The sequence below is a fragment of the Dokdonia ponticola genome, assembly GCF_042653865.1.
GTDB lineage: Bacteria > Bacteroidota > Bacteroidia > Flavobacteriales > Flavobacteriaceae > Dokdonia > Dokdonia ponticola.
In genome coordinates this window covers 115,343-173,013 of sequence record NZ_JBHSFV010000011.1, presented here as the reverse complement: position 1 = coordinate 173,013, position 57,671 = coordinate 115,343, and the positions used below count along the sequence as shown (strand labels likewise).

Sequence of the window (57,671 nt, the reverse complement as noted above, 5' to 3'; positions counted from 1 at the left end):
TCGCTAGGTTTTACAACGGCTGTATTGCCAGCAGCAATAGCTGCTATAAGAGGGGCTAGCGCAAGTTGATACGGGTAATTCCAAGGTGCAATAATAAGCACAGTACCGTAGGGTTCATAAATTATGTAATCGCTACTTGGGAAATTTGCAATAGCACTTTTAACTTTTTTAGGACGTGCCCAAAACGCTAAGTTTTTAATAGTCAGGTTGAGTTCTCTTATAATAATACCTGTTTCACTAGCGATGCTTTCAAATACAGGTTTCTTAAAATCTGCGTATAAAGCTTCATGAATAGTAGTTTCATGCCTTAGTACGCTTTCGCGTAAGCGTTTTAAAAAAATAATTCGCTGTTGTATAGACCTTGTTTTGCCAGAAGCAAAATAGGTGCGCTGTGAATCTATAAGAGAGGGGATGTTCAAACTTCTTTTTTTGTAAAAATAATTACATTTTTTGATGAAAAGACTAAAAAGGTAGAAATCATTTAGTGTTTATGAGGTGTATTTTAAAAAACTTTTTATACTTTTAAAGTCAGTTTATGAAAAATCAGATAATTAATAATGTCATTATTGTCATTCCTTTCCAGGAGTGATACGGACTATTATACCTCATATAAAGCCTGTATCTATGTATTGATACAGGCTTTTTTTTTGCTGTGGTTTATGTAAGAAAAATAATTATAAAATATTGATTATTAAAAGTTTATATAAGTCAAATCATACTTGAATAACGTAGGAAATTATAAACTGATAATTCAAAAAAAATAAAACCAATTAGTTTTAATATTTTAAAATAATACAACCCTTGAAGGAACTTAATACATATAGTAAAGCCGTTAGCCAAGATCCAACACAACCCGCAGCACAAGCAATGTTGCACGCCATCGGATTAACAGAAGAAGATTTTAAAAAACCATTTGTAGGAATTGCAAGTACTGGATATGAAGGGAACCCTTGTAATATGCACTTAAATAACTTAGCCCTAGATATCAAGAAAGGTGTACAAGCTTCCGATTTAGTAGGATTGATTTATAATACGATTGGGGTAAGTGACGGTATTTCTATGGGAACTCCCGGAATGCGTTACTCATTACCAAGTCGAGATCTGATTGCAGATTCTATGGAAACGGTGGTGCAAGCCATGTCGTATGATGCACTTGTCACCGTAGTAGGTTGTGATAAAAATATGCCAGGTGCATTAATGGCACAATTACGATTAGATCGTCCGTCGATACTGGTTTATGGAGGAACGATTGCTCCTGGGTGTCATGAAGATAAAAAACTAGACGTTGTTTCTGCTTTTGAAGCTTGGGGAGAGAAAGTAGCGGGAACGATTACAGAAAAAGAATTTAAAACGGTTGTCAAAAAAGCCTGTCCTGGTGCAGGTGCTTGTGGAGGTATGTACACAGCAAATACCATGGCTTCTGCTATTGAGGCGCTAGGAATGAGCTTACCCTATACGAGTTCAAATCCAGCAATATCCTCTAATAAGACAGCCGAATGTGCTAGAGTAGGAAAGGCGCTAAGACATATTATAGAGCAAGATATTAAACCATCGGATATCGTTACACGTAAATCCCTTGAGAATGCCATAAAATTGGTTACTGTTTTAGGAGGATCTACCAATGCTGTTTTACATTTTCTAGCCATAGCCAAAGCCGCTCAGATTCCGTTTACACTAGATGATATCCAAAAAATAAGCGATACTACCCCGTTTTTAGCCGATTTAAAGCCTAGTGGTCAATATCTGATGGAAGACTTACATAAGGTAGGAGGTGTTCCTGGAGTTCTCAAATATATGCTTGCGCAGGGAATGCTTCACGGGGATTGTATGACCGTTACAGGAAAAACCATTGCAGAGAACCTTGCTGAGGTAGAACATTTGAAAGCACATCAAGATGTGATCCACACCGTTGAAAACCCGATCAAAGCAACTGGGCATATCCGTATTCTTTATGGAAATATTGCTAGCGAAGGTTCGGTTGCAAAGATAACAGGGAAGGAAGGGCTCCACTTTCGCGGAAGCGCACGCGTTTTTAATGGAGAATATGAAGCAAATGCAGGAATAGGCGCAGGAAAAGTAAAGAAAGGAGATGTGGTTGTGATCCGTTATGAAGGTCCGCAAGGAGGGCCAGGAATGCCAGAAATGTTGAAGCCTACAGCAGCTATTATGGGCGCTGGATTAGGAAAAGATGTAGCACTTATTACAGATGGTCGTTTCTCAGGAGGAACACATGGTTTTGTGGTAGGACACATTACTCCCGAAGCACAAACAGGCGGTGGTATTGCATTAATAGAAGATGGAGATACCATCGTGATTGATGCCGAAAAAAATACGATAAACGTAGAAGTAAGCGAAAGCGAACTGACCGAAAGAAAAGCAAATTGGATCGCGCCGGCATTAAAAGTAAAGTGCGGTACCTTATATAAATATGCACGCACAGTCTCTTCCGCAAGTGAAGGATGTGTAACAGATGAATTTTAAATCAAATTTCCCCAGTAGCTTCTCTCTTTTGGGACTTGCCTCCGACGACTGAGGCACAAAGGAGAGGAAGGCAAAAAGGGGTGAGGGATTATGGAAACAAAGACACTACAAAAACAACAAACTACCACGACCACTATGTCGGGTAGTGAAGCATTGATTCACTGCTTGCTTGCAGAAGGAGCAAATTTAGTATATGGCTATCCAGGAGGTGCGATCATGCCATTTTATGATCAGTTACATATACATCAAGACAAGATTCAGCACGTCCTTACGCGTCACGAGCAAGGAGCTACACATGCAGCGCAAGGGTATGCAAGAGCTACTGGAAAAGTAGGGGTAGCTGTGGCCACTTCTGGACCTGGTGCAACAAACCTCATTACAGGAATTGCAGATGCACAAATTGATAGTACCCCTATGGTCTGTATTACTGGACAAGTGGGATCACATTTGTTAGGGAGTGATGCTTTTCAAGAAACTGATATTATTGGTATCTCAACGCCCGTAACCAAGTGGAATCATCAGATTACTAGCGCCAAAGAAATTCCAGAAGTCCTTGCAAAAGCATTTTATATTGCACGTTCTGGACGTCCAGGGCCTGTTTTGATTGATATTACAAAAGATGCGCAATTTGAAGAGTTTCAGTTCGCTTACGCGAAATGTGAGCACATCCGCAGTTATACCCCTGTACCAGAGATTCAGGAAGATCAACTCAAAGCTGCCGCTGAAGCCATTAATGCTGCAAAGAAACCCATGATTGTTTGGGGCCAAGGTGTGATTCTAGGAGAAGCTGAAGAAGAGTTTAAAGCTTTTGTTGAGAAATCTGGAATCCCTGCGGCTTGGACGATACTAGGTGTTTCTGCCATCCCCACAAACCATCCCCTCAATGTAGGAATGGTCGGAATGCACGGAAACTACGGACCTAATGTGTTAACCAATGAATGTGACGTGTTAATCGCCATCGGAATGCGTTTTGACGACCGTGTGACAGGCAATCTTGAAACCTACGCAAAACAAGCGAAAGTTATTCATTTTGAAATCGATCCTGCCGAGGTAAGTAAAAATGTAAAAGCAGATATTCCCGTCCTTGGAAATTCTAAAGAGACCTTAGCACGTATCTTACCAATGATTGAACAAAAAAAGCATACAGATTGGCATCAAAAGTTTAAAGATCACTACACCATTGAGTTTGACAAAGTCATCAACAATGACATTCATCCAACAAAAGAGGGATTGACGATGGGGGAAGTGATCGAATTGATCAACAAGAAAACAAAAGGAGATGCTATTATTGTCACAGATGTAGGACAACACCAAATGGTGGGCATACGTTATGCAAATTTCAATACATCCAAAAGTAATATTACCTCAGGAGGTTTAGGTACTATGGGCTTTGCACTTCCTGCAGCGATTGGCGCCAAAATGGGCGCGCCAGATCGTGAGGTGGTAGCCATTATAGGCGATGGAGGGTATCAAATGACTATTCAGGAATTAGGAACTATCCTTCAAACGGAAGCAGCCGTGAAAATTGTGGTACTGAATAATGAGTTCTTAGGCATGGTACGACAGTGGCAACAGTTATTTTTTGACAAACGCTATGCAAGTACTGAAATGAAAAACCCAAACTTCTGTAAAATTGCTGAAGCCTACGATATAGAAGCACAAAAAGTAATCGATAGAAAGGATTTAGAAGATGCTGTTGAACGAATGATCGCTTCAAAAAACAGTTTCTTCTTAGAAGTTATGGTAGAAAAAGAAGACAATGTTTTCCCTATGATCCCAACAGGAGCATCAGTTTCGGATATAAGGTTGGAGTAAAAGCCCCTAATCTCCGAAGGGAGAATATTAATGTGGAAACATTGGAAGATTAGAATTGAAATTCAAAACATTTCCTGTAAAAACGGGAAACTTATAGAAAAAACGATAATTAAGCTTTGGTGGATGAGATTTCCGCCTTCGCTGAAATTTAGAGCATATGAAAACATACACCGTGAGCATTTACACCGAGAATAATATTGGATTGCTGAACCGTATTTCGGCGATATTTCAACGTCGTAAGATCAATATTGAGAGCCTTTCGGCATCAGAAAGTGAGATAGATGACGTCTTTAAATTTACCATAGTCGTGAATATCACAGAGCATCAAATGGAAAAAATCAAAGGGCAGATTGAGCGTCAAGTAGAGGTTATTAAAGCTTTTTACCACACCGATGAGGAGACTATTTTCACAGAAAGTGGCCTTTTTAAAATCAAATCAGATTTGTTGTTTGAAGAACCACAAATACAGAATATCATTAAGGAAAGCCATGCACGTATTGTCACTGTAAATAGAGACTTTTTTGTGTTAGAAAAATCAGGTCGTCGTTCGGAAATTGAGTTGGTACACCGCGAGCTTAAACCTTTTGGCATTATGCAGTTTACCCGTTCGGGAAGAATCGCAGTAACCAAGACAGAAATGCCTATTTCAACACTGTTACAACAGATTCAGAAGGAGCAAGAGGCAGCTTTCGGCGTAGCCGAAGTTTATGCTGAGCAAAGTCGAAGTGCGAAAGCGTAATACGAAAAGTTGAAATTAGAAAAACGAAATACGAATAACTAATGTCAGTCTGAGCTTGTCGAAGACGTTTTTAATACACTTCTGCGTAGGCGGAAGACTTAATATAATAATAACAATCGCAATAGGCAGGATGAGATTTCCGCCTTCGCGGAAATTAATTAACAATGAACTACTTCAACACATTACCATTAAGAGATCAACTTGCACAATTAGGAAAATGCCGATTTATGGATGCTAGCGAATTCCAAGACGGAATCAATGCGATAAAAGACAAGAAAATCGTTATTGTAGGCTGTGGAGCACAAGGCCTTAACCAAGGACTCAATATGCGTGATAGCGGTTGTGATATATCGTATGCATTACGAGAAGGAGCAATTAAAGAAAAGCGTCAGTCATTCCAAAATGCCAGTTCTAATGGTTTTACCGTTGGGACCTATGAGGAGTTGATTCCTTCGGCAGATTTGGTATTAAACCTAACACCAGATAAACAACATACTTCGGTCGTAAAAGCAGTCATGCCTCTTATGAAAAAAGGAGCAACGCTTGCTTATTCACATGGTTTTAATATCGTAGAGGAAGGGATGCAAATCCGTGAAGATCTTACCGTGATAATGGTGGCACCTAAGTGCCCAGGGTCTGAGGTTAGAGAAGAGTATAAAAGAGGTTTCGGAGTTCCTACCTTAATTGCTGTACATCCTAATAATGATCCTGAAGGCAAAGGACTAGCACAAGCAAAGGCGTATGCTGCCGCGACAGGCGGACATAGAGCAGGGGTTTTAGAGTCTTCCTTTGTTGCAGAGGTAAAGTCGGATTTGATGGGAGAACAAACCATTCTTTGTGGGGTGTTACAAACTGGATCTATTCTTTGTTTTGACAAAATGGTCGAGAAAGGAATCGATCCCGCCTATGCAGGAAAATTAATTCAATACGGTTGGGAAACCATCACTGAAGCCTTAAAACACGGAGGAATCACCAACATGATGGATCGTCTTGATAATCCATCAAAAATTAAAGCCTTCCATCTAGCAGAGGAATTGAAAGACATCATGCGTCCGCTTTTTGAAAAGCATATGGATGATATTATCTCTGGACACTTCTCAAAAACAATGATGGAAGATTGGGCAGCAGATGATAAAAATCTTCATACATGGAGAGCAGCGACAGGAGAAACCGCTTTTGAAAAGCAGGAAGTCACTACAGCTCATATCAAAGAGCAAGAGTATTTTGATCATGGTGTACTCATGGTCGCTATGGTAAAAGCAGGGGTGGAATTGGCTTTTGAAACCATGACAGCAGCAGGAATTATCGAAGAGAGCGCTTATTATGAGTCACTTCACGAGACACCATTAATTGCAAATACCATCGCTAGAAAGAAATTATTTGAAATGAATCGTATCATTTCAGACACAGCAGAATATGGTTGTTATCTGTTTGATCATGCGTGCAAACCATTGTTAACTGACTTTATGAAAACGGTAGATACGGATGTAATTGGGACCGCTTTCGCGAAAGCAAACGGTGTCGATAACCAAGAATTGATTGCTGTCAATGACGCGATCCGTAATCATCCAGTAGAAGAAATAGGGGCTACCTTGCGTAAAGCCATGGTTGCGATGAAAAAGGTAAAAACAGAGGAAACGGAAGCTGTTTTGAGTTAATAGTATTCATTTTTACACACCCCTTAATCTCCTCTTTTTAGAGGGGAAACTGTTGCTTTAAATTTGAATATGAAAACAGTTGGTTTGTGTTCCCTCCTAAAAAGGAGGGCTAGGGAGGTGTAAGAACAAGTTTAGCTAGATAAATTAGTGTATCCTCGAATTTATTTGAGCACTTAAAAATAAAAAAATAGTAATACGCGGATGAGATGTCCGCCTTCGCGGAAATGAAAATTGAACAACTTACATACATCCCCACACTCAAATCGATTACAGATGCTGCCAACCGTGTTAAAGAAGTAGCGGTTAAAACGCCCTTTATGCGCAGTTTTACCTACTCCAAGAAGTTTGAGGCTGAGGTGTTCTTAAAGCGAGAGGACTTGCAGCAAGTCCGTAGTTATAAGATTCGAGGGGCGTATAATAAGATGAGTACGCTTTCTGACGAAGAGAAGGAAAATGGTATTGTATGTGCCAGTGCTGGTAATCATGCGCAGGGCGTTGCTTTTGCCTGTGCACGATTGCATATTCAAGGGTCAATATATATGCCAACAACAACGCCAAAACAAAAGGTAGAGCAGGTTGAGATGTTTGGTGGTGATTGGATTACTGTGGTATTACAAGGGGATACGTTTGATGACGCTTTTAGAGCAGCTAGTGAAGTCTGCACTACAGAAGGAAAGACATTTATTCACCCGTTTGATGATGAAAAAATCATCGAAGGTCAAGCCACCGTAGGACTAGAGATGGTCACACAATCTACAAAACCGTTAGATTATGTATTTGTTCCCGTAGGTGGCGGCGGATTAATTGCAGGATTGTCGAGTGTTTTTCATTACTTATCTCCCAAAACAAAAATTATAGGCGTTGAACCTGAAGGGGCTCCTGCCATGTTGAATTCGCTTTCGCGAAAGCAAAATACCACGCTAGACGAGATTGATAAGTTTGTAGATGGCGCTGCTGTACAACGCGTAGGGGAGCGCAATTTCACGATTGCTCAAAACTTTGTAGATCAGATCGTCACGGTTCCCGAAGGAAAAATATGCCAAACGATCTTAGATTTATACAATCGTGATGCTATTGTCGTAGAACCCGCAGGGGCTTTAACCTTAGCCGTACTTGACCAATTTGCTGATGAGATTAAAGGGAAGAATATCGCCTGTGTGGTAAGTGGAAGCAATAATGATATCACACGTACTGCCGAAATCAAGGAACGTGCTTTGTTGTATCAAGGACTCAAACATTATTTTATCATCAAATTCCCACAACGAGCGGGCGCACTTAAAGAGTTTGTGGCAGAAATTCTCGGACCTACCGATGATATTACGTATTTTGAATACTCTAAAAAGACGAGTCGGGAACAAGGTCCAGCTATTGTAGGCATAGAAATCAAAGCTCCCGAAGATTTAGAACCTTTGGTGGATCGGATGCACGCGCGTAACTTCTTTGGAGAATATCTCAATGATAAACCTGATTTGTTTCAGTTTTTGGTGTAATTAATTTTGTGTCTCAAACTCTAATTCTCTAGAAACGAATGTCTTTTTGCTGCCTTCTTTAGTTGGGAGTTCTACAGTAATTTCCCATGCTGGATTGGTTTGGGAGACCTTTATATTGACCTGTGACTCTATTTTTGAATAATAAATAGAGACTTCATTATCTGCGATCAGGATATTTTCTAAAGAAGCCTCATTCCACGTACTTGGCATTTGGGGACGGATGGTTACTTTTTTTGCAGCGGCATTGGGTTGAACGCCAAAAAACTGTTGTACAATGGGGACGGCGTAGCTATAAATATTCCATGCTTGAGTAATCATACCATAATCGGGAGATACTTCATACATACTGCCAGGGAGTGCATAGCTAAAGGTTCTATCCATGCGTTTGAGGTAATTTAATGCTTTGTCTGGACGGCCGTAATTATTCTCGGAAATTACCTGAACTCCTGTTGGTAGGGTCATCACAGCCCCTGTATACGAGAAAATTTTACTTCCTTTAAAAGAACCTTCATCTTTCCCTGCAGACGCATCACGATCGATTCCTGTGACGAAAACACCAAACGGATTGACAAATTTTTCAGCGGTTTGTAGGGCTTGTAAGGCTTTGGTGGAGTCGGCGATACCCATTTCCATCGGGGTGTTTACCACCCAATTATGATGTACCACAAAAGGTCTAGGTTCGGTAGATGGATTGGCTTTGATGGCTTCCAGTGTACTTTGGAGTTCGGTAACTGCCCAGGGTTTGTTTAGCGTATCAGCGCGTACGATCGCATCTTCAATTAAATGTATGGCTTGTTGGTCGGTTCCTATAAAATCGGCATAACTTTTAAATTCTTCAGACCAGAAATCTGTATTTATTTTCGCTTTAAGCGAAAGAGCTATTTCACGGTATTGCTTAGAAAGATCTTCTTTTCCTAGTATGGTTGCCATTTTGGAAGCATCATCAAAAGCTCTTTGTGTATAGGCGGCGACATCAATCATCTCGCTGTCAAGACCGTGAATTTCCATCATTCCGAACCCGTCTGGGAATAGGTTTTTATTATCATCTTTTTCTTTGAGTAGCCATTGGAGGCCTTTCTCAATCGTAGGGAAGTAGTTTTCAAGAAAAGTCTGATCACCGTTCCATTGATAGACTTCCCAAATGAGGGAGGCAAATTGCGGGGTTTCGTTGATATTTCCAGGATTAAAAACTTTTCCATTGGTGGACATTTCATGAATGATCTGCCCGTTGCCATTAAGTGCATTGGAGATACTATCTAATAATTGAATAGTGTTGTATACAGGTTCGGTTTGTCCTATCGCCATATATCCTTTGAGGGCATATTCACTATCTACACCAAAATACCAAGGGTAATCAGGAATTCCTGCAGTGATTCCAGATCCTAATTCAGGGATGGTGCGTACGAGCCAATCGCTGTTATACTTTAACCACTCGAAGGTTTGCTCTATGCCTTTATCAGGAATAGTGAGTAGAGAGTGGGATGCTAATTGCTCATAACGTTCTTTTTTTGAACGAATAGCATCCAGATAGGTGTTATGAATATCTTGATAGGTTGCTAGAACTTCTTCTTGAGAGGCGTAGCTTCCTGCAATGACTAGGGTGAGTGTAGCACGATCCTTTGGTGGAATAGAGATTGGATAGCTGAGTTCTCCAGAGATTCCTTTTCCAGTACCTTTATAGGCTTCCAAAGCACGATGTACTATTGGGTGTTGATCAGATCCAAACGTAACAAACCAAGAGTTGTCAGTATCTTTTATGGTCCATGCTTTGTTTATAGCATCATAGGTAGCGATATCTTGTGCGTCTATCATATTGGTTTCTTCTCCTAGCCATGTAGGTCTGAGATCTGCATTTCCGATAAAAGTAAGTTCAAAAGTGTTTGTTGTAGGGGATGTATTTTCTATTTGAAACTGTACCACCATCCCTTCTTTATGATCGGGAACAAATTGCCAGCGTTCTATGTGAAGTTGTGCTTCTGGAAGTGCATATTGATGTTTGTTTGCGTACGGGTAATTGACAAACGTATGTGCACTATCTAAGGCAATTTTTTTTTCATCTTTTAAAATTTCTACTTCAAAACCATCCATCAGTTTGATGGGATGATTCCAGATACCTCCCATTTCGCCTTTAATATGCCAACCAAGATCTGGAAAGGTGCCATCTTGATGCCCTACCATATAAACGCGATCTCCTGCGGTTACATATGGAGAGTTTAAATAAGCAGGTTTTCCTTTTATAGACGGGCTGTCTTTTGTTAGAGAGTCAAACGTTTCAGGGTTGGAAGAAGTTTTTTTACAACCTATAGACAGCATAATGCATAAGAGGCATACTACAAAACGAAACATATGATTTATATTTTAAGATAGCATAAATGTAAAGATTCGTATTGTAAGCACAAACAAACGTAGCGACTATATCCACTTCCCAATATTCATTCCTTTTTTGAGTGCTTGTTTCATCTGTTGATAACTTTCCCCATTGGAAAATTTACGTTTATAGTTTGGTAGGTTTTTATAGGCTTCAGAATATGCCCTTTTTCTTTCTTCTTGTTTTTTGGCATGTGTTATCCAATAAGCTTCTTTTTCTGAAATAGTTATTTGAAGTTCGTCTAATAATCTGAGTGTTTTAGCAACTTGGATAGTCGTTTTTGAAATTACTTGAACGGGGTCATCTAATAGGATTCCGATAAGTTTATGCTGTCCGTTGATGTGTAAAGAAGCGATATGTTTAGCTAGGTAAAGGCGGTTTTTATAATGTCCTTTTTGTGCAACAACAGAAAGTGTTCGCATGTTATTGGATCGTAGCCATTTTTGTAAGATCCCTCTAGGAATCTTAACATAAAATAGATTATATATAAGGATCAATAGATATTTCAAAAAAGGAAGGTTATATCCTTATTGGAATATATATCATACATAATGTTACAAATTGAATTTGATTTGTTAAAAGTTTAAAACACCTTACTTTAGAATTTTAAGGTTTTTGGCTGTTTCTACACTTTCTTAAAGATAAGCACTTTCTTTTTATACTCTAAGCTGATTTCGTCAAAATCTTTTTTCTTGATTCTGGCAATTTCTTTAGGGGTGATATTGAAACTAATTTGGGTGATGTAGCAATTAACTGCCCTAAAAAAATCAGATTCGATTTCTTGGGTGTCAGATACCAAGGTAAAAGCGTCATTTGCATTAGAAAATCTCATTGTCGCTCCTCTCTTGTTTTTGATATTGGTTCTACTTATAATAATCACTTCTAAGAATGTATATCCTTGAAGCTCTTGTATGCCCATAAAAACTTGTCCATATTGAGATGCTGCAATTTTAGTTCCTTCTATGTTTGTAGCGATGTCTCCAGCAAAAAAGGCTTCATCAAGCGATTCATCTGTTTTTTTGTTTCCAAAAGTGGCTAATAGGTTGTCAATTTTTTTAAACATATGATGGGTATCAAATAAGGGGCTAAGCTACTTAAAAAACAAAAAAAAGCATCCATTTCGGATGCTTTTTTATTGATTAAGTGAGGTGTTTATTCTTCCTCACTCGTTAATTTATCTTGATTTCTAAAGACGAGTACATCATCAAAGGCGTCTAATAAAATGATGCTGTTTGTGGTTACTTGACCACTCAATATTTCTTTTGATAGTTTATTAAGGACTTCTCGTTGTATGGTTCTTTTTACAGGTCTAGCTCCATATTCTGGTTGAAATCCTTTTTCAGCAAGGAGATCAATAGCTTGAGGGGTGGAGTCTAGTGTAATGCCTTGTTGATTCAGCATTTTTTTAACTCCGTTTAACTGTAGTTTTACAATCTCTTGTATGTCTTTTCGCGTAAGCGGTGTGAACATAACAATATCATCGATACGGTTTAAGAATTCAGGTCGTATAGTTTGTTTTAATAAACCGAGTACATCCACTCGCGCAGCTTCTATGGCGCTTTCCATGTCTTTAATAGCTTCAAAACGGTCTTTGATGATGTCACTTCCCATATTTGAGGTCATGACCACAATCACGTTTCTAAAATCTGCAGTACGCCCTTTATTATCTGTAAGCCGTCCTTCGTCTAGTAATTGTAAAAGAATATTAAAGGTATCTGGATGCGCTTTTTCAATTTCATCGAGTAAGACTACCGAGTAGGGCTTGCGACGAACAGCTTCTGTGAGTTGCCCTCCTTCATCATATCCCACATACCCTGGAGGCGCTCCTATCAATCTGCTTACACTATGGCGTTCTTGATACTCACTCATATCAATGCGGGTCATTGCATTTTCGTCATCAAAGAGATATTCGGCGAGTGCTTTTGCAAGTTCTGTTTTACCTACGCCTGTGGTTCCTAAAAATAAAAAGGATCCGATGGGTTTGCGTTGATCTTGTAATCCAGCACGGCTTCTTCTTACGGCGTCACTTACAGCTGTGATCGCTTCTTCTTGACCAATCACACGTTTGTGCAACTCTTCTTCTAAGTGAAGTAGTTTCTCACGGTCACTTTGAAGCATTTTTGTCACAGGAATACCTGTCCATTTTGCCACTACTTCTGCAATATCTTCACTGGTGACCTCTTCTTTAATAAGGGCCGTGTCTTCGTGTTCTACGAGTTCCTTCTGAAGGGCTTCTAGGCGTTCTTGTGCATCTTTAATTTTACCGTAGCGCAATTCAGCTACTAGTCCGTAATCTCCATCTCTTTCTGCTCTTTCTGCTTCTAGTTTGTAATTTTCTATGTCTTGTTTGGTGTTTTGTACACGCTCTACCGCTTCTTTTTCAGAAAGCCACTTGGCATTTAGTTCATTTCTAGCCTCTTTAAGTTCAGACAATTCTAAGTGCAAACTTTTGAGTTTGACTTCATCTTTCTCTCGTTTGATGGCTTCGATTTCAATTTCTAACTGCATGACTTTACGATCTAATACGTCTAGTTCTTCAGGTTTGGAATTGATTTCCATACGTAGTTTTGCGGCCGCTTCGTCCATTAAGTCAATGGCTTTATCTGGCAGAAAACGACTGGTAATATAGCGTTGCGATAAGGTGACAGCTGAGATAATGGCGTCATCTTTAATACGCACTTTATGATGGGTTTCGTATTTGTCTTTAATTCCTCGTAAGATGGAAATAGCACTTTCTGTGTCGGGCTCATCTACGATTACTTTCTGGAAACGGCGTTCTAAAGCTTTGTCCTGCTCAAAGTATTTTTGATACTCATCTAAGGTCGTAGCACCAATCGCACGTAGTTCTCCACGGGCAAGGGCTGGTTTTAAGATATTGGCAGCATCCATAGCACCTTGACCACCACCAGCGCCTACTAACGTATGGATCTCATCTATAAAGAGTACAATGTCTCCATGACTTGTGGTTACCTCTTTAATAACGGCTTTGAGGCGTTCTTCAAATTCTCCTTTAAACTTTGCTCCTGCGATCAATGCTCCCATATCTAAAGCAAAAATTTGCTTATTCGATAAGTTTTCAGGAATATCTCCGTCTATAATACGGTGCGCAAGCCCTTCTGCGATAGCTGTTTTTCCAGTACCAGGTTCTCCAACAAGAATAGGATTATTTTTGGTACGTCTAGATAAGATTTGAAGAATACGACGTATTTCTTCATCTCGACCAATAACAGGATCTAGTTTCCCATCTTTAGCAAGCTGATTTAAGTTTTTTGCGTATTTATTAAGTGCGTTATACGTTTCTTCTGCATTTTGGGAAGTAACACGATCTCCTTTACGAAGTTCTTCAATAGCTGCTTGTAATGCTTTTTCTGTGACGCCTTGATCTTTTAAAATTTGAGCAATTTTACTTTTGGTTTTAAAAATAGCAAGGATGATATGCTCAATAGATACATACTCATCATTCATTTTTTTGGCAATACTAGAGGTGTCGTTTATGGCTTTACCCGCTTCACGCGAAAGCACAATATCACCTCCCGATACTTTAGGAAAACTTGTGAGCGTACTTTCTAAAATTTGCTTAAGTAACGGAATGTTCACATCTAGCTTTTGTAATAGAAAAGGAGTTACGTTTTCGTCTACCTCTAGAATGGCTTTAAATATATGTTCGTTTTCAATTTGTTGATGTCCCAATTCTTGCACAATTTGTTGTGCTCTTTGGATGACTTCTTGTGATTTTATAGTGAAATTATTGAAGTTCATAGCTTCTGTGTTTTAGTGTTATTTGTGATGTAATAGTCAATACATGTACCAAGATGTTTTACAAGACAAAATGACGCTTAACCCTTGTAAACAGTGACTTTTTGACGTGTTTAAGGGTTTGTTTTCTGCAAAATTGACAAAAAAGGTCAGCAAGGGAATGGATATTTTTTTGCTTTCGCGAAAGCGTACTCAAAAACAAACGCTTATTTTTGTAGAAAAAATAAAACTATGGGCGTATTTAACGGATTATTTGGGTCTAAGGAGTCTAAGGAACCAACACCAGAAATTCCTTGGAAACCTCTTACGGAGGTGAATCAACTTGATGTCATTATAGAAGATTCTAAAGTAAAACCTGTGGCCATTTTTAAGCACTCTACTACCTGTGGAATCAGCCGAATGGCTTTACGGCAAATTGAATCTAGCTATGATATACCAGCCAATCAATTGGATATTTATTATCTAGATTTAAAAGCCTATAGAGATGTATCTAATGAAATAGCATCACGTTTTCAAGTGACGCATCAGAGTCCGCAAATGATGGTTATAAAAAATGGTGTAGCTGTGTATAATGATAGTCATGGTGGAATCAACGTCCCTGCGTTGCATCAGTATTTATAATTTTATGAATACTCTTGAGATGTAGAAGGATATTAATACTAATACCTCATAATGGATCAGTTTGACTTTATACTGGAGTTCTCGACTGCGCTCGAACAGACTTACATAAAATGGCTACTCAGTTTGAATAGCCATTTTTTTGTTAGGGATTCTTAAAGATTAGAATTTACAATAATAGATTTTAAGCGTTGCTTCAGATCTTCTCCTACATCGTATACCATTTGCTCATTTGAAGGGAATCTCACTTGTCTATTACGTGTATATCTCAATAAATCATCTTCTAAGGCTCTTTTGTCTCCATCAAATGTCGCGTAGTAATGTTCAAATACATATTCACTAGCCAGCGGAAAGGACTTAATAACCTGCCCTGTATTTTGTGAAGTATAACGTACTTGTCCTATGATGTTTACCGCTTTGGATTGTAAGACTTCATAATACGTGCAGTTTACCGTAATCATTCTATCAACTTCTATTTTTTTTCCATCTTCGTCTAGTATAAAATTACCATCTTCATCTCGTAGAAATTCTTTTCCGTCTTTGATGTTTTTTTCTTTTTGAAGTTCGCGCTCTCTAAATCTTTCGGGCGAGATATTGATTTGTCGTAGAGATACATCCATCACATAATCATAGGTAATCCCTTGTTGCGGAATACTGTGATATACTTTCCAAAAATCATTAAGACCATAGGTCGAGAAGTCTAAAAGATCATTTTGTAAACGTTCTGGTATGATGATATTTGAATCATTATAGAGTACTACTTCTATATAGTCTGTTCCTTTGCGGTGAGTTTCGTCTAAAAGCTGTCTGACATTTTTATGGTTAGGGGTTAAATCATCTAGGTATTCTAGATCATCATAAAGTCTTCTATAGTCTACTTTTGAGTTGGCAGACGCAAGGTTTGCTACTACTTGATCATAAAGTTGATCTGTGAGCTCTCTTTTTGAATTGATAAGCTGCGTGTTGTAGTTTTTAATTTCAAACACGGCATCTCTTGCTTGTTCTTGCAATCTAAGTGGTAGAAGCGGCTTGATCATCTCTTGTCTGTTGTTTAGAGATTTATATAGCTGGTAGATTTCTTCTATATTATTAGGATTTCCTTCATTTTGTAAGTAGGCGATACGCTCTACATCTCTCTGTGCTGCTTTTGCAAAGGCATCTTCCAAAAGAAGGGTATGCGACTCCTTATTCTTTTTAGTTGGGTTTTTACGCAGTTTTTGAACAGAAGTATTTATGGCCCGATCGTAATTACCATTTAGTATAGAAGAGGTAGATTTTTTTACGGATGAACAGCTGTTAAAACATAAGAGTAAACACAATGTAAGGTAGAGGTACTTCATAATTATTGACTTTTTAATCTGATTTCAATTTTGATGCCAAATTGATTTCAAAAGTACTAATTTCAAAGTATAAATGGGATAAACATATTCCATAGAAAAACCCCCTATTTTCTGATCAAGAGCAAGGAGGTTTATATTGACTGATATTGAAAACGCAATGTATCGGTCAATGTGATATTCAAAATAGGCAATAGTATGTTATGCGTTCATTGTCGCTATTTTGATATGTACTATAAATGTTAATGAAATAAATTAGATGAATTGGTACGCTCCTGTCTGCCGAACAGGCAGGTTCGCAAAAGCGTAACCAGAGGGAATCATCAAATTAGTGAGATACGTTCTAAAAAAGATATGCATGTGTCTAGAACGAAAGAGGTCGTGTTGTTATCCGAAAATAACTTCTAAAGCGGCTATTATAATGTGTACCATGAGTGTGTGAGTTTAGTGATTAATAAATACTTTTTTGATGTTTGTGTTTTGTTATCCTACATATTGCAACCAAGTAGTGATCATGTAGCTTATGGATAGTGATACCATACATATGGTGTAGATTCCTAATACTTTGTTTGTTTTTACTTGTTTTGTAGTTGTCATTTCTTGCGTTTTCATAATCGATAATTTTAAAGGTTTTTTAATAGTTGTTTTTTATTGATATGGCAAAGAAGTGGCGTTTGCACGAGGCTGCAAAATATTTTTAAATGATTTTATGCATTTGGATGCTGATTTGTAAGTAAAAAAATCATATACGTTTTAACAAGTGTAAATTTGTCTTCGTTAAAGTAAACGTATGTAATCTTATACGTTGTTTATAGTTTACGTTTGAAAGAATTGTAGGGGGTATTTTGTTGCTTTTTAAAATCTCTAGGAGACTTTTGTCTCAAAATCCTTTAAAAAAGGAAGTTTCATCTTTTTGAAATTATTTTTCACATATGTAAAATCTAAAAAAAAGGGTGCTTTTTAAATATCTGTATGATGGTATTTTGTTTCAAAATACACGCAGAAAAATAAATGCATAAAAAAACCGCTTTGAAAATTTTCAAAACGGTTAGTATTAAGAGGAGGGTTGTTATTTAATCTAAATTTAGATCAGATAAAACCGTATTTAAATTATCTGTATTATGGGTTTCTGCAAATTCAGAAGGAACAATAACGATTCTGAATATTTGATTTTGTGTAAAATCGTTTCCTAAAGAATCAAAGTCATCGCTTTCTAAAACGAGGTCTAAATCAAAAATTCCAGTGGCATCATCAAAAATAAAATTGAATCTGTATTGGGCAAATCCCCCGTTGTCAAAGAAAAATGTTCTAGGGAGTGGTTCAAATACATCAACTCCATTGGCAGCAGAAGCTGCGGGGTCTAATACATAGACGAGTGGGACATCAGATTCAAAGACACTAATATTGTTTGGTACAACAACATTAACAAAGGCTTGAAAACCATCTGGAGAAATGAAGTCTACATTACTTATTTCAAAAGTTTGTCCTATGGTATCAAAATCGACATTGTCATCATCATTACGACAAGAGGTTAAAAGAAATGTAATAAGGAGTAGTGGTAAAATTTTACGTATCATTATAATAGAGTTATAGTTTTTAATAATTATATCAAAGGTAATGCCACTTATTTATTTTATTTCATTTTTTGCAAAGATGTTGTGTTTTTGATGAATGACAGTGATTTTTTAATCAGCTATTATCAAGAAGTCAATAGGGCGTTTTGCTTTTTTTAATTCTAGCCCGTATTTGGTTAATTCGGCTAAACTTTGTTTTTGATTTTCTTCAAACCATTTTACTTCGATGTCATACACTTTATCGTACCCTGTCTCATCTACTACGGGTAATAGAAGAACTTCTTCGTAATAGTCACGTAAACGTTCCATAGGATCTCCTTGTAGTGTAATACCTTCTCCATATCTCACGAAGGCGTTTGGATCAGGCTGTTTTGAAGAAATAGGAATGCTTATTTTTGTATTTGGAATTTTTTGAAGCACATACACATCGGTTACTTGTGTTTCTATCGTTGCAGAAAGACCAGATAGCGCTTTTATTTCATTTTTCACCAGCTCCAATCGTTGTTCGTATACATAGTCTGGATAAATCATCTCATACGAGTATCTATTTTCAGGGGTGAAGGTATATTTTTCAGGGTGTTTTAAATGTTCTTTTGTTCGGTTATACGAGTATTGATAGGCTCTTTGTAACATAGATGTAAACGTAGTGTTAAGCATAAATAATCTATTGGATGTTGGGCTTCCTAAATTGCTCATGCCTTGTAAGTCTGGGTTGTAGGGAAGGAGTGTAGATTGATATACGATGGGTTTATCTGTAGTCCCTAATGGTTTGTTAGGATCAAAAGCTAAATTTTCTTTTTTTTCTTTAAATATGACCTGCTCTCCAGCAATGAGTTTTGTGATATTTTCTTTAGTAATGTAATCACCATCCACAATAGCCTTTATGACTTTATTTCTGTCTAGGATTACATAATGTGGTATGTAAGCATGTGTGAAGTATGTATTGATAGATTTGTCATTATCTATCGCCACCGTGAATTGCTGAGGCTTATTTTTTAAGAATAGTTCGATACGTTCTGGTGACTCGTCTGTTACGGCAATGATTTTTATTTGTTTTCCGAACGTTTCTTGAAGTGCACTCATTTTAGGAAATGATGTAATACAGGGACCACACCACGTAGCCCAAAAATCTAGAATAATGATATCTTCTGTATAGCCATATAGATTAGATTGTGTCTGACTATCGTTTAAAAGCTGTTTAAAAGCGATATTAGGCACTTTAAATCCTATCTGCGCTTCGGTTTCATTAACAGGGGTAATCTCCTGTTTACAACCACATAGTAATGTAATTGCAAAAATAAGTATGATGATTTTTTGCATGATGGTATGAATTAAAAAAAACCTACTATACCTTATAGGAACAGTAGGTTTTGTAAAAAGGTCTTAGTTTTTATTGATTTTTGGTGTATCCTACATATATCGTAGGGATGGCTTCTGTAGTGCTTTTAAAAGTGGCAGCGGTTTTATTACCATCCTTGTTTGAGAGTTTTAAGACAACGCCAGTGATTTCCCCACGACTGTTTCGTTTTACACTTTTGTATGAGAATTTAATCCCATCATTTTCATAGGAGGTTTGTATTTTTTTTAATTCTGTGTCAGTGGTGGTTTTTGTAATAAAACTAGTAATCACACCTCCACGATTGACATTTGTAATAACACCATTAGGACTTGAGGTGATGAATAGTTTTTTGTCTCTTGCATTATTTCGTCCTTCTACAATTGCTTGTTGTCGCATTTCAGAACGTTTCTGAAGCATTTCAGCTTTCCTTTCTTCTAGAATGGCTCTTTTTTCTTCTAGTTGCTCTCTGCGTTCTTGTAGCTTTTTTTCCTGTATTTCTTTACGCTCTTCAAGTTCTTCTTGTCTTTTTTCTAAACGTTTTTCAACTTCTTCACGACGTTCTATTTCAATTTCTCGTAACGACTCCAATTCTTCTTGTCTTTCTTTTTGAACTTCCTTCATCTCTGACATGCGTTCTTTCATTTGCGCTTGTCTTTCTTTTTGGACTTCCTTCATCTCTGTCATACGCTCTTGCATTTGCGCTTTTCTTTCTTCCATCTTTTTCCTTATTTCTTCTACTGACCCACTGTTGCCTATGCCAGTACTACCGTTTTCATCTTCAAAAATATATACATCAGCAATAGGGGAATCACTACTTACAGAATAATTGCCATTATTATTTTTTGCTGTTTTGTAGTTAATTTTTAATGCTATGATTTCATTTTGATCATTACGCTCCACGCTGTAATTGAAGTCAAATCCGTGCTGTTCTTCGAGTTCTTTTTTAATTTTTTCTAACTCTTTATCTGTGGTGTTTTTAGTAATTCGAATACGAAATTGAGTAGGGGAGATCTCTTTAGCGATTCCTTGATTAGGATTGGTTGTATTGTTTTTAGGTGTTTTGATATACTTCCCATTTATTTTAGTCGTGTAATTAGGGTCTTCTATAACGATAGCACCATCTTTTGCTTTTCCTCCATATAAAGCCATTGCTTTTGTAGGTTTCATTACACGAATTCCTGCATCGGTTTCATAGACAATATCTTGTTTTTCAGTATCGATGGCTACTCCATTTACAACAAGTATTGGACTGCTACCCATTGATTCTTGTCTAATTTTAAACGAGGTAAGTGACTGTTCTGGTGTAAATTTAACTTCAGATCCATCTCCATCTGCTTTAAGAATTTCATGTTCATCTACGGCTATCAGGCTAAATGGACTCAGATTTCCAGAATTATTCACAGAAAAGCGAGTAAAGAATCGAACGTCGTCTGCCATTTTGGTTTGAAAATCAAAACTTACAAGTTTATTATTTATGTGATTCACTTTTGTAAATCGAACTTGAGTACTTTTAAATGTTTCTTTAAAATAGGTTTCTATTTGCTTTAGTTCTTCATCGGTTGATTCTTTTGTGATGAGGAATTGCTTTTGAATAGTAGAAGCAGCTTTTTCGGTTTCTTTGTTTGTCGTATTTTTTGAGTCAGTTTCTGTTTTTGTTTCCGCTTTCGCGAAAGCGGACTCTGCACCAACCTCTCCTGTGTTGAGAGCAGTCTCTGTATCCATACTAATTTCTCTGTACTCGACAACCTCTTTTATATTAAAGGAATACATAAAAAGAGCTAGGGCAGGTAAGACCAAGCCTAATTTCCATAAGTTGCGTTTGCGTGATGTTTGTTTGTTAAGCATAACGATTCGTTTTTTGATTAATGAATGATAAAAATTATTGGTAAGTGCTGGTTGTATTAGAGTTGATGAGACCTTAACCAGTGTGTGTTGATATTCTCTAGAAGATGATACCTCTTTAATAGCCCCGTTATCTGCTATATATTCTAAGTTTTGCTCCAAGCTTTTTTTGTATAACCAAGCGAGCGGATTGAACCATTGTATTGCCAACATGCATTGTGTTAATAAAATATCTATGGTGTGGCGTTGGCGTACGTGAATTTTTTCATGTGCTAGAATCATCTCAAGTTCTTTGGGAGTATGTAAACTAGGATTATAGCAGATGGTTGTAAAGAAAGAAAAAGGGGTAATAGCTTTATCGGTAATCGCTACATACGTATATCCGCCTTTACGAGTTTTTGGGTAAGCACTTATTAATTTATACAAGGAGATAAGTTGTATTAATAAACGTGTTATCATAATAGTAAACCCTATACCATATATAATGAGGGCAATTTGCCACCAGTTGATTAAGATGGCTTCTTGTTGTACCTCGGAAATGGTTGCTATTGCATCTGTAAAAGTGCTTTCTTCAATAATAGAAGGGGCTATAGCTGGAATATCTCTATATGTTGTTTTTGTATATTCTATAAAAGGAAATACGAAGGCTGCAACAATACCAGATAATAGATAATGTCTATTCGCTGAAAAAAAAGTGTCTTTTTGCAAGACCATACAATAGATACTGTAAAATATAGAGAGTATAACTATACTTTTTATGATGTAAATAAATGATTCCATATGCTTTTAATTGCTGTTAGTGTAGATAGCGATTAATTATGATCTGTATATTTTTATTTATTTTCAATAATGGCTAAAATCTCCCTGAGTTCTGCAGCCGAAATTTTTTCTTCTTTAGCAAAGAAAGAAACCACTTCTTTGTATGAGCTATCAAAATACTTTTGGGTTGCCGTTTGCATAAACTCTTTGCGATACGACTCTAATGTAATAATAGGGTAATACTGATGTGTTTTTCCAAATGCGGTATGAGTAACATATCCTTTTTCTTCTAGATTACGTATAATAGTAGATACGGTATTATAATGATTTCCTTCAGGTAATGCTGCGACCACTTCTTTTACAAATCCTTTTTCAAGTTGCCATAAGGCATGCATGATTTCTTCCTCTTTATTTGTTAATTTTTCCATACTGTGACCGCTTCTCGGCTAGTTTTAATGATTATTTATATTCTGATTGATGAATTAATTAGGAGCTTTTTTGTAGAAAGTACCTTTATGCTGTAAATGTATAACGATTTTATTAGTTAAACAACTATTTTTATAGTTATATAACTATTTTTTTCGTTATTTGTTGTTTTTACGCTTTCGCGAAAGCATAAAAATTCACATAAAAAAACTCCATGATGTTACATATCATGGAGTTTCTATCCTAGGTTATGAATGATCGTTTATTCTGTATGACCGTAGATGTCATTATAAAGTGACATATATTTTTCTTTTATAATTTTACGTTTAAGCTTCATGGTAGGAGTGAGGTGTCCTGCTTCTACAGACCAGATATCTGGTGTTAAGCGGAATTGTTTTACTTTTTCCCATTTAGCAAACGTCTCGTTTGCTTGGTCTACTTCTTGCTGATAGCGATCCTTCACGCGTTGGTTTGCAATGAGGTCTGCGTGATCTGTATAGCTAATTCCTTTCTTTTCTGCCCAATCGGTTAGAAAGTCAAAGTTAGGTTGTATAAGTGCGGCTGGCATTTTCTCACCATCACCTACTACCATAATCTGTTCTATAAAAAAGGTTTGTTTAAATCTATTCTCAAGGAGTTGCGGTGCTACATATTTTCCTCCAGATGTTTTGAACATTTCCTTTTTACGATCTGTTATTTTTAGGAATCCGTCACTGTCGATTTCTCCGATATCTCCTGTGTGAAAATACCCATCTTTAATAACTTCATCTGTTTTCTCTTGGTCTTTGTAGTAGCCTAGCATGACATTGGGTCCTTTGACAAGGATTTCTCCATCATGTGCTATCTTCACTTCAACTCCTGGAAGAAGTTTTCCTACGGTACCGACTCTAAAGCCTCCATTTCGCATATCATTTACAGAGCATACGGGTGATGTTTCTGTGAGACCGTAGCCTTCCATGATCCCCATTTCTGCGGCATTAAAAATACGGGCAAGTCTAGGTTGTAATGCAGCACTACCAGACGCGATGAGTTGTAGGTTTCCACCTAACCCTTCTTTCCATTTAGAAAAAATAAGTTTCCGAGCTAGGGCTAGCTTTTTTTCATACCACCATCCGTTTTCTCCGTAGGGTTTGTATTGTAATCCAATTTTTACCGCCCAAAAGAATAATGCTTTTTTAATTCCAGAAAGATCAGCTCCCTTTGCGATAATTTTGTCGTATACTTTTTCTAAGAGTCTAGGTACAGCCGTCATGACTATAGGTTTTACCTCCTTAAGGTTATCACTTATAGTTTCTAATGATTCTGCAAAATAAATAGAAACACCCATGTATTGATATAAATACATTAACATACGTTCATAGATATGACATACAGGAAGAAAACTCAGGGCACGGACATCATTTTCTGGAATAGGAAGTCTTTGAGAACTTGCGAGTGCATTACTCACTATGTTTTTATGAGATAACATCACTCCTTTGGGTCTACCAGTAGTACCAGAAGTGTATATGAGTGTTGCTAGGTCATTTGTTTTTACATTGTTCTTTAATGTCTCTACTTCTTCCTGATTGCTTTCGTCTGCTCCAAGTTCAAGGATTTTGGACCAATTGTCGCATGAGTCCAATTCATCAAAAGAATACACTCCTTTTAATGAAGGCACTTGATCCATGATCGCTTTAATTTTCCCGTACACTTCTGTGCAAGAAACAAAACAGTACTTCGATTCAGAATGGTTTAAAACATACGCGTAGTCCTCCATAGAAATGGTAGGGTAGATAGGTACGTTTTGCGCTCCTAATTGCAATACGCCTATGTCACAGATGTTCCATTCTGTTCTATTGTTCATAGATATAACCGCAATTTTATCATTTGCTTTTACGCCTAAACGTAATAGCCCACGACTTAACGCATTTGCTTTATCTATATATTCTTGAGTTGAAGTTGCTTCCCATACACCATTCTTCTTTGTACAAAGCGCATCAGAGAGGTTTTTTTTCTCTAATTGGTAATATGGGAAATCAAAAAGTCTTGTGATTTCCATGTACTATAATTTATAATGCAAAATATGAAAAAATGATGGTTTTTAATGAGATTATGTTAAAATCATGCAGGATATTTTGAAAATACACATTCTTTTGAGAAAAGGGATTTAATAACACTTGTCCCAAAAGAGATAAATAGGAACTAAAAAAGAAAAGCCTAACACGAAGGTTAGGCTCTTTTTAACGCTAGAATAAGACGTTTACTCTTTAATGACTTTGATTGTTTTCAAGGCATTGTTTGCTACGATTTTTACAAAATAGATGCCATTTGCATAGGCGCTATAATCTAATTGTGCATTTCCTGTGTGTGTTATTGTTTCAGATACTTGTTGTCCTTGTATATTATACACAGTGGTTGTATAAGGACCTTGTGGTGCTTGGATGGTTAAGAAGTCTTTTACAGGATTTGGAAAAACAGTAAATGCTTCAAGAATATTTTCGTCTGTAGATAATTGCTCTTCATTCACTACCAAAAATTCTAAATCATCAAAATAAAACCCGTCTTGTCTTACTTCGGTATCAGTGACCAATTGAAATCGTGCGATGATTTCTTCCCCAAGGTAATCAGACAGCGAAATCTCTTCAAGAACAAAATCAGATTGTGTGCCATCATACAAAGGTTCGCCAGTAGGCTGAATATTGGTTCCTTCTGTGGTGAAATTCCCACATTGAGGAATCCATGTAGCCCCATTATCTGTCGAAATCTCAAACTGTACATAGTCCCATGTATTTTCTATTTCCCATGCAGCGTAGAAAGAAACAGATGCCGATACGGCTTCAGTTAAATCTATAGGCGTATTGATAACAATAGAAGAGTTCTCATTATTACTATAATTTCCATTTGGTGAATCTGTAATGGATGTTGGTGCTGATTCAAAAATCACACTCGTAATTCCCCAATCATTCGTCTCAAAATTTGTTGTAGAACTATTTCCGTTATCGAAGAAAACCTGTTCTGTTTCTCCAAAAATCTTAGACACGGTGATAGAAGTATCAAAAGAACCATTATTTACAATAAGATCATATACGACTGTATCACCCGCAAGAATTGTATTAGATAAAGTGAAATTAATAGCACCATTCTGATTTTCTAATGGAGCGAGTCCTGAAAAAGTCACAGGACTTCCGACAGAGATAATATTGCTAGATACAGGATTAATACTTACTGTAAAATCACCAGACCCATTAATTCCTAATCGTCTAAGATTAAATGAGGCGTCTGGAGTTGTCGTATCAATAAAAAGCGATGATGTATCTGATAGCGTGCCAAAATTATTGGTCATTTTGGCTGCAGTAATATTTGTGAACATCATTTCCCTAGCGATATCCTCAATTTGATTGGAAGAAGGATAAAATTCGTTATTAATTTCTGGTGTAAATGCAAATATCTTATCGTGAGTTCCTACGGTACCGTACATAAAATCATCACTATCTCCTGCAAAAGGAGAATCTCTTAAGGCATTATATCCATTCTGAGAGGTGAGCTCGGCACCTATTCCTTGATATAATGCATCATCAGGGGTTGCTACATCTGCATAACCAAAAGGATAATATAATAACCTCCCGAAAGAGTGATTGTTTAGTGCAATCACAAAGTCATGTTGCTCAACAAACCATTTGATCGCTTGATTTTCTACTTCAGAAAAAGCAGCAGGTCCGTGATAGGTACCTGAGTCTGGATTGCTTGATGCTCCAGCACCACCCCAAGACCCATTATTTGGATCTCCATTAATGTGATAATCATAGTTACGGTTATTATCGACACCATTGCCATTTTTTCTGTTTTTACGCCAGAAACCTTGACCGTTTGCAGGATCTAATACTTGATTGTGCAAATATCCATCAGGATTTACTACAGGCACAAAATACAATTCTGTGTTATCTACAATACTTTGTATCTCTGGATTGGTATCATAATTTTCTAATAGATACCACATATAAAAAATTAATTCAGAAAGGGTTGCAAACTCACGAGCATGGTGAATACTGGTATATAATATCTGGGCTTCTCCTTCATTAGACTCATTAGGATTATCACTTATTTTTACCCATTCAATGCGATTACTTCCTATGGATGGTGTTACAGAAGTATCGGGTTGTCCCTCAGTTAAAAAATCACTTATGCCATCTCTTGCGGTTATCAAATTTGGATATAAATCATGCATATCATCAAGTTCATCTAGAAACTCTTGATACGTCATATACCCTCCTAAGGAACCCAAATTAAAATTGTCTGGAGTAGGATAGGTTTCTCCTGTATTTTGATTACAACTTGCATTTCTTTGTAAAGGAATATTTTGTCTATTTTGTTCTGCAATATGTTCTCTTACATCATCAATAAGTACCTCTACTTGAAATCCATTGATGTGCGCACGTTCTAATTCACTAACAGAGAAATCAGAAATAATAAAATGATCCTTTTTTCTTATTCCATGATCAGCAGGAATGTCAAGTTGCTGTAACCTGAATACATCACTTTCTTGATTAAAAGATATTTTTGCGCGTTGGTATTTTTCTAATTTCTCTTGTGCGTTAAGCGCCAAAAAAGTAAAGAAAAATAGTATAAAATAGATTTTGTTCATCAAATTTAGGGGGTTTATGTATATAGTATACCCATTAAACAATTAAAGGGTGACTTTCCCTACCTCTTGTAATTAACTTCTACTGTTTACTTCTATCCAATTACGCGCATTTATAAATGCTTCTAACCAAGGAGATACTTCATCTTGTCTGCCCGGCATGTAATGTGGCCAGTTCCATGGAAAAATAGAACGTTCTATATGGGGCATCGTAACGAGATGGCGTCCTGTTTTGTCGCAGAGCATCGCAGCATCATACACAGATCCATTTGGATTGCCTGGATATTTATTATAATCATATTTTCCAACAAGATTGTATTCATATTCTTGCAAAGGAAGATTGAATTTCCCTTCTCCATGGCTAATCCAAGCTCCGAGTGAAGTACCTGCTAGAGAAGCTAACATAATACTTTTTGTATTATTTGCTATTAAAACACTTATAAAACCGCTCTCATGTTTTTTGGAATCATTATAGGTCATTTTAGAGAGTTGTTCGTGCTCAGGATTGATAAGGTCTAGTTCTAAAAATAATTGACAGCCATTACATATCCCAATAGACATGGTATCTTCTCTCGCAAAAAAGTTTTTCAATGCTTTGTTAGCTTTCTCATTGTATAAAAAAGCTCCAGCCCATCCTTTTGCAGATCCTAGCACATCACTGTTTGAAAAACCACCCACAGCCCCCAAGAATTTAATATCTTCTAGCGTCTCTCTTCCTGAGATCAGATCGGTCATGTGGACATCCTTCACATCAAATCCGGCAAGATATAAGGCATTTGCCATTTCTCTTTCAGAGTTACTTCCTTTTTCTCGTAAGATTGCTGCTTTGGGTCTTGGTTTGCTTTCGTCTATTTGCGGACGTTTGCCTGTAAAATGCCCAGGAAACATATAAAATAGCGGTTGTGTTTTGTAATTGTCAAATCGTTCTTTAGCAAGTCCGTTTGCGGTTTGCTTACTGTCTAATAAATACGATGTTTTATACCAAGTATCTCTTAAAGAAGGTACATTGAGTCCTAACTCAACGCCATGATTTTTTATTTCTAAGGTATCGCCTTGAGTGACATTTCCAATTTTTGAAAAAGCAACTCCTTGCTCAGTAAGAATTGTTTCAACAGATGCATTTCTCGCCTGAAAAACAACGCCTGCATTTTCTGAAAAAAGGACTTTGATTAGATCTTTTTCTCCAAGACCAGAAAGATCAATTTTGGCAGCTAACTCATTATCGGCAAAGCACATTTCTAATAGGGTAGTGATCAGTCCTCCGCTGGCAACGTCATGTCCAGCTAAGATCAAATCACTTTTGATAAGCTGTTGTAGGGTATTAAACGCTTTCGCGAAAGCGGTATCATCTACAACCGATGGTGCTTCATTTCCAATAGTCTTGCATACTTGCGCAAAGCTAGATCCTCCTAGTTTAAAGGAATCTTGAGACATATTAATATAGTAAATTTCCCCTCCACCTTTTATGAAAAGGGGCTCTACAACCTTAGTGATGTCATTACAACTCCCTGCGGCTGAGATTACAACAGTTCCTGGAGCAATCACATCGCCGTCAGGATATTTTTGTTTCATAGAAAGGCTATCCTTTCCTGTGGGGACATTAATTCCAAGATTTATTGCAAAATCGGAAATTGCTTGAACAGCTTTGTATAAACGGGCATCTTCCCCTTCATTTTTACATGGCCACATCCAGTTGGCAGAAAGACTTACCGATTTTAAATTATCTGTAAGAGGTGCCCATACAATATTGGTCAAGGCCTCAGCGATACTATTTTTACTTCCTGCTACAGGATCTATGAGTCCGCTCACGGGAGAATGCCCAATAGAGGTTGCAATCCCTTCGGTACTTTTATAATCAAGTGCCATCACGCCCACATTATTAAGTGGGAGTTGAAGCGGCCCTACACATTGTTGTTTGGCAACGCGTCCACCTACACAACGGTCTACTTTGTTGGTAAGCCAATCTTTACAGGCGACCGCTTCGAGTTGTAGGACTTGGTCTAAATAATCATGAAAATGTTCTAATTGGTAGGTTGGATTTTTGTAGGCCCGTTCTACGGTTTTGTCGATCATGACTGTTTTGGGTGAACTACCAAACATATCTTCTAACGCTAGGTTCATTGGAGATTCTCCGGTAGATTTACTTACAAACGCAAACCGATGATCATTGGTTACTTCACCTACTTCATACATAGGAGCGCGTTCACGTTCGGAGATGCGTTGAAGTGTTTCCATATCTTTTTCGCCAATCACAAGTCCCATACGTTCTTGTGATTCGTTCCCTATAATTTCTTTGGCAGAGAGGGTTTTATCTCCTACAGGTAGTTGATCGAGATCGATATGACCACCCGTTTCTTCAACAAGTTCAGAGAGGCAATTCAAATGACCTCCTGCTCCGTGATCATGTATAGAGACAATAGGATTTTCCTCACTTTCTACAAGGCCTCGTATGGCGTTTGCTGCACGTTTTTGCATTTCAGGATTAGACCGTTGTATAGCGTTTAACTCGATACCAGAACTAAAAGCACCTGTATCTGCTGATGACACGGCGGCGCCTCCCATCCCGATGCGGTAATTTTCTCCCCCTAGAATGACTATTTTATCACCTTCTTTTGGAGTATCTTTTAACGCTTGGTCTTTTTTTCCATAGCCAATTCCTCCAGCTTGCATGATGACTTTATCATACCCTAATCTACGACCTTCTTCTTCATGCTCAAAAGTGAGTACAGATCCTGTAATGAGGGGCTGTCCAAATTTATTTCCAAAATCTGAGGCTCCATTAGAGGCTTTGATTAGTAGGTCTATGGGATTTTGGTATAACCATTTTCTAGCAGGCATATTTTCTTCCCAAGGTCGGTCTTCTTGTAATCTTGAGTAGGGCGTCATATATACAGCTGTACCCGCAAGTGGTAAGGAACCTTTTCCTCCCGCCAATCGATCCCGTATTTCTCCTCCTGATCCTGTTGCAGCTCCATTAAAAGGTTCTACAGTTGTAGGGAAGTTATGGGTTTCCGCTTTAAGCGAAATCACACTATCAAATACTGTTTCTTGATAGAAATCAGGTTTATCGGCTGTTTTGGGAGCAAATTGGGTCACTTTTGGGCCTTCAGTAAATGCTACGTTGTCCTTATAGGCAGATACAATCGTATTTGGATTTTCAGCGGCTGTTTTTTTAATTAATTTGAATAAGGAAGAAGGCATTTCTTCTCCATCTATGATGAAGGTCCCATTGAATATTTTATGTCGGCAATGTTCTGAATTTACTTGACTAAAGCCAAATACTTCTGAGTCTGTGAGTTTTCTACCTATTTTTTTAGCGACATTTTCTAAATAGACAATTTCTTCTTCATTTAAAGCAAGGCCTTCTTTCTCGTTGTATGCGCTAATATCATCAAGTTCTATAATCGCTTCGGGCGCGATATTAAATGTAAAAATGTCTTGATGAAGCCCTTTGTATTTTTGCGAAATCATTGGGTCAAAATCCATATCTTCTTTTGAAGAAGAGAAAAACTCTTCTATTCTGATGATGTTTTGAATTCCCATGTTCTGGGTGATTTCTACCGCATTGGTACTCCATGGGGTTACCATGGTAGCCCGTGGTCCAATAAAAAAAGCGTCTATTGTGGACGCCTCTATCTTAGGTTGATTTCCAAAAAGCCATACGAGCTTTTTGCTATCTTCTTGTGTCAGATCATGATTGCTTTGAACTGCAAAGACAGTTTGTTTTGGATTTCCGAAGAAGTAAATCATACAGGTAAGTATGTAGTGTTAAATGAATCGCAAATTTACATTTTTTAGCTAAAATAAACACGATTAAAAAGGATTGCTTCTAGATATTATAAACATCTTTTTAACGCTTCTGTTCCCTATTATAATTTTATAGATTATGCAAACTATTAAGGGTTTATTAAGATTTTATTAAGATATATGTTTATTTTCGTGCTACTTTACTAAAAAAACTACATATTCATGAAAAAAATTACATCCGTATTTGTGTTGATGCTCTTCATTAGTCTAGGAGTTGTTGCGCAAGAAACCCAAGGACCTAGCTCCATATCGCAAGCCACTTATTTGGGCAAGACCATTCTACTTAGAGATGCACCCACTATTCCAACTACAAGTTATGGAATAGATGAACTTACGATCATTCCTAACGGTTATGAAGGCTCATTTAATAATTTAGTAGAAGGACAATCGAGCTCTGAAGCTACCTTGCAGAGAGAAATGGGACCTCTTTTACTCAATAGTGCCATTGAAGCTAATTTTCCAGGTATCGATAATACCCAATCTGGATTTCTTCCTCCAGATCCTACGGGAGCTGTTGGACCTGACCATTACGTGCAATCTGTAAATTCTGCAGTTTCAATATATGATAAAACAGGAACACTACTTGTAGGACCTGTAGCCTTAGGAACCTTTTTAGGGACAGGAAATAACAATGGAGACCCCATTGTTTTATACGATCAATTAGCAGATAGATGGCTAGTGAGTCAATTTGGACCAAGCGCACAATCTTTAGTTGTAGGAATCTCAGAAACGGCAGACCCTACAGGTGCTTATAATGTATATGAGTTTTTAAGCGGACAGTTTGAAGATTATCCTCATTATTCTGTATGGCCAGACGGCTACTACCTTACCACCAATGGAAATGGTGGTGGAGGTGGATTTAATCCTAGAGAAGTTTTTGTCCTAGAGAGAGATGTCATGTTAGCCGGCGGGACCAGTCCTCAGATTGTTGGGCTTGATCTTACAGGTCAGTTTGCAAATCCTACTACTATCTTTAGTGCTGCCTCAGCAAACCTAACAGGTTTTGCATTTCCTGCTGATACCCCAGGATTCTTTGTGTATTTACAAGATGATTCATGGAATGGAAATATAGATGTAGATAAATTATTGGTTTGGGAAGCAAACATTGATTGGGATAATACAGCAAATTCTACAATTTCTGCAGATCCACAAGAAATTCCAGTAGACGCGTTTGATTCTTTATTTGCTCCGTTTGGAGTTGGAGATATTGATCAGCCAGGGACGGCACAAGATTTAGCAGGTCAAGGTGGTATTATATCGTATATGGCCAATTACAGAACTTTTGAAGATCACAACTCTTGGGTAATTACATTTAATGTAGACATAGACGGAAACAATACCTCTGGAATACGTTGGATAGAGCTTAGAAATACAGAAGCAAATACAGCATGGTCTGTTTTTCAAGAAGGAACGTACGCTCCAGATGATGGGAATAGTCGTTTTATGAGTAGTGCTGCTATGGATGCTCAAGGAAATATAGGATTAGCATATAATATAGCTGGATCGGAGATGCCTGTGGGAATTCGTCACACTGGACGATTTGCTTCAGATCCTCTAGGTCAAATGACTGTAGATGAAAATATTATTTTTGATGGACCAGGGGTGCAAACCTTTTCAAATCGTTTTGGAGATTATGCACATATGACATTGGATCCAAATGAATTTACATTCTGGCACACCACTCAATACTTTCTAGCCAACAATGTGTGGGCGACTCGAATCGCTTCTTTTAGCCTTTCTAGTGGATTTGCGACTGATGTAGGTGTAAATGGTTTTGTATCACCAGTCACTGGAGATCTTACAGATACAGAAACAGTAGAAGTGATTATAAGAAATTTTGGAACAGAAGATCAATCTAATATTCCATTAGAATTACGATTAGATGGTGCTTTGATTGCTAACGAAACATTCACGGGAACGATCGCATCAGGAGAAGCGGTTAACTATACCTTTACTGCTACTTTAGATTTAAATGTAGAAAACCAGACCTATGTAGTTTCTGCAAGTACACTATTAGACGGAGACCAACAGCCCGTAAACGATGATGCTTCTTCAGAAGTAACGCATCTTCTTGCAAATGATATAGGCGTGACAGCCATCACATCACCTACTTCAGGAATGTTAGATATAGAAGATGTTACAATTTCTATCACAAATTTTGGAGGTGTAGCACAATCAAACTTTGATGTTCAGTATATATTAGATAGTGAAGCTCCCGTTGTAGAAACTTTTACAGGGAATATTCTTCCAGAAGAAACAGTGAGTTTCACATTTGCTACTCAAGCAGATATTAGTGAAGCAGGAAACCACGTTCTTGTGTCTAAAACAAATTTAACAGGTGACCAAGACACCTCCAATGATGAAACGAGTCTTGATTTATTAAACATATGTATGCCTACAGCTACAAACGGATGTAATATAGATGGTATTAAGCAATTTATTCTGAATACTATTAGTGCAGACGATGGAGGAAATGGATGTAATACAGAGCCAGAGGGGAGTCCTCAAGGATATGCAAATAGAACCAACTTATCAACGACTTTAAGTAATGTAGCAGGTCAAAATGAATACATACTTCAAGCACAACAAAATTGGAATGGTGGACCAGGAGTAGAGGCATTGTCTGTTTGGATTGATTTTAATGATAACGGAGACTTTGAAACCTCAGAACAACTTATAGTCGGTGAATTCTTCCAACAATTTGGTGTTCTTGAAGATTTTGATTTAGTAATTCCTCCAGGTTCTCCAATTGGTAGTCATATTTTAAGAGCAAAAGCTATAGATACTTCTGCAGCAGGAGATGTAAACAATCCATGCTCTAGCTATGCATTTGGAGAAGTTCAGGATTATACAGTGATTATAGATGACACTTTAGGTCTAGATGATACGGCATTTGCAAACGCAACTTTTACGATATCAACACTAGATAATGAGAATTTTGAAGTGTCGCTAACTTCTAATGTAGAAGGGAATGTGTATATGAGTGTATATAATACGCTTGGTCAGCAATTAAAATATAAGCAGGTTCAAAGAGAAGGAAATGCATTTAACGTAGCATTAGACATGTCTAATATGCCTTCTGGAGTGTATTTTGTAAAAATGATGACCGTTGGCTCAAGCCGATTTAAAACAGAAAAAATTCTGGTAAAATAAAATAGGGAATACCAATTTATAAAAAAGGCGAGCATTGCTCGCCTTTTTTTATTTCATAAGGATCAATCTCACCAAGGTTTGGCTCGTTAATAAATAGTAAAAGTTTGCAAAAGAGAGTGCTGATGTTTTTTAGTATGCCTATCTCGTAGAAATTTACTGAGTACGCTTTCGCGAAAGCGTATACATATATTCTTTGATTAGGTAGGAAAATCTATATCTTAGTTGTTTTTACAGTAAGAAATATACATCATAATCACAAACTCATGAAAAAAACTATTTTAATCGTAGTGGCTTTATTAGCTACAATAAACTTATTTGCCCAAAATGCCGAAGCACCAGAGATCATTGGGCAAGGTACTTTCCTTGGAAAGTCAATTCCTCTCCGTGATTTCCCTCTTATAGTAGAAGACGCTGACGGTAAATCGGATTACAGAATTATTCCTAATAATTTTCCTGTAAACGGATATATTACTGAAAATGCACTTCCTGTAGGAGAAGATCCTCTCAGACAGTCTGCCGTTAATAAGGCCTTACAAAGAAGTAGTATAGGTCAAAATTTTAACGGAATGACCGTATCAGAAGGTGGTGGGGCAACCCCTCCAGATCCATCGGGAGCAGTGGGACCTAATCATTACGTACACGCAGTAAACGTGGCGGTTAAAATTTTTGATAAATCAGGGAATGTACTTGCTGGACCCACATCTTTAGGAAACTTTATTGGAGATGGACAAAATAGTGGAGATCCTATTATTATGTATGATCAACTAGCAGATCGCTGGTTTGTGAGTCAATTTAATACGTCTAATAATGGATTAGCTATTGCTATTTCTGAAACTCCAGATCCAACAGGAGCTTATTTCTTATATGAATTTCCGTTAAGTTCTTTTCCCGACTATCCTCATTATGCGGTATGGCATGATGCATATTATATGACAGCTAATAAGAGTGGTCAAAATGTATTTGCACTTGAGAGAGATGTGATGATTGCTGGAGGTGATGATCCTCAGATTTTAGGATTTAACTTACCTGGGGTTATTAATAATCCAAATACAGTTTTTAGCCCTGAGCCAGCCTATCTTTTAGGAACTGACTTTGATCCTTCCACTCCAGGGTACATCACGTATTTACAGGATGACGGTTGGGGAGCAGCTTTTGATCATTTAAAAGTATGGGAGCTTGATATAGATTTTGATACTCCTGGAAACTCATCAGTATCTGCACCTCTTGAAATTCCTGTAGCACCTTTTGATTCTTTTCTAGCGCCATTTGGTGCGGGAGAATTAGAACAACCAGGAACTGGACAACGTATTGATATGATTACAGGGGTTATTTCTTATGCCGCTCATTATAGACCTTTTGAAGATCATAATTCTTGGTTAGTTACTTTTAATGTAGATGCATTGGGGGATAATACAACTGCGGGAGTACGTTGGATCGAATTACGAAATAATGATACAGATGATTGGGCTGTTCACCAAGAAGGAACATACGCTCCTGCAGACGGTAGTAGCCGTTTTATGGGAAGTGGTGCTATAGATGCACAAGGTAATATAGGTCTTGCTTTTAATATTGGTAACGGAGATACACCTGTGGGTGTAGCGTACACAGGAAGATTTGCAGACGATCCATTAGGTGAAATGACAGTGCCAGAAGAGATCATTGTAAATGGAGTAGGGGTTCAAACAACCACAAATCGTTTTGGCGATTACTCACAGCTATCAATGGATCCAGATAATTTTACATTCTGGCATACTGCTGAGTATTTTAGTTCAAATAACTTTTGGACTACGCGTATTGCTTCCTTTAGCCTTTCTGGTGGTTTTGAAACAGATGCAGGAATTAATGCTATCGTATCTCCTGTAGATGGAGCATTAACAAATGCTGAAACCGTAGAAGTTTCCATCAGAAACTTTGGAACACAAGAATTATCAAACATTCCTGTCGTGTTAAGTGTGGACGGTGTTGAAGTGGCCAATGAAGTTTTTACAGGTACAATTGCTCCAGGAATTTCAGTAAATTATACATTTACACAAACGATAGATTTATCGACAGTAGGGCAAACCTACGAGATCACTGTATGTACAGATCTAGCAGGAGACCAATTTGAAAGTAACAATTGTAACACAGAAATGGTAAAACACCTTTTTGCTAACGATCTAGGTGTGACTGTTATTGTAGCACCAGAAACAGCAGAAAATCTCTCTGATGCGGAACCCGTAACGATTGCCATAGAAAACTTTGGATCTGCTGATCAGTCTAACTTTGAAGTAACGTATGATTTAGATGGTGCTATTACTTCAGAAACCTTTACAGGTACTGTAGCCTCAGGAGAAACTGTAGAATATACCTTTACACAAACGGCGGACTTGTCTTCTTTCCAAGAGTATGTACTTTGTGCGGCAACCGCTTTGACAAATGATGAAGATACCTCAAACGATTCGACATGTGTAACGATACAAAATAATATTTGTCAACCAACTTCTAACTGTGCAGGTTTTGATGATGGTGTGACTGAGTTCGCTTTAGCAGATCAAGATATATCTACAAACTGCGGAAGCTCTCCAGCTGGGTATAGTGATGACACAGATATCGTATTCAACTTTGCTTTAAATGATAATCCATTCGAAGGTGTATTACAGATGGGCTTTAATGCTTCTGTTTTTGCATTATGGATTGATTTTAATGATAATGGTATTTTTGAAACCGAAGAGTTAATAGCTAATGATTTTGTAGCGAATGCAAATACTGATTTTGCATTTACCGTTGATTTTGAAACTATTCCAGCGGTTACTAATGGTATGCATAGAATGAGATTAAGGGGTGAAGACGAAAGTACTGCAGGTGATGTGTTAGACCCTTGTGGTGATTTAGCCTTTGGTAGGACGAATGATTATACGGCAAACATAACAGGTTCTTTGAGTCTAGAAGAGCAGGCTATTCAAAACGGAGATTTACAGGTAATTACTTTAGGAGACAATCGTTTTGATGTAGATTTAACAACTACTTTTGACGGACCTATATTTATGGCAGTATACAATACGCTTGGACAGCAGCTTATGTATAAGCCAATATCTAGAAGAAATAATGGACATGGTATTACACTAGATATGAGCGCTATGTCATCTGGGGTATACTTACTACGTCTTGGAAGTAGAAATCCCCAAGGATTTAAAACAGCAAGAATTATTGTTCAGTAAATGAAGATTTTCTTCACAAAAAGGCGAGCATTGCTCGCCTTTTTTATTCTATTTTTCAACATTAAAACTAACTATTTGTGGGTGTTATCAAATTTTATGCTTTTATCATTTCTCTTTTATTTCTTTACGCTTTTCGCGAAAGCAAAGCCATATAGAATCCATCATATCCAGTTTTTGCTGGGCTTATTTTTTCATCTTTCTCAAGTGAAAAGTGAGCGCCTTCTTCAGTCGCTAAAAAGGATTTGATTTGTTCCTGATTTTCCTGTGGTAATATAGAACAAGTTGCATAGACCATTTTCCCTCCTGGTTTTACGATTTTACTGTAAGATTGCAAAAGCTCTGCTTGACGATCTATGACTTTTTGAACAAAGTCTGGTTGCAGTTTCCATTTAAGATCGGGACTCCTTTTAATCGTCCCTAGCCCTGTACAAGGGGCGTCTATTAGCACTCTGTCAGCTTTTCCGTATAGCTTTTTAAAGACCTTTGTAGTATCAATAACACGAGTTTCTATGTTATGCGCTCCAGCACGTTTTGCACGTCTTTTTAATTCTTTAAGCTTTCCTTCATAGATATCCATGGCAATGATTTGGCCTTTGTTTTCCATGAGCGCAGCAAGATGTAGTGTTTTACCTCCTGCACCTGCACACGCATCTACAACACGCATCGTAGGTTTTACATCTAGAAAACGAGCGACACGTTGTGAAGAAGCATCTTGTACTTCAAAAAAACCTTTTTTAAATACCTCAGAAGTAAATACATTTTTGCGTTCTAATAATTCTACGGCATCTGGATAAGCATCGACTAGTTTTGTGTCTATATCTTGATCTGCAAGTGCGTTCCGTAAATCTTTTGGTGTTGTTTTAAGTGTATTGGCTCTCAGTACAACAGGTGCTTGTGTGTTTAATGCGGCAAGCTCCTTGTCCCATTGTTTACCTAGGGCTTTTTCTCCCATAGTATCCATCCAATCTGGAATAGATTCTCTGTATTTTCTAATTTTAGATAACTCATCAAAACGTCCTTTGATGCGTCTAGAAGGAATAGGCTCTATTTGTTTCCAATCTGGAACTTCAATACCCCTTAGGGTCGCCCAAACCGCAAAAAGTCTAAAAAGGTTAGGTCTTGAGTAGGGGGCTTTTACTTCTGCAATTTCAGAGTATAAGCGCTTCCAGCGAACAATATCATAGACTGTTTCTGCAATAAAGCCACGGTCACGGGCTCCCCAACGTTTATCAAATTTGAGTACCTCCCTTAAAACTTTATCTGCTTGTTTTTCCTCATTAAATATGAGATTTAAAGCGTCTACGGCTGCAAAAACAAGATTACGGTGTAATTTCATAACTTCTATTATGGTGCAAAGGTATTGCTTCTTGTATTAATAGTTCTATTTTTGATAAAATTTAAACCATGCGAACCGTCATTTTTATCTTACTTGTAGTCTGTTTTTCTTGTAATCAAAAAGAAAAAACACCTACGATGCTTCCTATTTCTAATGTAGAAATAGAGGTGATTTATTCCGATTCTACGAGTATCAGAGCAGTGGAGGTATCAGATAAAGAAGTCCTTTTTGCAGGGAGTAACGGGATGTATGGCTATTTTGAAATAAACGCAGAAACCACTTCTGAGGATGTAAATGTAATTCCATCTTATTTTAGTGCTAAAAACAGTGGTGTTATTGACTTTTTAGATACAAAACCAGCGTTTCGATCTATTGCAAATACGACCGATGCTTTTTTTGTTCTTAGCATAGGTAATCCAGCATTGTTATACAGAGTTACTAAAAAAACAGGGAAGATTGACCTTGTGTATATAGAGCAAGTAGAAGGTGTTTTTTATGATGCTATGACGTTTTGGAATGATACTGAAGGAATTGCTATAGGGGATCCTGTACGTGGTTGTTTATCTATTATTACCACAAGAGACGGAGGGGCTACTTGGCAGAAAAAAGGATGTATAGAGATACCTGTGACTGAAGAAGGAGAAGCCGCTTTTGCAGCAAGTGACACTAATATAAAAGTAGTAAATGACCATACGTGGATTGTGACTGGAGGTTTAAAATCTCGAATTTTATATAGTCCCGACAAGGGAAATTCATGGGAGTTGTTTGAGACACCAATAGTACAAGGAACAGAAACCTCTGGAGCCTATAGCATGGATTTTTATGATGCGAATCAAGGTATACTATATGGAGGGGATTATACAAAACCTGAGTTGGCTATAGCCAATATTGTTAGAACTACAGATGGCGGTAAAACGTGGAAAACCACGACAGACAATGCAAACCAGGGGTATAAGAGTTGTGTGCAGTATATACCCAATAGCAAAGGAAAAGAACTCATTGCAGTAGGATTTACTGGAATTTCATATTCTCAAGATGGGGGAGACCATTGGGAAGAGCTTTCTAAAGAATCTTTCTTAAGCTTCCGGTTTTTAAATGATAGTATAGCGTATGCTGGAGGAAGAAATAAACTGGCAAGACTTATCTTCCGCCGTTAATACGTCTTCCCATATTTCCTCTTCGTGCTTTTATTTTATCTATCAGAACACGTTTAAAATCTTCTTCGGTTTTTAGGAGTTTCAGAATTTTTTTTGATGATATCACATTCTTAAGTTGAGATATTAAGCGTGTGCGCATATTAAGTTTATCTTGTGCAATTTTAGATAAAGAGTTCAATGCAATTTCTCCTTCCTTTTCAGAGAGTTGATCAAAGGTATTTTTAAGACCTCCTAATAGCTTACGTTCGTCACGACGTAGGGTTTCCATGCCGTCTTCATAAGTGTTATAGACAGGCCAGAATTGCTGCGCTTCTTTTACAGAAAGATCAAGTTGCTCAGTAATAAAGGCAACCTTTAAAGATTTTAGTTGTTCTCTATTTGGTCTCTGAGCAATAGCTATTGTTGAAATAGCTAAAGTTAGAATAAGAATTATTTTTTTCATAGTATTATTGAATCATAAGATCATAGGGATCTGTTATTGTATCGAGATAGTCTAGTACCTCCGTATCTTCTAGTTGTATAGTATTTGATATGTTTTCAAGTTCTTCGTCTGTGAGTAATTCACCTACATCATAAGCAGATAGAACGGTATTGGTTTCTAGATATTCAGCGATCGTGTCATTTTCTATAGCATCAAAAGTGTATTTGGTATCAAATGGTTCTAAAATAAATAGAAAAAGTAGGATAGCAGCGACACTAGCAACGGCATAGATCCATTTAGTTTTAAATAGTGAAACCACTTTTGTAGGTTTTGCTGTCTGTTGTAATACCTTTTCAGGGAAATTTGCAAAATACCCTTTAGGAACAGTAAAACCCGTTGTTTTTTTTGTGCCAACTATTTCTTCAAATTCAATTTGAACGTGTAATCGTTCTTGAAAATCAATAAAATAATTTTCAGGAATTTTATAGTCAGCGCCTTTTGGTATGTTTTTAGGATTTTCCATTATTCTTTATTGTTCATATATGACTATGTATTTTTTAAAAATTCTGTAATTTTTTTCGTTGCTATGTGATACGAACTTTTTAATGCCCCTGTAGATGTGTCCATGATTTCACTGAGTTCGTCATAAGTTACATCTTCAAAATATTTCATTCTAAATACCGCTTGTTGTTTGTCAGGAAGGCTTTGAATGGCTCTTTGCAACTTTATCTGAATCTCATCTCCTTCAAAATAGGGATCACTCTCTAAGGAATTGATAAGCCTATCTTGCAATGCTTCATTAGAAATATGATATTGCTTGGCTCTTTTATTTAAAAATGTAATCGACTCATTGGTTGCAATTCTATAGAGCCATGTGTACAATTTGCTATCTCCTTTAAAAGAATGAATACTACGGTGTACCTTTATAAAAACATTCTGCAAAATATCATCTGTGTCTTCATGATTTTTTACCATGTTACGTATGTGCCAGTAGAGACGCTCTTGATATTGTTGTACCAAGATATTAAAAGCAGCATGGTTAGGTTGCTTTTTTAAGTCTTCTATGAGCTGACTTTCTATAATCTGGGTTTGTATCACGATGCTTAGACTTCTATTTTTTAAAAAAGTTTAATCTTAAAAAAAAATAATTTTTTACTGAAAATGAGCGAGTTATGGAATAGTTGAAAACACAAATATCGATAAAATGCATAATTATTCGGATAAAGTGCATTTTTTCTTTGTTTATTCAAAACTATCCTCTTATATTTGAACCATCATTAAACAATGATCGACCTACATGAACCCCCAAATTCATAAGTTGATTTAATCATACGCTTTTTGATATCGCGAGCCCCAAATGTGGTATCAATAAAGTTTATACTTAACCTCAGAAAGCTACTTTTTTTAAAGTAGCTTTTTTGTTTTGTTTTTGCTTTCGCGAAAGCGTATTTAGCATTACTCAAAAGATTGCATAGCAACTAGATTATGATACACGCCTTTTTTGTCAAGTAATTCTTGGTGTTTCCCTTGTTCTACAATCACTCCTTTTTGCATAACTACAATTTGATCTGCATTTTGAATGGTAGATAAACGGTGTGCTATGACAATAGAAGTTCTGTTTTGCATCATATTTTCTAATGCTTTTTGTACCAAACGCTCACTTTCTGTATCTAATGCCGAGGTCGCTTCGTCAAGAATCATGATCGGAGGATTCTTTAAGACCGCTCTGGCAATAGATAATCGTTGTTTTTGTCCGCCACTTAATTTATTGCCACTATCTCCTATATTGGTGTGAATGCCTTCGGGTAAGTCTTTAATAAACTCCCAAGCGTTTGCGATTTTTAAAGCCTCAATAATCTCTTCTTCTGTGGCGTCATGTTTACCAAGATTGATGTTGTTTTTAATACTATCATTAAAAAGAATGGCGTCTTGTGTGACCAATCCCATCTGTTCCCTCAGTGATTTTTTTGTTATCTCCTTAATAGGTGTACCATCTATTTTTATAACACCTTCATGTACATCGTAAAAACGAGTGACTAGATTTGCAATGGTGCTTTTTCCAGATCCCGACTGCCCGACTAATGCAACCGTATGTCCTTTAGGAACGGTTAAAGAAAAATTATCCAACACCGTTTCCTGATCATATTTAAAAGAAATGTTTTCTAGGGTAATTTCTTTGGAGAAAGGAGGCGCTGTTTTAGCATTGGGCGCATCTTGTATTTGCGTTTCAGTTTCTATGATTTCTAGTATTCTGGCAGCAGCTGCATCTCCTTTCTTGACAGAGTAACTTGCTTTTGCTATGGCTTTCGCAGGTGTTAGTATTTGATACGCAAGTCCCATATACGCAATAAAAGTAGCGCCATTAAGACCAGAATCTACATTTAATACCATGTTTCCTCCATACCATAATAAAGTACCTATCACCGTAATCCCTAAAAATTCACTTACTGGAGAGGCTAAATTTTGCCTATGTGTAAGTGAGTTGCTATAATTTTTAAATCGCTCTGTCGATACTTCAAATCGTTCTTGCATGCGATCTTCGGCTGTGAAGCCTTTAATAATTTTTAAGTTGGCAAGGGTTTCCTCAACAAGAGATAAAAAATACCCCTGTTCGGTTTGTACTTGGTTAGATCTCTTTTTAAGCGTTTTTCCGATGCGAGAAATAATAAAACCAGCTATAGGTATAAATATGAACACAAATATGGTCAGGGAGGTACTGATAAAAAACATACTTCCAATAGCAAATAAGATCGCTAAAGGCTCTCTGATAAATAATTCCAGTATCGATAAAAAAGAATGTTGTACTTCGAGCACATCAGAGGTAATTCTAGCAATAGTATCGCCTTTACGCTTTTCTGAATAAAAACTAAGATTCAAATGTAAAATGCGCTTGTACATCACATCTCGTATGTCTTTAAGGACACCATTACGTAGATACGTAATAAAGAAATTGGCCAAATATCCGAAAAGATTCTTCAGGAAAAAGACAACAATCACAATTCCTACCATAATTCCTAAGACATAGACTTCACCGTGCTCATCTACTTTTGTATTGATAAAATAGTTAAGGCTATCTTCTAGAAACTCTTTAAAAGAGCAAGCGTCTTCGAGAACTGGCTTAATATATCGAGGCTCTACTTGTTTTAAGAGCACTGTAAGCATAGGAATTAAGGATATAAAAGATAAGGTTCCAAATAATGCATATAGAATATTAAAAATGATATTTAAAAACCCATATTTCTTATAGGGAAGCGCAAAGCGCAAAATCTTTTTAAAGTAGTTCATAGGAAAGGGTGGGCTTTCGCGCCTGCCTACCAGCAGACAAGAAAGCAACATTAATTTATACGCCTAGTGCATTTTTTATGCCAGCGATACGATCATCTAATTTGGCTGAAATACTGTCATAATCTTCCAAACTAGTTAACGGCTCATTGACACTAATATAAAACTTCACTTTAGGTTCTGTACCACTAGGTCTCGCAGCAATCTTGCTTCCGTTCTCTGTATAATAAATGAGTACGTTTGAGGCAGGAATAGCAATAGGTTCTTTTTTTCCCGTCAGTATGTCTGTAGCGATTTGAGATTGATAATCTTCAACACGTATTACGTTACTACCATTGATTTCTTTCATTGGATTTTCTCGTAAGTCTTTCAGCATTTGTTTGATTTCGGCAGCACCAGACTGCCCTTTTTTAACTAGCGAAATCAATGATTCCTTATAAAATCCATGTTTTACGTATAGATCTTTGAGAATTTGATACAGTGTTTTTCCCTGTGCTTTTGCATCGGCAGCAATAGTACATGCCAATAGAGTTGCGGTAACCGCATCTTTATCACGAACAAAATCACCAACCATGTATCCAAAACTTTCCTCACCACCACCTATAAAATGCTGCTCAGGAAAATCATTAATCATCTTAGCAATCCACTTAAAGCCTGTAAGACCTGTTTTACATTCTACGTTATAAGATTGGGCAAGCACATCCATCATCGGGGTAGAAACAATTGTAGACCCTACAAAAGGGTTGTTGTCGTTTGTTACGCTTTCGCGAAAGCGTGCCAACAAATAATCCGTCATTAAAATCATGGTCTGATTTCCGTTGAGAATCGCAAGCTTCCCGTCATCGCCACGTACGGCAATTCCTAATCGGTCACAATCTGGATCTGTACCAATAACAATATCTGCATTCTTAGTTTCTCCCAATTCTAAAGCCATTTTAAGAGCCGATGGTTCTTCTGGGTTTGGAGAGGCAACTGTAGGGAAGTTTCCGTCGGGAACGGCTTGTTCTTCGACAATATATAGGTTGTTAAAACCTGCTTGTCTGAGCGTATCGGGTACAAGGGTAATAGAAGTACCATGTAATGATGTAAAGACAACAGTGAGGTCTTCTTTTTGTTGTGGTGTGACGTCTGATGTGACATTGGCAACACTCGCGTCTATAAAAGCCTTGTCAACTTCTTTGTCTATATATGTGATACGATCTTTCTGTTCCTGAAACTGAATATCGTTAAAATCTAAACTTTCTATCTCTTGAATAATCTCTGTGTCTTGTGGGGGTACTAACTGTCCTCCATCTACCCAATATACTTTATATCCATTATACTCTGGAGGGTTATGACTTGCTGTAAGTACAATACCACATTGACAATCTAGATGTTTTACCGCAAAACTAAGCTCTGGTGTAGGTCGTAAATCAGAGAATAGAAAAACGTCTATTCCGTTGGCAGAGAACACGTCAGCTACCACTTTGGCGAGCTCTTTACTATTGTGTCTACAATCATACGCAATAGCCACCTTTACCGTTTTATCAGGAAATGTTCTGTTCAAATAATTAGAAAGTCCTTGTGTATTTTTTCCTAAAGTGTATTTGTTGATTCTATTAGTACCTGGCCCCATAATACCTCGCATGCCTCCAGTACCAAACTCTAAGCTCTTGTAAAAGCTATCTTCAAGTTCTTCAGGGTTATGTGCGATAGCATCTTTTATGGCATCTTGCGTTTCTTTGTCAAAAGTGTCCGAAAGCCATGTATTCGCTTTATTGAGAATTTCAGGTTTGTGATAGATCATTTTTTTTCGCGTAAAGGTTATAGTACAAAAATACGTTTTTGTGTTAATTTTTATCGGTAATTACTATTTTATAGTTTATATCTCTGATATTTGATCTAAACTTAATCAAAACTCTTTTAAACCCAACCAAACCATTGAGATTATTAATAGCTGTTATTGTTTTTGTGTTATTTTCAATACAAGCTTCTGCACAACGAGATGCAGCTAATTGGTATTTTGGCAACTTTGCAGGTCTAGATTTTAATTCTGGTGTTCCCGTAGTTATTGAAGATGGTGCCTTAGATACGACAGAAGGTTGCTCAGCAATTTCAGACAAAGATACAGGAGATATTCTTTTTTACACAGAGGGAACTACCATCTGGAATAGGAATAATGAAGTGATGGTTAATGGTACTGATCTATTAGGTAGTCTTTCTTCAACACAATCTGCTGTTATAGTTCCATTGCCAGGAAGTGAGACTCTTTTTTATATTATCACAACAGACGAGGTTCAAGCCTATCAAAATACGGGGATGGGTAATGGCATAAACTATTCAATTGTTTCTATGCTAGGCGATGGTGGGCTAGGGGAAGTCATAGAAAAAAACACAAACTTATTACCAGAGGGTTCAGAAAAAATTTCGGTGGTTGAAACAGCAGATGGGGCCAACTATTGGATCGTAACTCATTTTCAAGATGCATTTTTTTCCTATTTATTAGACGCTTCAGGAATTAACACTACGCCAGTGATTTCTACGATTGGGCCAAATATTGATGACTTTAATAATTATAGAGGGGCAATGAAAATTGCTCCCAACGGATCTAAACTAGCCATTTCTCATTGTTTGTTTGAACCAAGTCTAGGTGGATTTGCATACCTGTATGATTTTGATAATGCAACGGGAGTGGTAGATAATCAGTTATTAATAAATGATGATCTTGTATATTACGGAGTTGAGTTTTCTTCAGACTCTTCTAAACTATATTTTAGTGGAAAAACAGTAGATAATATGGGGCAATCTGATCGTATTGTTATTGAGCAATATGACTTAAATGCTACATCCATAGTTGACACAAGGTATTTTGTGTTAAACCTCGATAATGGATTATTAAGTGATCTTGCAGGTGCTTTGCAAATCGCTATGGATAGAAAAATATATCATGCACTTCCAGGTACAAATCTATCTGTTATTAATAATCCAAAATTAGTAGGACCTTCCGTAAATTTCACGCAAGAATCTGTCAACTTAGGATTTAGGAGTAGTTCATTTGGATTACCACAATACATTCAATCCTTTTTTGAGTCTTTTGTGACTATAGAAAATCTTTGTGAGGGCGAAATCACCGAGTTTACAGTAGATCCTAATGCAAATGTAACAGCGGCTCAATGGGATTTTGGTGATCCAGCGAGTGGACCAAGTAACACCTCTACAGCTATAAATCCCTCACATAGTTTTACAGCACCTGGTGTATATACTGTTACTGTTGAATTTCAATTTTCAGATAGAGTGCCCAAAACCTTTGTAGAATTTGTACAAATTGTACCTCAATTAGACGTGCCAAGCACTTTAGTCTACACACAATGTGATATTGATGGGATGAATGATGGGAGAAGTGTGTTTAATCTTCTTAACTTCACAGATGAAGCTCTAGAAGTGAGTGGACTACAGTATAGGTTTTATAATTCATTAATAGATGCTCAGTTAGATCAAGATCAAATCTTGAGTCCAACGACCTATTTAAATTCTTTTAATGGGGAGAATTTATATTTGGTGTTAGGAACTGAGGTTTCCTGTAATAATATTATAGAAATAACTCTTGATGTATCAGTAAACCCTGCAGGAACTGATTTCACTTATCAGTTGTGTGATATATTGCTAAGTAAACAAGATGTTTGGCAAGCTTTGCAGGCTTTAGAAATTGAAATTCTTCAAAATTTCTCTGGTGATTCTTCCGTGGCTTTCTATTTAAACATTGATGATCTTGTTGGACAAGCTAATCCATTAACACAAGCTTCAGTACCTCATTCTCTGATTGCATTAGATTTTTTAAGCGTTTTTTATATAGTATCTAACAATGAGGACTGTCTCGCTATCGGAGAGGTTACTTTTGATATTTTGTTAGGGGTAGAAGAGGGAAATAAAGAAATTAATTTTTGTACTTCTGATGGTGGTGTAGCATTAGTAACAGATGATGATTATTTGTCCTATCAGTGGTCTACAGGAGAAACAAGCCCTACCATATTTGTAAACGAGGCAGGATCTTATAATGTAGGCGTAGAGAGTCTGGCTGGGTGTACAGGAAATATACAGTTTGTAGTTACTGAAACGCAGATATTTGAGATCAGTATTGAGGTGTCAGATTTTCAGATGTATAATTCTATTATCGTAACCCCTAGTGATCCCTCGTTAGATTTATTATATTCAATAGATGGAGGATTGACCTATCAAACCCATGGTAATTTTAAAGATTTAGTACCAAAGTATTATAACCTTATTGTAAAAGATTTAGAGGGTTGTAATGAGTATAATGAGCTTATTTTAATACGAGGAGCTCCACGGTATTTTACACCTAATAATGACGGAACTCACGACTTTTGGCATGTCAATCAAGCAACGAACTACCAAGGATTGGAAGTCAAGATATTTGACCGATTTGGGAAACTACTTTATCAAATGGATCATAGAGATAGGGGATGGGACGGTACGTATAACGGCGTATTAATGCCTACAAATGGATATTGGTATCGAATCAACTACGATGGAGCTGAGTATTATGGTCATTTTACGTTAATAAGACGAAACCTGTAGGATGTGTATTTTGGTAATAAACTGAATTTTTTGGTAACAATTAACAAATAGGTAAGGATTGTGATCCTAGTGTTATATAGTTTCCTTAATCTGATACCTTTTTTTATCTCTAGAAGACCGTTGTAAAAGCTCCCCAATAAACCCTGCAATAAATAATTGAACCCCCATAAGCATGGCGATAAGTGCAATAAAAAATTGAGGTCTATCTGTAATCAAACGTCCAGTAGGGTTTAAAAATAATTTATCAATACCTAGGTAGAGTGAAAAACAAAACCCAATAAAAAACATAAAAACACCTAATGCTCCAAAAAGATGCATAGGTCTTTTGGCAAACCGAGAAAGAAACCAAATCGTCAAAAGATCTAAAAATCCATTGATAAAACGCTCCATCCCAAACTTTGTCGTACCATACTTACGAGCTTGATGCTGTACTACTTTTTCTCCAATATTTGAAAACCCTGCATTTTTGGCGAGTACAGGAATATAACGATGCATCTCTCCGTATACATCTATGGTTTTTATAACATCCCTTTTATAGGCTTTTAGGCCGCAATTAAAATCGTGTAATTTAACACCGCTGGTTTGGCGTGCTGCGGCATTAAATAATTTGCTCGGTAAATTTTTAGCGATTACAGAGTCGTATCTTTTCTTTTTCCATCCAGAGACAAGGTCAAACCCTTCTTCGGTTATCATTTTATACAATTCAGGAATCTCTTCCGGATTGTCTTGTAAATCGGCATCCATGCTAATAATCACATCACCTTGCGCCATGGCAAATCCTGCGTGTAAGGCTTGTGACTTCCCATAGTTTTTACTAAACCGAATGGCTTTTACTTGGGTATGCTTTCGCGAAAGCGTATAAATCTCCTCCCACGACCCATCGGTACTTCCGTCATCGATAAACAGGATTTCATAAGAAAAACCATTGGCTTCCAGTACTTCTGAAAGCCAATGGTGTAATTCTTTAAGAGATTCTTGCTCATTAAGCAAGGGGATGACAACAGATAGTTGCATATATTTTTGATAGATTATACTGCGGGATTGTCCTTTTTAAGGACTAAACCAGCGATTAAAGATATAATAAATCCGAAAAATAACCCTCCAATGATTTGAAATGTAATAATGATACCAGCTCCTGAGAACTTTTCAGCAATTCCCATTGATTGGTCAATTTGTTCTTGAGTCATATTTGGATTTGATTCTATCATCGTATCTCGCTGTATACTCATTAATTGTTCAAAATAGGTGGGTTCTAAAAAATTAACTAATACATACGTGTAAACAACACCTATGAGTGTTGAGATCAAAGCTACCCCTAATCCAATTTTAATAGCTTCACCTAATTTCATAAACCCTCCATTATCTTTTTTGAAAGACTTGAGTGCGGTCACCATTACTATAATAAAAATTAAAAATCCAATAAGATTGACAGACCAATGTGGCTGAATATGATTATTAGTAGCATAAAGTATAACATTCAATAAAACAGAAATGACTCCTAGGAGTAATCCGTAGTTGATCATGATTTTTTTGGCAGATCCTTTAATTTGTTCCATGGTAGTGTGAAGGTTTGGTTACAGTTGCATTAGTACACAAAGATACCAAAACGTTACGTTGTACCGTTAAAATTCTTAAATTGTAATTTTTTAATGCTTTTTTGTATTTTTATATTTGTAAATAATGAATTTATATGTAAATTTGCACCTCGAAAAATCGAGCATTAATAAAGAGTAACGAGATGAAACAAGGTATACACCCAGAAAATTATAGATTAGTTGCATTTAAAGACATGTCAAATGATGAAGTGTTTTTAACAAAATCTGCTGCCGACACTAAAGAAACGATTGATGTTGATGGAACGGAGTATCCACTTATCAAATTAGAGATATCTAGAACATCTCACCCATACTACACTGGAAAAGCTAAATTAGTTGATACAGCAGGTCGTATTGATAAATTCAAAAACAAATATGCTAAGTTTAAGAAATAAACATTTGCATACATAACATATATAAAAACCTTCCATATTTGGGAGGTTTTTTGTTTTTAGTACTATTATTTTAAATACTACTATTGGTTTTTACTATACCTTATCATATCATTTTACGATAACCTCATAGTATCTTTGCGCTATAAATATATCCCGATGTCACACATATTAGATGCACTTCAATGGCGTTATGCCACCAAAAAATTCGATGCAAATCGAACTTTGTCAGATGAGAAAATAGCAGTCCTTAAAAATGCTTTTAACCTTACGGCTTCTAGTTTTGGATTGCAACCTGTAAAATTAGTAGTAATACAGAATCAAAAACTACAAGATAAGTTGGTTGCTTTGTCAATGAATCAGCAACAAGTGGCAGACGCTTCTCATGTGTTTGTTTTCTGTATTGAAACAACTATAGATACTGCCTATATAGCGTCGTATTTTGAGAATGTAAAAGATATTAGAAACACCCCAGACGAGATATTACAACCCTACAGGGAGTATTTAAATAGTCACTTTGAAAAAGAGTCCCCAGAAGCGATTAAAAGCTGGGCAGCAAAACAAGCGTATCTAGCGATGGGAAATTTATTGACAGCATGTGCTTTAGAAAACATCGATGCGTGTCCTATGGAAGGATTTGATCCATCTGGTTACGATACTTTATTAAATTTATCTGAGAAAGGACTTTCTTCTGTACTTGTGATGCCTATAGGATACCGTGCGCAAGACGATATGTTTGCCGATTTTAAAAAAGTAAGAAAACCACTCACAGAAACGGTTATAGAGTTTTAACTTCTTTTTTGTAGCAGCTTAAAATCGTACTAGATTATTGTGTATTCTACAACACATGTTTAAGTAATAATATCTGCAATATTCTGGCAAGATTCTTGTTATTTGTGCAGAAGGAAAAGGTAAAATGAATATCTAATTTGCGTTTTTCATATAAAATACTAAACTTGTTCGTGTAAAAATACTATTATGAGGTCACTATTTTTCATCCTTTTTATTGTTATCGCTAGTGTGTCTAGTGCTCAAGAAGCCGACTGGTTAACTGATTTTGAGAAGGCAAAAAAAGTTTCAAAAAAAACAAAGAAGCCTATTTTAATGTATTTTACAGGTAGTGATTGGTGTGGACCTTGTAAGATGCTAAAAAAAGATTTTTGGCAAGATCCATCGTTTATCAAACAATCTACAGATTTTGTGCTATTGGAAATAGATGTTCCTTTTCGTGAAGATATTATTTCACCAGCACAAAAAAAGAAGAACAAAGAACTTCAAAAAAAATATAACAAAGAAGGCGTATTTCCGACCTTATTAGCTCTAGACGCTAATGGGAAAGTAAAAGAACGTATTTCGGCCTATAGTATGTTAAGAGATACCAGTGGCTATTTTGCCTTCCTAGATAAAGCACGCGCTATTAGATAATTGTGCGTTTCTTGTTTTAGAATCGTATTGTATACTACAATCCCTTTCCTTATTATTTGCATATTGATTTGTGTAGTTTGATATTTGTCATTAAATCTAACTACACATGTCTAAAGTCGTTTTAATCACTGGGGCTTCTTCAGGAATAGGAAAAGCTATCGCTTATTATCTTGCAGAGCGAGGCTACATTGTATACGGAACTAGCCGTACACCTAAAATGGCAAAAGATGGAAAGGTGCATATGATTCCTCTTGATGTCACTGAGGCAGCTTCTATCTCACAAGCAATTCAAACGATTCTCAAAGATCAAAACCGTATAGATTATGTTATTAACAACGCAGGAATGGGGATTACAGGTCCTCTAGAAGAAACGCCTGACCATGAGATAAAGCGTGTTTTTGAAACTAATTACTTTGGGCCTCTCGAAGTGATAAAAGCGGTATTACCTATCATGCGTAGTCAGCGTAGTGGCATGATTATTAACGTGACTTCTATCGCTGGATATATGGGATTACCTTACAGAGGGATATATAGTGCAACTAAAGGTGCTTTAGGCATTACTACAGAAGCCTATCGTATGGAACTCAAGGAATTTAATATAAAAATGACAACAGTCGCTCCTGGGGATTTTGCGACCAATATTGCAGCTGGCCGTTACCATGCACCTATCTTAGATAACTCTCCCTACAAAAAGAATTATGGAAACACCTTACAACTCATGGATGAACACGTAGATGCTGGTATGGATACACAAATTATGGCAAAAGTGGTTCATCGTATCATGGAGTCTAAAAACCCTAAAGTGCATTACAGAGTAGGATTTTTTATGCAAAAATTCAGTATTGTGCTTAAACGTATGTTGCCTGATACGTGGTATGAAAAACTACTATTGAATCATTATAAATTATAGATTGTGCATAAGTGTGAGATAAATTAAAATCATACGTATATCGTAAGATCGTTACTTTACTTATTTTTGCAAAAAACAAAACAATAATACTCTATCCTATGAAATTTTTTATTGATACTGCAAATCTCGCTCAAATAAAAGAAGCACAAGATCTAGGTGTACTTGATGGTGTAACTACCAATCCTTCGCTTATGGCAAAAGAAGGCATTACAGGTCGTGATAATATCTTAAAGCATTATGTTGATATTTGTAATATCGTAGATGGAGATGTAAGCGCAGAAGTCATCGCAACTGAATTTGAAGCGATGGTAAAAGAAGGCGAAGAACTAGCCGCATTACATGACCAAATCGTTGTGAAGTTACCTATGATCAAAGACGGTATCAAAGCATGTAAGTATTTTAGCGATAAAGGGATTCGTACCAACGTTACACTGGTATTTTCTGCAGGTCAAGCATTACTTGCAGCAAAAGCGGGTGCCACATACGTATCTCCGTTTATAGGACGTCTTGATGATATCTCTACAGACGGACTTAACCTGATTGCAGAAATTAGACATATCTATGATAACTACGCTTTCGAAACAGAAATTCTTGCCGCATCAGTTCGTCACACTATGCATGTGATAGATTGTGCAAAAATAGGAGCCGATGTAATGACAGGACCTTTATCATCTATAGAAGGATTATTAAAACATCCATTAACAGATATAGGACTTGCTAAGTTTTTAGCAGATTATAAGAAAGGAAATTAAGAAAACCTTTCTAATTCATATAAGAAAGCCGTTTCATAATTGAAACGGCTTTTCTGTTTTTAATGGTAAAATCCTTTTTTGATGTCAACAAGATGGAATTAAACCCGTATTATGCATTAGAACTTCGTAATGATGCTTAAAGAAGTAATAAAATATAGCATTTTCTGAGTTTTAGCATAGCATCGCTATGGTTAAACTTAAAAATGTAGTGTAACGGTATATTTTGAAGCTTATTTAAGTTGTAATAGATTTTCTAATGCATAATGCGGGTTAAATCTATACGTTGAATTTATCTCAATTTTATGAGGAATTTAATGTGTAATACCTGAGAGCTAGACCTATATATAATTACTGATTAAGGTAGGCGAGGAGTTCGCTTTCAAAATCTGTGCGATGTATATTAGCGTGACTATTTAGTATTTTACCTTTTTTATCTAATACTATCGTTTTACTTATGTCATTAATAACAAGTGACAATCTTGCTTCTTGCGCATTATGAAAACGATATTCTTTAGAAGAATTAAAATTATGCTGTTTAACATGCTTTACCCATTTATTATTCTCATCGTTTACATTGATTCCAATAAAATCAAATTCTGGGTATTTAGATTGTAAATCTTTGGCTTTTTTATGCGATTCTTCTAGGTGCATGTGATTGTTGTAAGACCAAAAGTAGAGCACCGTAGGCTTTTTGATTCTACTTGATAATGTAACCATACGTTGCTCAGCATCGATTAGCATTAAGTCAGGAATAATGTTACCCGCTGCCATTTTTTTATGAGAATCATAAAGCTTTTCAACATTATTTTTTATATCAGGAGATGTGATAGAAGCAGAGAGTAAACTAAAAATCTCATCAACGCTTTTTTTGTCATTACTATTAGCTATAAAGATAGTAGCCATTCTAAACAGCTTCATATCCTTAAGTTTAGGATTTTGAATATAATTTTCAATAGCCTTTATTTTATAGTAATTATGTAAAAAAGATACCGTGTTATATGACTGATCTTTGCAGTATTCTTTGAAGGCTTGATGATCTAAAAATGCATTTATGTAACGTTGATATGCATAAAGATCTATTAAATTTTCATTGTTGAGGTTTATGCTTTCGCGAAAGCTATAAAAGTCTGATGGCAATTCTTCAATGAAGCTAACTTTATCATTTTTCTTGTAGTGAGAAAACGGATAGCTCTCTTTGCGTTGATAGTTATCATAGTTAACAGCGACCTCTGCAATTTCTCTAAAAGCATCACTGACCTCATATTTTTCGTAAAATTTTTCTAGTTGATTCTGTCGTACACGGTAAATAGAATCCAATAGAATTTCAAAATCCTTTGGTTCTCTTTGGTAATACTGTGTAAACCCTTTGTTCTCTGATTCCCAATTAAGATACATATCTATCAAGAATCGACTACGCTCAGCACCCTTACCAGAAAAGCTTAAAGACTCATCAAACTCTAGTGTATTAACTCTGAGCATAATGCTGTCACCAGGCTCTATATGTATGAGTTGATGCTCTCTATGTATAAATCTGTAAAGTCCAGGCTCAAAATCTTCAAATTTATAGATAAAACGGTTTTGAGCATTTAGAGGTATAGAATCTATAATCTTGTCGTTTTTCTGAAGTAATACATACCCTCTTTTCGGGTTAATAATTTCTCCACCTAAATACGTTTCTTTGGAATTTTTTTTACCATCAGCGTCACAAGCACTAAGTACAAATAGTGACAAAAGGATAGGTAAAATTCCTGTAAAAGTTATATGTCGTTGATTATGAGTGATAGTAGTATGAATTATAAATTAACTTTCAAATGTAACTTTTACTAAGAAACTGTGTTGTTAATTAGAAGTTAAAACCTGCATCTGTATATTGAAAAAAAGAAGGTTTTTTACATCCCAACATGCTACAGTTTTTGTTTTAATCTAGGTTTAAAGTATAAATTCTAATAATAATACTAGTATCCCTTGAATCTGCTTCGCAATCTGTTCAAGAATTGGTACTTTTGCAGGCTCAAAATATAAACAGATACATCGTATGCTTTCAGTTTCTAATTTATCAGTACAGTTTGGAAAACGTATTTTATTTGATGAAGTAAATACCTCCTTTGTTTCAGGCAATTGCTATGGTATTATTGGTGCTAATGGTGCTGGAAAATCTACATTTCTTAAAATCTTATCCGGAAAACAAGACCCTACTTCTGGGCATGTGCATCTAGAGCCCGGCAAGCGTATGTCTGTGCTAGAACAAAATCATTATGCTTATGATGAGTACAACGTTCTAGAGACGGTAGTCATGGGAAATAAGCCTTTGTATACGATTAAGAAAGAAATAGATGCACTTTATGCAGACTACTCTGATGAAAATGCAGATCGAATAGGCGAATTACAACTACAGTTTGATGAAATGAATGGTTGGAATGCAGATAGTGATGCGGCGGCTATGCTTTCTAATCTAGGGATAAAAGAAGAGCTTCATTATACATTAATGGCAGATCTAGATGGAAAACAACGTGTACGAGTACTTATAGCACAAGCACTCTTTGGAAATCCAGATGTACTCATCATGGATGAGCCTACCAATGATTTGGATTACGAAACCATCAATTGGTTAGAAAATTTCTTAGCAAATTATGAAAACTGTGTGATTGTCGTATCTCACGATAGACACTTTCTAGATGCTGTGTGTACACATATATCCGATATAGATCATAATAAAATTACACACTACAGCGGAAATTATACTTTCTGGTACGAGTCTTCACAACTGGCTGCTAGACAGAGAGCACAGCAAAATAAAAAGGCTGAAGAAAAGAAAAAGGAATTACAAGAGTTTATCGCTCGTTTTAGTGCCAACGTGGCAAAGTCAAAACAAGCAACTTCTCGTAAGAAAATGATTGATAAGCTTAATATAGAAGAGATTAAACCTTCAAGTAGACGCTATCCGGGAATTATTTTTGATCGTGATCGCGAAGCGGGAGATCAAATATTTAATGCTCAAGGACTATCAGCATCACTAGATGGAGAAGTTTTATTTAAAAATATAGACATCAATCTAGCAAAAGGAGATAAAGCAGTACTGTTTTCTAGAGATAGTAGAGCTACCTCTGCGTTCTATGAAATCATTAATAATAAACAAAAAGCAGACAGTGGAGAATTCTCTTGGGGAATTACAACCACACAATCCTACTTACCTTTGGACAACTCTGAGTATTTCGAATCGGCAGATTTGAATCTAGTAGACTGGTTACGTCAATATGCACAAACCGAAGAAGAACGAGAAGAAGTTCACTTACGCGGATTTTTAGGAAAAATGATCTTCAGTGGGGAAGAAGCACTAAAGAAATCCAACGTACTCTCAGGAGGTGAGAAAGTACGCTGTATGATCAGTAAAATGATGATGAAGCGTGCTAATATCCTTATGGTAGATGAACCAACAAACCACTTGGATCTAGAATCGATTACAGCGTTTAATAATGCGTTAAAAAACTTTAAAGGAACGGTGATGTTAACAACGCATGATCATGAGTTTGCTCAAACTGTAGGTAATAGAGTGATTGAGTTAACCCCTAAAGGAGTGATAGATCGTTATATGACTTTTGATGAGTATATGAGCGATCCAAAAATAAAAGAGTTGCGTGATAGTATGTATAGCTAGAGCAGTTCTTTCTTATAGCAGTTGTTACAAAATATGTAATACTTTGTAAATCAATAATTTATGCTGGTTTTTTTTGCTTTCGCGAAAGCATACCAAACTTCATTTAATACCAGTTATTAATTGAATTTACCGGAAAAGAAAACGATGATTTTTTTCTTTGTATGAGAAAGAAAACTAAAGCATAGCCTAAGCTACGGTTTTTTTTTTCTTGTGAAATAGAAAGGAAAAAAGGGTGTTTTATTACAGTAAATTCAATTGGTAAATGGTATAAAATAGAATTTACACTTTATTACGTACCTAGTCTCTTGTACGAAAGTGATTGATCAATGCCCATCCACAAAAAACAATAAGACCTCCACTTAACGCTATACGCCAAGTGGGTAGGGTTTCGCCATTAAGAAGCGGTGATAGCCTCCAAGCGGAATATATAATAATGATGATATTTAAAAATAGATTAAAAGGAGATCTGGTGTAGGTTTCCTTTTTTTTATTTTTAGAAGAAGTCATCGTGATTACAGGGTCTTTTTGTCTAGCTAATGCTTCAAGATCTTCATCTGGTATATTTTCAGTGTCTAAGGTGTCTATCTTACTAGCAATGATGTGCTTTGCTTTAAGCACGTCTTTTTTGTTGACAAATAATTTGACATCATTTCCGTGTGCTGCTCCATATCCGCCGCGTAAAGCGCTCTCTCCATCATCTCTTATGATACTCGTAATTCCAGACTCTTCTAGGAGCAACTTGATATGTTGTGTCGTAATTTGAGAGCCATCAAAAACTTTTTCGTAATCAGATTTTGGGAGTATATTCATTTAACGCGTTTTGTCGTATTTGCTATTCCAAATAGCAGGATTAAAGTTCTTTCCTAAAGCAAAGCCATAAAATAAAACTACAGCGGCTATTGATTTAAACATAAAAAAGAAAACCATGATATCTTGAGAGAAGTCTTGATTTTTGGTAAATAACCCATCAGGAATTAATGCTGTAGCAACTAAGCTTAGGAGCACAATAAGCACAATGAGGTTCTCAAAAGATTTGTAAGGCCACATCATCAGTTTGCGTAATGGATGAAGGTCATTTCCCCATTTGTGTATGAGATAGAAATACCCATTTCCCATAGGTGCAAATAATAAGGGGTCATCTGTTTTTTCTAGTACAAACATTTTTGAAGGTGCAATGATTTTAAACCCATTAAG

Annotated in this window: 41 protein-coding genes (2 of these 41 running past the window's edge); 16 read left to right on the top strand and 25 right to left on the bottom strand. The window is 36.6% G+C overall.

All coding sequences use genetic code 11. From position 1 onward, the window contains the following. On the bottom strand, positions 1-419 hold the beginning of the coding sequence (locus ACFO3O_RS17100; protein WP_379981054.1) for an aldehyde dehydrogenase. The gene continues 955 nt to the left of window position 1, outside the view; only the first 419 of its 1,374 coding nucleotides appear in the window; the start codon lies at positions 417-419; its stop codon lies off the left edge, out of view. 382 nt (positions 420-801) lie between these two features. Between ACFO3O_RS17100 and ilvD the strand changes: the two genes are divergently transcribed. The 5 genes from ilvD (at position 802) to ilvA (ending at position 8,183) form a co-directional block, all read left to right on the top strand. Then, on the top strand, positions 802-2,481 hold the full coding sequence (gene ilvD, locus ACFO3O_RS17095) for a dihydroxy-acid dehydratase (protein WP_379981052.1): 1,680 nt from the start codon (positions 802-804) through the stop codon (positions 2,479-2,481). A gap of 90 nt (positions 2,482-2,571) precedes the next feature. Beyond that, a complete protein-coding gene (gene ilvB, locus ACFO3O_RS17090; protein WP_379981050.1) occupies positions 2,572-4,296 on the top strand; it encodes a biosynthetic-type acetolactate synthase large subunit in 1,725 nt (574 codons plus the stop codon). Between the two features lie 157 nt (positions 4,297-4,453). Then, the gene (ilvN, locus tag ACFO3O_RS17085) at positions 4,454-5,035 is read left to right on the top strand and encodes an acetolactate synthase small subunit (RefSeq protein WP_379981048.1); all 582 of its coding nucleotides are present in this window, start codon (positions 4,454-4,456) and stop codon (positions 5,033-5,035) included. Positions 5,036-5,199: 164 nt separating this feature from the next. Continuing rightward, positions 5,200-6,693, top strand: a complete 1,494-nt coding sequence (gene ilvC / locus ACFO3O_RS17080; protein WP_379981046.1) for a ketol-acid reductoisomerase — start codon at positions 5,200-5,202, stop codon at positions 6,691-6,693. Positions 6,694-6,917: 224 nt separating this feature from the next. Next, complete coding sequence (gene ilvA / locus ACFO3O_RS17075; protein WP_379981044.1) at positions 6,918-8,183, top strand: threonine ammonia-lyase; 1,266 nt, start codon at positions 6,918-6,920, stop codon at positions 8,181-8,183. Here ilvA and ACFO3O_RS17070 read toward each other — a convergent pair whose 3' ends face one another. The 4 genes from ACFO3O_RS17070 to clpB form a co-directional block, all read right to left on the bottom strand. Next, on the bottom strand, positions 8,184-10,529 hold the full coding sequence (locus tag ACFO3O_RS17070) for an alpha-L-rhamnosidase-related protein (protein WP_379981042.1): 2,346 nt from the start codon (positions 10,527-10,529) through the stop codon (positions 8,184-8,186). Positions 10,530-10,595: 66 nt separating this feature from the next. Further along, positions 10,596-11,060: a hypothetical protein gene (locus tag ACFO3O_RS17065; RefSeq protein ID WP_379981040.1), complete on the bottom strand. Its 465-nt coding sequence runs from the start codon at positions 11,058-11,060 to the stop codon at positions 10,596-10,598. 116 nt (positions 11,061-11,176) lie between these two features. Next, on the bottom strand, positions 11,177-11,614 hold the full coding sequence (locus tag ACFO3O_RS17060) for a hypothetical protein (RefSeq protein WP_379981038.1): 438 nt from the start codon (positions 11,612-11,614) through the stop codon (positions 11,177-11,179). An 89-nt stretch (positions 11,615-11,703) separates the two neighbouring features. Beyond that, on the bottom strand, positions 11,704-14,310 hold the full coding sequence (gene clpB / locus ACFO3O_RS17055) for an ATP-dependent chaperone ClpB (RefSeq protein WP_379981036.1): 2,607 nt from the start codon (positions 14,308-14,310) through the stop codon (positions 11,704-11,706). A gap of 228 nt (positions 14,311-14,538) precedes the next feature. On the opposite strand from clpB, the gene ytxJ reads away from it, so the two are divergent. Further along, on the top strand, positions 14,539-14,928 hold the full coding sequence (gene ytxJ / locus ACFO3O_RS17050) for a bacillithiol system redox-active protein YtxJ (RefSeq protein ID WP_379981034.1): 390 nt from the start codon (positions 14,539-14,541) through the stop codon (positions 14,926-14,928). A gap of 152 nt (positions 14,929-15,080) precedes the next feature. Here ytxJ and ACFO3O_RS17045 read toward each other — a convergent pair whose 3' ends face one another. From ACFO3O_RS17045 to purL, 9 genes are all read right to left on the bottom strand, one after another. After that, positions 15,081-16,265 (bottom strand): hypothetical protein, encoded by a 1,185-nt coding sequence (locus ACFO3O_RS17045; protein ID WP_379981032.1) that lies wholly within the window; start codon positions 16,263-16,265, stop codon positions 15,081-15,083. A 480-nt stretch (positions 16,266-16,745) separates the two neighbouring features. Beyond that, positions 16,746-16,874, bottom strand: a complete 129-nt coding sequence (locus tag ACFO3O_RS17040; protein WP_379981030.1) for a hypothetical protein — start codon at positions 16,872-16,874, stop codon at positions 16,746-16,748. Between the two features lie 461 nt (positions 16,875-17,335). Continuing rightward, on the bottom strand, positions 17,336-17,839 hold the full coding sequence (locus tag ACFO3O_RS17035) for a hypothetical protein (protein WP_379981028.1): 504 nt from the start codon (positions 17,837-17,839) through the stop codon (positions 17,336-17,338). Between the two features lie 108 nt (positions 17,840-17,947). Continuing rightward, complete coding sequence (locus ACFO3O_RS17030) at positions 17,948-19,156, bottom strand: redoxin domain-containing protein (RefSeq protein WP_379981026.1); 1,209 nt, start codon at positions 19,154-19,156, stop codon at positions 17,948-17,950. Between the two features lie 70 nt (positions 19,157-19,226). Further along, positions 19,227-21,797, bottom strand: a complete 2,571-nt coding sequence (locus ACFO3O_RS17025; RefSeq protein ID WP_379981024.1) for a M56 family metallopeptidase — start codon at positions 21,795-21,797, stop codon at positions 19,227-19,229. Positions 21,798-21,850: 53 nt separating this feature from the next. Next, positions 21,851-22,204 carry a BlaI/MecI/CopY family transcriptional regulator gene (locus ACFO3O_RS17020; RefSeq protein WP_379981022.1) on the bottom strand — a complete coding sequence of 118 codons (354 nt, stop codon included), beginning with the start codon at positions 22,202-22,204 and terminating at the stop codon, positions 21,851-21,853. A 260-nt stretch (positions 22,205-22,464) separates the two neighbouring features. After that, the gene (locus tag ACFO3O_RS17015; protein WP_379981020.1) at positions 22,465-24,240 is read right to left on the bottom strand and encodes an AMP-dependent synthetase/ligase; all 1,776 of its coding nucleotides are present in this window, start codon (positions 24,238-24,240) and stop codon (positions 22,465-22,467) included. 201 nt (positions 24,241-24,441) lie between these two features. Beyond that, positions 24,442-26,823, bottom strand: coding sequence for a M14 family zinc carboxypeptidase (locus ACFO3O_RS17010; protein WP_379981018.1), 2,382 nt, complete (start codon positions 26,821-26,823; stop codon positions 24,442-24,444). Positions 26,824-26,895: 72 nt separating this feature from the next. Beyond that, positions 26,896-30,570 carry a phosphoribosylformylglycinamidine synthase gene (gene purL / locus ACFO3O_RS17005; RefSeq protein WP_379981016.1) on the bottom strand — a complete coding sequence of 1,225 codons (3,675 nt, stop codon included), beginning with the start codon at positions 30,568-30,570 and terminating at the stop codon, positions 26,896-26,898. A gap of 219 nt (positions 30,571-30,789) precedes the next feature. Between purL and ACFO3O_RS17000 the strand changes: the two genes are divergently transcribed. Both ACFO3O_RS17000 and ACFO3O_RS16995 read left to right on the top strand, forming a co-directional pair. Beyond that, positions 30,790-33,780, top strand: coding sequence for a GEVED domain-containing protein (locus tag ACFO3O_RS17000; RefSeq protein WP_379981014.1), 2,991 nt, complete (start codon positions 30,790-30,792; stop codon positions 33,778-33,780). A gap of 263 nt (positions 33,781-34,043) precedes the next feature. Continuing rightward, positions 34,044-36,977: a GEVED domain-containing protein gene (locus ACFO3O_RS16995; protein WP_379981012.1), complete on the top strand. Its 2,934-nt coding sequence runs from the start codon at positions 34,044-34,046 to the stop codon at positions 36,975-36,977. 124 nt (positions 36,978-37,101) lie between these two features. Here ACFO3O_RS16995 and ACFO3O_RS16990 read toward each other — a convergent pair whose 3' ends face one another. After that, positions 37,102-38,313: an RsmB/NOP family class I SAM-dependent RNA methyltransferase gene (locus tag ACFO3O_RS16990; protein ID WP_379981010.1), complete on the bottom strand. Its 1,212-nt coding sequence runs from the start codon at positions 38,311-38,313 to the stop codon at positions 37,102-37,104. 68 nt (positions 38,314-38,381) lie between these two features. Here ACFO3O_RS16990 and ACFO3O_RS16985 point away from each other — a divergent pair, with 68 nt between their 5' ends. Then, positions 38,382-39,470: a WD40/YVTN/BNR-like repeat-containing protein gene (locus tag ACFO3O_RS16985; RefSeq protein ID WP_379981008.1), complete on the top strand. Its 1,089-nt coding sequence runs from the start codon at positions 38,382-38,384 to the stop codon at positions 39,468-39,470. On the opposite strand, the gene ACFO3O_RS16980 is transcribed toward ACFO3O_RS16985, so the two are convergent. The 5 genes from ACFO3O_RS16980 to ACFO3O_RS16960 form a co-directional block, all read right to left on the bottom strand. Further along, the gene (locus ACFO3O_RS16980; RefSeq protein ID WP_379981006.1) at positions 39,454-39,912 is read right to left on the bottom strand and encodes a sensor of ECF-type sigma factor; all 459 of its coding nucleotides are present in this window, start codon (positions 39,910-39,912) and stop codon (positions 39,454-39,456) included. The two genes, ACFO3O_RS16985 and ACFO3O_RS16980, sit on opposite strands and share 17 nt — an antisense overlap. A gap of 4 nt (positions 39,913-39,916) precedes the next feature. Then, entirely contained in the window at positions 39,917-40,414 is a 498-nt protein-coding gene (locus ACFO3O_RS16975) for a hypothetical protein (RefSeq protein ID WP_379981004.1), read from the bottom strand. Positions 40,415-40,437: 23 nt separating this feature from the next. After that, the gene (locus ACFO3O_RS16970; protein WP_379981002.1) at positions 40,438-40,989 is read right to left on the bottom strand and encodes an RNA polymerase sigma factor; all 552 of its coding nucleotides are present in this window, start codon (positions 40,987-40,989) and stop codon (positions 40,438-40,440) included. Positions 40,990-41,346: 357 nt separating this feature from the next. Further along, entirely contained in the window at positions 41,347-43,176 is a 1,830-nt protein-coding gene (locus tag ACFO3O_RS16965) for an ABC transporter ATP-binding protein (RefSeq protein ID WP_379981000.1), read from the bottom strand. Positions 43,177-43,231: 55 nt separating this feature from the next. Beyond that, positions 43,232-44,959 (bottom strand): phospho-sugar mutase, encoded by a 1,728-nt coding sequence (locus ACFO3O_RS16960; RefSeq protein ID WP_379980998.1) that lies wholly within the window; start codon positions 44,957-44,959, stop codon positions 43,232-43,234. 134 nt (positions 44,960-45,093) lie between these two features. On the opposite strand from ACFO3O_RS16960, the gene ACFO3O_RS16955 reads away from it, so the two are divergent. Continuing rightward, positions 45,094-47,748 carry a T9SS type B sorting domain-containing protein gene (locus ACFO3O_RS16955; RefSeq protein WP_379980996.1) on the top strand — a complete coding sequence of 885 codons (2,655 nt, stop codon included), beginning with the start codon at positions 45,094-45,096 and terminating at the stop codon, positions 47,746-47,748. Positions 47,749-47,820: 72 nt separating this feature from the next. On the opposite strand, the gene ACFO3O_RS16950 is transcribed toward ACFO3O_RS16955, so the two are convergent. Continuing rightward, entirely contained in the window at positions 47,821-48,762 is a 942-nt protein-coding gene (locus tag ACFO3O_RS16950) for a glycosyltransferase family 2 protein (RefSeq protein ID WP_379980994.1), read from the bottom strand. A gap of 14 nt (positions 48,763-48,776) precedes the next feature. Then, a complete protein-coding gene (locus ACFO3O_RS16945; RefSeq protein ID WP_379980992.1) occupies positions 48,777-49,304 on the bottom strand; it encodes a DUF4199 domain-containing protein in 528 nt (175 codons plus the stop codon). A gap of 182 nt (positions 49,305-49,486) precedes the next feature. Here ACFO3O_RS16945 and ACFO3O_RS16940 point away from each other — a divergent pair, with 182 nt between their 5' ends. The 5 genes from ACFO3O_RS16940 to fsa all read left to right on the top strand — a co-directional run bounded on the left by ACFO3O_RS16940 (position 49,487) and on the right by fsa (position 52,822). Continuing rightward, on the top strand, positions 49,487-49,738 hold the full coding sequence (locus ACFO3O_RS16940) for a type B 50S ribosomal protein L31 (RefSeq protein ID WP_379980990.1): 252 nt from the start codon (positions 49,487-49,489) through the stop codon (positions 49,736-49,738). Positions 49,739-49,894: 156 nt separating this feature from the next. Then, positions 49,895-50,527 (top strand): NAD(P)H-dependent oxidoreductase, encoded by a 633-nt coding sequence (locus ACFO3O_RS16935; protein WP_379980988.1) that lies wholly within the window; start codon positions 49,895-49,897, stop codon positions 50,525-50,527. 186 nt (positions 50,528-50,713) lie between these two features. Continuing rightward, positions 50,714-51,160, top strand: coding sequence for a thioredoxin family protein (locus ACFO3O_RS16930; protein ID WP_379980986.1), 447 nt, complete (start codon positions 50,714-50,716; stop codon positions 51,158-51,160). A gap of 106 nt (positions 51,161-51,266) precedes the next feature. After that, positions 51,267-52,070 (top strand): SDR family oxidoreductase, encoded by an 804-nt coding sequence (locus tag ACFO3O_RS16925; protein ID WP_379980984.1) that lies wholly within the window; start codon positions 51,267-51,269, stop codon positions 52,068-52,070. A gap of 98 nt (positions 52,071-52,168) precedes the next feature. After that, complete coding sequence (gene fsa / locus ACFO3O_RS16920) at positions 52,169-52,822, top strand: fructose-6-phosphate aldolase (RefSeq protein WP_379980982.1); 654 nt, start codon at positions 52,169-52,171, stop codon at positions 52,820-52,822. Positions 52,823-53,170: 348 nt separating this feature from the next. On the opposite strand, the gene ACFO3O_RS16915 is transcribed toward fsa, so the two are convergent. After that, on the bottom strand, positions 53,171-54,553 hold the full coding sequence (locus ACFO3O_RS16915; RefSeq protein ID WP_379980980.1) for a TlpA family protein disulfide reductase: 1,383 nt from the start codon (positions 54,551-54,553) through the stop codon (positions 53,171-53,173). A gap of 304 nt (positions 54,554-54,857) precedes the next feature. Between ACFO3O_RS16915 and ACFO3O_RS16910 the strand changes: the two genes are divergently transcribed. After that, a complete protein-coding gene (locus tag ACFO3O_RS16910) occupies positions 54,858-56,477 on the top strand; it encodes an ABC-F family ATP-binding cassette domain-containing protein (protein ID WP_379980978.1) in 1,620 nt (539 codons plus the stop codon). A 297-nt stretch (positions 56,478-56,774) separates the two neighbouring features. Here ACFO3O_RS16910 and ACFO3O_RS16905 read toward each other — a convergent pair whose 3' ends face one another. After that, positions 56,775-57,287, bottom strand: a complete 513-nt coding sequence (locus tag ACFO3O_RS16905) for a putative signal transducing protein (protein WP_379980976.1) — start codon at positions 57,285-57,287, stop codon at positions 56,775-56,777. Continuing rightward, positions 57,288-57,671, bottom strand: partial view of a hypothetical protein gene (locus ACFO3O_RS16900; protein WP_379980974.1) — the 3' portion only. Its footprint extends 339 nt past the window's final position; only the last 384 of its 723 coding nucleotides appear in the window; its start codon lies beyond the right edge, outside the window; its stop codon occupies positions 57,288-57,290.

What these genes read in the sequence shown, in the direction of transcription:
- ACFO3O_RS16935 (WP_379980988.1), top strand. Translation starts at nt 49,895, where the DNA reads ATGTCACACATATTAGATGCACTTCAATGGCGTTATGCCACCAAAAAA.
- ilvC (WP_379981046.1), top strand. Translation starts at nt 5,200, where the DNA reads ATGAACTACTTCAACACATTACCATTAAGAGATCAACTTGCACAATTA.
- ACFO3O_RS17045 (WP_379981032.1), bottom strand. Translation starts at nt 16,265, where the DNA reads ATGAAGTACCTCTACCTTACATTGTGTTTACTCTTATGTTTTAACAGC.
- ACFO3O_RS17025 (WP_379981024.1), bottom strand. Translation starts at nt 21,797, where the DNA reads ATGGAATCATTTATTTACATCATAAAAAGTATAGTTATACTCTCTATA.
- ACFO3O_RS17020 (WP_379981022.1), bottom strand. Translation starts at nt 22,204, where the DNA reads ATGGAAAAATTAACAAATAAAGAGGAAGAAATCATGCATGCCTTATGG.
- ACFO3O_RS16985 (WP_379981008.1), top strand. Translation starts at nt 38,382, where the DNA reads ATGCGAACCGTCATTTTTATCTTACTTGTAGTCTGTTTTTCTTGTAAT.
- ACFO3O_RS17060 (WP_379981038.1), bottom strand. Translation starts at nt 11,614, where the DNA reads ATGTTTAAAAAAATTGACAACCTATTAGCCACTTTTGGAAACAAAAAA.
- purL (WP_379981016.1), bottom strand. Translation starts at nt 30,570, where the DNA reads ATGATTTACTTCTTCGGAAATCCAAAACAAACTGTCTTTGCAGTTCAA.
- ACFO3O_RS16925 (WP_379980984.1), top strand. Translation starts at nt 51,267, where the DNA reads ATGTCTAAAGTCGTTTTAATCACTGGGGCTTCTTCAGGAATAGGAAAA.
- ytxJ (WP_379981034.1), top strand. Translation starts at nt 14,539, where the DNA reads ATGGGCGTATTTAACGGATTATTTGGGTCTAAGGAGTCTAAGGAACCA.
- ACFO3O_RS17000 (WP_379981014.1), top strand. Translation starts at nt 30,790, where the DNA reads ATGAAAAAAATTACATCCGTATTTGTGTTGATGCTCTTCATTAGTCTA.
- ACFO3O_RS16995 (WP_379981012.1), top strand. Translation starts at nt 34,044, where the DNA reads ATGAAAAAAACTATTTTAATCGTAGTGGCTTTATTAGCTACAATAAAC.
- ilvA (WP_379981044.1), top strand. Translation starts at nt 6,918, where the DNA reads ATGAAAATTGAACAACTTACATACATCCCCACACTCAAATCGATTACA.
- ACFO3O_RS16910 (WP_379980978.1), top strand. Translation starts at nt 54,858, where the DNA reads ATGCTTTCAGTTTCTAATTTATCAGTACAGTTTGGAAAACGTATTTTA.
- ACFO3O_RS16905 (WP_379980976.1), bottom strand. Translation starts at nt 57,287, where the DNA reads ATGAATATACTCCCAAAATCTGATTACGAAAAAGTTTTTGATGGCTCT.
- ACFO3O_RS16960 (WP_379980998.1), bottom strand. Translation starts at nt 44,959, where the DNA reads ATGATCTATCACAAACCTGAAATTCTCAATAAAGCGAATACATGGCTT.
- ACFO3O_RS16930 (WP_379980986.1), top strand. Translation starts at nt 50,714, where the DNA reads ATGAGGTCACTATTTTTCATCCTTTTTATTGTTATCGCTAGTGTGTCT.
- fsa (WP_379980982.1), top strand. Translation starts at nt 52,169, where the DNA reads ATGAAATTTTTTATTGATACTGCAAATCTCGCTCAAATAAAAGAAGCA.
- ACFO3O_RS17040 (WP_379981030.1), bottom strand. Translation starts at nt 16,874, where the DNA reads ATGAAAACGCAAGAAATGACAACTACAAAACAAGTAAAAACAAACAAA.
- ACFO3O_RS17010 (WP_379981018.1), bottom strand. Translation starts at nt 26,823, where the DNA reads ATGAACAAAATCTATTTTATACTATTTTTCTTTACTTTTTTGGCGCTT.
- ACFO3O_RS17035 (WP_379981028.1), bottom strand. Translation starts at nt 17,839, where the DNA reads ATGATACGTAAAATTTTACCACTACTCCTTATTACATTTCTTTTAACC.
- ACFO3O_RS16975 (WP_379981004.1), bottom strand. Translation starts at nt 40,414, where the DNA reads ATGGAAAATCCTAAAAACATACCAAAAGGCGCTGACTATAAAATTCCT.
- ACFO3O_RS17015 (WP_379981020.1), bottom strand. Translation starts at nt 24,240, where the DNA reads ATGGAAATCACAAGACTTTTTGATTTCCCATATTACCAATTAGAGAAA.
- ACFO3O_RS16990 (WP_379981010.1), bottom strand. Translation starts at nt 38,313, where the DNA reads ATGAAATTACACCGTAATCTTGTTTTTGCAGCCGTAGACGCTTTAAAT.
- ilvN (WP_379981048.1), top strand. Translation starts at nt 4,454, where the DNA reads ATGAAAACATACACCGTGAGCATTTACACCGAGAATAATATTGGATTG.
- ACFO3O_RS16940 (WP_379980990.1), top strand. Translation starts at nt 49,487, where the DNA reads ATGAAACAAGGTATACACCCAGAAAATTATAGATTAGTTGCATTTAAA.
- ACFO3O_RS16950 (WP_379980994.1), bottom strand. Translation starts at nt 48,762, where the DNA reads ATGCAACTATCTGTTGTCATCCCCTTGCTTAATGAGCAAGAATCTCTT.
- ACFO3O_RS16980 (WP_379981006.1), bottom strand. Translation starts at nt 39,912, where the DNA reads ATGAAAAAAATAATTCTTATTCTAACTTTAGCTATTTCAACAATAGCT.
- ACFO3O_RS17030 (WP_379981026.1), bottom strand. Translation starts at nt 19,156, where the DNA reads ATGCAAAAAATCATCATACTTATTTTTGCAATTACATTACTATGTGGT.
- ACFO3O_RS16945 (WP_379980992.1), bottom strand. Translation starts at nt 49,304, where the DNA reads ATGGAACAAATTAAAGGATCTGCCAAAAAAATCATGATCAACTACGGA.
- ACFO3O_RS17070 (WP_379981042.1), bottom strand. Translation starts at nt 10,529, where the DNA reads ATGTTTCGTTTTGTAGTATGCCTCTTATGCATTATGCTGTCTATAGGT.
- clpB (WP_379981036.1), bottom strand. Translation starts at nt 14,310, where the DNA reads ATGAACTTCAATAATTTCACTATAAAATCACAAGAAGTCATCCAAAGA.
- ACFO3O_RS16965 (WP_379981000.1), bottom strand. Translation starts at nt 43,176, where the DNA reads ATGAACTACTTTAAAAAGATTTTGCGCTTTGCGCTTCCCTATAAGAAA.
- ilvB (WP_379981050.1), top strand. Translation starts at nt 2,572, where the DNA reads ATGGAAACAAAGACACTACAAAAACAACAAACTACCACGACCACTATG.